At 66.4% G+C, this 46,189-nt stretch carries 45 protein-coding genes and 1 pseudogene; 23 read left to right on the top strand and 23 right to left on the bottom strand.

The annotated features are described in order from the left end of the window. The 5 genes from AC3WLY_RS06980 to AC3WLY_RS06960 form a co-directional block, all read right to left on the bottom strand. Positions 1-1,470 (bottom strand): ESPR domain-containing protein (locus AC3WLY_RS06980; RefSeq protein ID WP_492332657.1); only part of this gene is annotated, 1,470 nt, incomplete at its 3' end. A gap of 1,105 nt (positions 1,471-2,575) precedes the next feature. Next, positions 2,576-3,478, bottom strand: coding sequence for a ferritin-like domain-containing protein (locus tag AC3WLY_RS06975; protein WP_310132101.1), 903 nt, complete (start codon positions 3,476-3,478; stop codon positions 2,576-2,578). Between the two features lie 95 nt (positions 3,479-3,573). Beyond that, complete coding sequence (locus tag AC3WLY_RS06970) at positions 3,574-3,792, bottom strand: hypothetical protein (RefSeq protein WP_034180843.1); 219 nt, start codon at positions 3,790-3,792, stop codon at positions 3,574-3,576. A 263-nt stretch (positions 3,793-4,055) separates the two neighbouring features. Next, positions 4,056-4,706 carry an NADPH-dependent FMN reductase gene (locus AC3WLY_RS06965; protein ID WP_072444516.1) on the bottom strand — a complete coding sequence of 217 codons (651 nt, stop codon included), beginning with the start codon at positions 4,704-4,706 and terminating at the stop codon, positions 4,056-4,058. Between the two features lie 310 nt (positions 4,707-5,016). Then, positions 5,017-5,322: an NIPSNAP family protein gene (locus AC3WLY_RS06960; protein WP_175962144.1), complete on the bottom strand. Its 306-nt coding sequence runs from the start codon at positions 5,320-5,322 to the stop codon at positions 5,017-5,019. A 281-nt stretch (positions 5,323-5,603) separates the two neighbouring features. Between AC3WLY_RS06960 and AC3WLY_RS06955 the strand changes: the two genes are divergently transcribed. Then, the gene (locus AC3WLY_RS06955) at positions 5,604-6,392 is read left to right on the top strand and encodes a GNAT family N-acetyltransferase (protein ID WP_492309952.1); all 789 of its coding nucleotides are present in this window, start codon (positions 5,604-5,606) and stop codon (positions 6,390-6,392) included. A gap of 343 nt (positions 6,393-6,735) precedes the next feature. On the opposite strand, the gene AC3WLY_RS06950 is transcribed toward AC3WLY_RS06955, so the two are convergent. Beyond that, the gene (locus AC3WLY_RS06950; protein WP_492309951.1) at positions 6,736-8,091 is read right to left on the bottom strand and encodes a DUF3999 domain-containing protein; all 1,356 of its coding nucleotides are present in this window, start codon (positions 8,089-8,091) and stop codon (positions 6,736-6,738) included. Continuing rightward, the gene (locus tag AC3WLY_RS06945; RefSeq protein WP_492332654.1) at positions 8,088-11,078 is read right to left on the bottom strand and encodes a DUF2339 domain-containing protein; all 2,991 of its coding nucleotides are present in this window, start codon (positions 11,076-11,078) and stop codon (positions 8,088-8,090) included. Before AC3WLY_RS06945 ends, AC3WLY_RS06950 begins: the two co-directional genes overlap by 4 nt. 367 nt (positions 11,079-11,445) lie before the next feature. Between AC3WLY_RS06945 and AC3WLY_RS06940 the strand changes: the two are divergent. The 8 genes and pseudogenes from AC3WLY_RS06940 to AC3WLY_RS06905 form a co-directional block, all read left to right on the top strand. Beyond that, positions 11,446-12,903: pseudogene (locus AC3WLY_RS06940) on the top strand (quaternary amine ABC transporter ATP-binding protein); the annotation flags it as partial. Further along, positions 12,896-13,792, top strand: coding sequence for a choline ABC transporter permease subunit (choW, locus tag AC3WLY_RS06935; RefSeq protein WP_175962148.1), 897 nt, complete (start codon positions 12,896-12,898; stop codon positions 13,790-13,792). The pseudogene AC3WLY_RS06940 and the gene choW, both read left to right, overlap by 8 nt. A 109-nt stretch (positions 13,793-13,901) precedes the next feature. Beyond that, positions 13,902-14,900 carry a GlxA family transcriptional regulator gene (locus AC3WLY_RS06930; protein WP_034180835.1) on the top strand — a complete coding sequence of 333 codons (999 nt, stop codon included), beginning with the start codon at positions 13,902-13,904 and terminating at the stop codon, positions 14,898-14,900. A 98-nt stretch (positions 14,901-14,998) separates the two neighbouring features. After that, on the top strand, positions 14,999-15,946 hold the full coding sequence (locus AC3WLY_RS06925; RefSeq protein WP_175962149.1) for a choline ABC transporter substrate-binding protein: 948 nt from the start codon (positions 14,999-15,001) through the stop codon (positions 15,944-15,946). Positions 15,947-16,283: 337 nt separating this feature from the next. Then, positions 16,284-16,646 carry a hypothetical protein gene (locus tag AC3WLY_RS06920; protein ID WP_175962150.1) on the top strand — a complete coding sequence of 121 codons (363 nt, stop codon included), beginning with the start codon at positions 16,284-16,286 and terminating at the stop codon, positions 16,644-16,646. Next, positions 16,643-17,203 (top strand): PAAR domain-containing protein, encoded by a 561-nt coding sequence (locus tag AC3WLY_RS06915; RefSeq protein WP_175962151.1) that lies wholly within the window; start codon positions 16,643-16,645, stop codon positions 17,201-17,203. The genes AC3WLY_RS06920 and AC3WLY_RS06915 overlap by 4 nt, the downstream gene beginning before the upstream one ends. Beyond that, a complete protein-coding gene (locus AC3WLY_RS06910; RefSeq protein ID WP_175962152.1) occupies positions 17,193-17,852 on the top strand; it encodes a M35 family metalloendopeptidase in 660 nt (219 codons plus the stop codon). Before AC3WLY_RS06915 ends, AC3WLY_RS06910 begins: the two co-directional genes overlap by 11 nt. Further along, on the top strand, positions 17,833-18,264 hold the full coding sequence (locus tag AC3WLY_RS06905) for an OmpA family protein (protein WP_175962153.1): 432 nt from the start codon (positions 17,833-17,835) through the stop codon (positions 18,262-18,264). Before AC3WLY_RS06910 ends, AC3WLY_RS06905 begins: the two co-directional genes overlap by 20 nt. 69 nt (positions 18,265-18,333) lie before the next feature. Here AC3WLY_RS06905 and AC3WLY_RS06900 read toward each other — a convergent pair whose 3' ends face one another. Beyond that, on the bottom strand, positions 18,334-18,759 hold the full coding sequence (locus AC3WLY_RS06900; RefSeq protein ID WP_492309869.1) for a PACE efflux transporter: 426 nt from the start codon (positions 18,757-18,759) through the stop codon (positions 18,334-18,336). Between the two features lie 147 nt (positions 18,760-18,906). Here AC3WLY_RS06900 and AC3WLY_RS06895 point away from each other — a divergent pair, with 147 nt between their 5' ends. Continuing rightward, positions 18,907-19,869 (top strand): LysR substrate-binding domain-containing protein, encoded by a 963-nt coding sequence (locus AC3WLY_RS06895; RefSeq protein ID WP_175962155.1) that lies wholly within the window; start codon positions 18,907-18,909, stop codon positions 19,867-19,869. 44 nt (positions 19,870-19,913) lie between these two features. Here the strand turns inward: AC3WLY_RS06895 and AC3WLY_RS06890 are convergent, their stop codons facing one another. From AC3WLY_RS06890 to AC3WLY_RS06880, 3 genes are all read right to left on the bottom strand, one after another. Further along, positions 19,914-21,062 (bottom strand): WD40/YVTN/BNR-like repeat-containing protein, encoded by a 1,149-nt coding sequence (locus AC3WLY_RS06890; protein WP_310132132.1) that lies wholly within the window; start codon positions 21,060-21,062, stop codon positions 19,914-19,916. Between the two features lie 82 nt (positions 21,063-21,144). Next, positions 21,145-21,414, bottom strand: coding sequence for a MoaD/ThiS family protein (locus AC3WLY_RS06885; protein WP_492309870.1), 270 nt, complete (start codon positions 21,412-21,414; stop codon positions 21,145-21,147). A 138-nt stretch (positions 21,415-21,552) separates the two neighbouring features. Continuing rightward, positions 21,553-21,951: a nuclear transport factor 2 family protein gene (locus tag AC3WLY_RS06880; protein ID WP_175962158.1), complete on the bottom strand. Its 399-nt coding sequence runs from the start codon at positions 21,949-21,951 to the stop codon at positions 21,553-21,555. Positions 21,952-22,027: 76 nt separating this feature from the next. Here AC3WLY_RS06880 and AC3WLY_RS06875 point away from each other — a divergent pair, with 76 nt between their 5' ends. Beyond that, positions 22,028-22,969 (top strand): LysR substrate-binding domain-containing protein, encoded by a 942-nt coding sequence (locus tag AC3WLY_RS06875; RefSeq protein ID WP_175962159.1) that lies wholly within the window; start codon positions 22,028-22,030, stop codon positions 22,967-22,969. Positions 22,970-22,987: 18 nt separating this feature from the next. On the opposite strand, the gene AC3WLY_RS06870 is transcribed toward AC3WLY_RS06875, so the two are convergent. Then, positions 22,988-23,677 carry an aspartyl/asparaginyl beta-hydroxylase domain-containing protein gene (locus AC3WLY_RS06870; protein ID WP_492309871.1) on the bottom strand — a complete coding sequence of 230 codons (690 nt, stop codon included), beginning with the start codon at positions 23,675-23,677 and terminating at the stop codon, positions 22,988-22,990. Positions 23,678-23,893: 216 nt separating this feature from the next. On the opposite strand from AC3WLY_RS06870, the gene AC3WLY_RS06865 reads away from it, so the two are divergent. After that, positions 23,894-24,238, top strand: a complete 345-nt coding sequence (locus tag AC3WLY_RS06865) for a DUF4148 domain-containing protein (protein WP_492309872.1) — start codon at positions 23,894-23,896, stop codon at positions 24,236-24,238. Between the two features lie 71 nt (positions 24,239-24,309). Further along, positions 24,310-24,585: a DUF4148 domain-containing protein gene (locus tag AC3WLY_RS06860; RefSeq protein ID WP_492309909.1), complete on the top strand. Its 276-nt coding sequence runs from the start codon at positions 24,310-24,312 to the stop codon at positions 24,583-24,585. Positions 24,586-24,851: 266 nt separating this feature from the next. Here AC3WLY_RS06860 and AC3WLY_RS06855 read toward each other — a convergent pair whose 3' ends face one another. Next, positions 24,852-25,379 (bottom strand): cytochrome b, encoded by a 528-nt coding sequence (locus tag AC3WLY_RS06855; protein WP_492309873.1) that lies wholly within the window; start codon positions 25,377-25,379, stop codon positions 24,852-24,854. Positions 25,380-25,450: 71 nt separating this feature from the next. Then, a complete protein-coding gene (locus AC3WLY_RS06850; protein WP_492309874.1) occupies positions 25,451-26,014 on the bottom strand; it encodes a hypothetical protein in 564 nt (187 codons plus the stop codon). 222 nt (positions 26,015-26,236) lie between these two features. Here AC3WLY_RS06850 and AC3WLY_RS06845 point away from each other — a divergent pair, with 222 nt between their 5' ends. The 3 genes from AC3WLY_RS06845 to AC3WLY_RS06835 are packed head-to-tail and all read left to right on the top strand — an operon-like array spanning position 26,237 to position 28,857. After that, a complete protein-coding gene (locus AC3WLY_RS06845; RefSeq protein WP_492309875.1) occupies positions 26,237-26,551 on the top strand; it encodes a hypothetical protein in 315 nt (104 codons plus the stop codon). A gap of 51 nt (positions 26,552-26,602) precedes the next feature. Continuing rightward, positions 26,603-27,772, top strand: a complete 1,170-nt coding sequence (gene hpnI / locus AC3WLY_RS06840; protein ID WP_492309876.1) for a bacteriohopanetetrol glucosamine biosynthesis glycosyltransferase HpnI — start codon at positions 26,603-26,605, stop codon at positions 27,770-27,772. Beyond that, on the top strand, positions 27,769-28,857 hold the full coding sequence (locus AC3WLY_RS06835; RefSeq protein ID WP_492309877.1) for a lysylphosphatidylglycerol synthase domain-containing protein: 1,089 nt from the start codon (positions 27,769-27,771) through the stop codon (positions 28,855-28,857). Before hpnI ends, AC3WLY_RS06835 begins: the two co-directional genes overlap by 4 nt. 69 nt (positions 28,858-28,926) lie before the next feature. Here AC3WLY_RS06835 and denD read toward each other — a convergent pair whose 3' ends face one another. The 8 genes from denD to AC3WLY_RS06795 form a co-directional block, all read right to left on the bottom strand. After that, complete coding sequence (gene denD / locus AC3WLY_RS06830; protein WP_425130113.1) at positions 28,927-29,898, bottom strand: D-erythronate dehydrogenase; 972 nt, start codon at positions 29,896-29,898, stop codon at positions 28,927-28,929. A 28-nt stretch (positions 29,899-29,926) separates the two neighbouring features. After that, complete coding sequence (gene otnI, locus AC3WLY_RS06825) at positions 29,927-30,703, bottom strand: 2-oxo-tetronate isomerase (protein ID WP_072444475.1); 777 nt, start codon at positions 30,701-30,703, stop codon at positions 29,927-29,929. Positions 30,704-30,767: 64 nt separating this feature from the next. Further along, the gene (locus AC3WLY_RS06820) at positions 30,768-32,093 is read right to left on the bottom strand and encodes an MFS transporter (RefSeq protein WP_492309878.1); all 1,326 of its coding nucleotides are present in this window, start codon (positions 32,091-32,093) and stop codon (positions 30,768-30,770) included. A 121-nt stretch (positions 32,094-32,214) separates the two neighbouring features. Beyond that, a complete protein-coding gene (otnC, locus tag AC3WLY_RS06815) occupies positions 32,215-32,856 on the bottom strand; it encodes a 3-oxo-tetronate 4-phosphate decarboxylase (protein WP_425130112.1) in 642 nt (213 codons plus the stop codon). Beyond that, positions 32,853-34,151, bottom strand: a complete 1,299-nt coding sequence (gene otnK, locus AC3WLY_RS06810; RefSeq protein WP_492309879.1) for a 3-oxo-tetronate kinase — start codon at positions 34,149-34,151, stop codon at positions 32,853-32,855. The genes otnC and otnK overlap by 4 nt, the downstream gene beginning before the upstream one ends. A gap of 19 nt (positions 34,152-34,170) precedes the next feature. Continuing rightward, positions 34,171-35,061: an L-threonate dehydrogenase gene (gene ltnD, locus AC3WLY_RS06805; RefSeq protein ID WP_096473522.1), complete on the bottom strand. Its 891-nt coding sequence runs from the start codon at positions 35,059-35,061 to the stop codon at positions 34,171-34,173. Positions 35,062-35,131: 70 nt separating this feature from the next. Continuing rightward, complete coding sequence (locus AC3WLY_RS06800) at positions 35,132-35,836, bottom strand: FadR/GntR family transcriptional regulator (RefSeq protein ID WP_425130109.1); 705 nt, start codon at positions 35,834-35,836, stop codon at positions 35,132-35,134. Positions 35,837-36,026: 190 nt separating this feature from the next. Then, positions 36,027-37,094 carry a GlxA family transcriptional regulator gene (locus tag AC3WLY_RS06795; RefSeq protein ID WP_072444463.1) on the bottom strand — a complete coding sequence of 356 codons (1,068 nt, stop codon included), beginning with the start codon at positions 37,092-37,094 and terminating at the stop codon, positions 36,027-36,029. 284 nt (positions 37,095-37,378) lie between these two features. On the opposite strand from AC3WLY_RS06795, the gene AC3WLY_RS06790 reads away from it, so the two are divergent. From AC3WLY_RS06790 to AC3WLY_RS06760, 7 genes are all read left to right on the top strand, one after another. Continuing rightward, positions 37,379-38,764: an L-serine ammonia-lyase gene (locus AC3WLY_RS06790; protein ID WP_034180814.1), complete on the top strand. Its 1,386-nt coding sequence runs from the start codon at positions 37,379-37,381 to the stop codon at positions 38,762-38,764. Positions 38,765-38,780: 16 nt separating this feature from the next. Continuing rightward, the gene (locus tag AC3WLY_RS06785; RefSeq protein ID WP_006480591.1) at positions 38,781-40,025 is read left to right on the top strand and encodes a sarcosine oxidase subunit beta family protein; all 1,245 of its coding nucleotides are present in this window, start codon (positions 38,781-38,783) and stop codon (positions 40,023-40,025) included. A 22-nt stretch (positions 40,026-40,047) separates the two neighbouring features. Further along, a complete protein-coding gene (locus tag AC3WLY_RS06780) occupies positions 40,048-40,362 on the top strand; it encodes a sarcosine oxidase subunit delta (RefSeq protein WP_034180812.1) in 315 nt (104 codons plus the stop codon). After that, positions 40,359-43,370: a sarcosine oxidase subunit alpha family protein gene (locus AC3WLY_RS06775; protein ID WP_310132181.1), complete on the top strand. Its 3,012-nt coding sequence runs from the start codon at positions 40,359-40,361 to the stop codon at positions 43,368-43,370. The genes AC3WLY_RS06780 and AC3WLY_RS06775 overlap by 4 nt, the downstream gene beginning before the upstream one ends. Next, entirely contained in the window at positions 43,360-43,992 is a 633-nt protein-coding gene (locus tag AC3WLY_RS06770) for a sarcosine oxidase subunit gamma (RefSeq protein ID WP_175962174.1), read from the top strand. Before AC3WLY_RS06775 ends, AC3WLY_RS06770 begins: the two co-directional genes overlap by 11 nt. Beyond that, positions 43,989-44,429: a dihydroneopterin aldolase gene (locus tag AC3WLY_RS06765; protein WP_034180809.1), complete on the top strand. Its 441-nt coding sequence runs from the start codon at positions 43,989-43,991 to the stop codon at positions 44,427-44,429. The genes AC3WLY_RS06770 and AC3WLY_RS06765 overlap by 4 nt, the downstream gene beginning before the upstream one ends. A 115-nt stretch (positions 44,430-44,544) precedes the next feature. After that, on the top strand, positions 44,545-44,871 hold the full coding sequence (locus AC3WLY_RS06760) for a helix-turn-helix domain-containing protein (protein WP_175962175.1): 327 nt from the start codon (positions 44,545-44,547) through the stop codon (positions 44,869-44,871). Positions 44,872-45,012: 141 nt separating this feature from the next. Here AC3WLY_RS06760 and AC3WLY_RS06755 read toward each other — a convergent pair whose 3' ends face one another. Then, the gene (locus AC3WLY_RS06755; RefSeq protein WP_492309880.1) at positions 45,013-46,086 is read right to left on the bottom strand and encodes an alkene reductase; all 1,074 of its coding nucleotides are present in this window, start codon (positions 46,084-46,086) and stop codon (positions 45,013-45,015) included. Between the last annotated feature and the right edge of the window lie 103 nt (positions 46,087-46,189).

The following is a 46,189-nucleotide window of genomic DNA, read 5'->3' as shown; positions in this document are numbered from 1 at the left end:
GCTGTTGGCCGAGCTGAGGCCGGTGGACAGCGAATTGATGCCGGTCGACGTCGAGGTCGACAGCGAACCGATCGAGCTGTTAGCCGACGAGAGGCCGGTCGAGGTCGAAGTGGACAGCGAAGTCACCGAGCTGTTGGCCGAGCTGAGGCCGGTGGACAGCGAATTGATGCCGGTCGACGTCGAGGTCGACAGCGAACCGATCGAGCTATTAGCCGACGACAGGCCAGTCGACGTGGAAGTCGACAGCGAAGTGATCGAGCTGCTAGCCGAAGACAGGCCGGTCGAGGTCGACGTGGAGAGCGACGTGATGGAGCTGTTGGCCGACGAGAGGCCGGTCGACGTGGAGGTCGACAACGAGGTGATCGAACTATTAGCCGACGACAGGCCGGTCGACGCCGAAGTCGACAGCGACGAGATGCCGGTCGAAGTCGAAGTCGACAACGAAGTGATCGAGCTGTTAGCCGACGACAAACCCGTCGACGTTGAGGTCGACAGACTGGTGATATTCGACGTCGTCGTGCTCGCGACTGCGTAGAGCTGGCTACCGTTGATCGCGTCGGTGCTGTTTGCACTGACGAGGCCTGCTGCGACGTTCTGGATACGACGCTCTGCGTTCACCGCACCGACGCTGACCACGCCGCCTGCCGAATTCGCGCCTGCATACGTGCCAAAGGTCTGACTACCGATCGTCGTGTTGCTGACCGCGCCCGTGCCGCCGGTCGTGGTGCCTGCGGCGGAGGTCGTGATCGAGTTGCTGCCAAGTGCAACCGAGTTTGCAACGGTCGCGCTCGAATTGACGCCGATTGCGATCCCCGACGTGGCGGCCGAAGTAACTGCCGACTGCCCGCCGATCGCGATGCTGTCCGAAGCGGCCGACTGTGCGCCCTTCGTTGCATTGCTGCCGATTGCGATCGAGCCCGCGCCGGATGCAATGGTCGAGTTCGCCTGCGACAGCGGCGTCGTGCCGTTGCCGCCCGCACCGCCGATTGCGACGGAGTTCAGCGCGTTCGCCGTCGAGCCGAAGCCGAGTGCGGTCGCGCCGGCACCGCTGGCGGTGGTTTCGAGGCCGGCTGCGACGCCCCACAGGCCGGCTGACGACAGCATGCCGGTGGCGACGGCGCCGTTACCGGTCGCTTGCGCGAATGAACCGTAAACCGTGACGCCGGTCCAGCCGTTGCCGTTGGAGTTACAGCCGGCCACGACCGAATACGTACCGGAGCCGTCCCCTGCCTGGTTCGCCGTGCCGCCCGGGTTGACGCGACCGACTACGCCGTTGCTTCCCGTAAAGCAGGTCTGCTGTGTGTTGAGCGTATTGGCCTCGGCGAGCCCCGGCAGGCCGATCGCCAGTGCTGCGACTGCGGCGACCACGACGGCCGACTTGTTCGGCTTGCCCCGGGCCGAATCGTGTTCCGATGCCGCGACCCAGGTGCCAAGCGCTTCGTTCCAGATCGAGCGGTATGTGCGGTTCATGTCCTGCTACCTCCAAATGTGCACGCCACACACCGGTCTCTTTTGTTAGAGGAATACTCCGTGCGCTAGCGCGAATCTCAAAATTGATGGGGCGGAGTTTATTGGAGGTGCATTTACGAGATTGACAAACAGTGCTAAATGAAGCGGTTTTAAAGTTAAAGAATGGTTAATGCGTCGTGTTTTGATATATTTGTCGTGTATGCAAATGAAAGATTTCGGAATGAGTGTTGTATGGTTGGGTTTTTTCGGCCTGCGCACGTAATTTTTCATATAAATCAACTGGTTATGGTTGATGTGTGCGATGGATGACACAAGCGGATGGTCAATAAGTAAGACAAATGCAATGGCAAACGTTTGCGCGAGCTACCATTCTTTCATTTTTGTAATGAATGGTTGTGTGTCGAATGATAATATATGCACCTTATTTTTAACTTGTTAATTTTTATTGTTATTGGTATTTTATTGCTGTTGTTGCTGATTATATTTAAATATATTTAATCTGAAGTGCCGGATATCTGGCTGTGCTGATTTGCGCATCTCGTCCGTCGTGGCTGCCCGTGTGGCGGGCGTTCCGGGCAGGCTGGCTCGTCGAATGTGTAAAAAATTGCTACAAAGCGACAGATAGTGTTCCTGGCATTCAACTATCGGATTTGTCCTATTGACGATATCGGTGATGTCGGTATGAGCGCGAAATGGGGAGGCGTGCCAGATAGTCGGGGAGACGGCTCCGCAGCGGCGCCCCACGCGGCGTCGACAGGTTGTTGAAGACCGCCGGTCAGCGCCGGGGATGACGCACCTGAAATGTCAGAATCGGCTGCGGCAATTTGCTCCCACGCCGGGGCGCGCCAAAGCGTCGGAGGAAAAATAGGGTGGGATGAGATGTATCGGGCGCGCCACATTCGGTCCGCGGAGGTGAGCCGAAGCCGTCGTTCACCGCATGCAACGAACTGGCTTCGGGCAGCAGGGGCGTCGATTCGTGCGGAGTGCGACGCGAGCGTTCCGGATCGAATCGGCCGCGATGGCGACGGTCAACCCGCGCTGCGCGGACGCACGGCACCTCGCACGAAGGGGGCCCCCCGCATGACCTGCGGCCGCGCCCTCGACCTTACTTCTTGAGAAACCGCAGCGCGAACCGCGCCATCCGCGGCACGAACATCGGGCGCAGCAGGCGCTTGTCGTAACCGGCCATCCGCCGGTCGTTCTCGACCAGACACAGCTCGATCAGCTCGCGCGGGTTCAGCGCATCGCCGATGTCGGCGGTGCTCGTTGCCGGGAAGTTTGCATCGTGCGCGACGCCGTCGGCGTCGATGCCGCGTGCGATGCCGATGCGTTCCCATATCAGGAACGCCCAGACGGCCGCGACGCGGGCGAAGAACCGCGGCCGGCGCCACCACGGCAAATTGCGCCAGTACCATGCGAACCAGTTCACGAAAAACAGGATGTGCCGCCCTTCCTCCTGGATCACCGGCTCGAAGGTTTCGACGAGCTCGGGCGGGAAATAACCGGAGCGCTGCGCGGAGCGGAACAGGCCGAACGCGAAGAAGCTGTCGATGCATTCGCTGAAGCCGGTGACCATCCACGACCACTCGGGGTCCTTCGGCGCCGGGTAGGCCGGCTCGGGCTCGAGCCGGATGCCGTAGGCCTCGACGAGCTTCGACAATACGACCTTGTGACGCGCTTCCTCGCCGCCGTCCATCTCGAGCGCGCGGCGCAGCAGCGGATCGCCGACCGTCGCTGCGTAGGTCGCCACGCGAATCGACGCGCGGCCTTCGGTTTGCACCGCGATGTCCCAGATCGGCAGCGACGTGAGCCGCCTGAGCTCGTCGGGCTTGAGCGCCGGCCAGTCGATCACGGCCGGCTTGTACGGGTTGTGTGTGTCGAGCAGCATGCGACAGAACATCTGCTTGTGCGCATCGGAACCGATCCTGACCGGACCATGACTCTCGAAGGTCCAGTTGCGCATCGCGTGATCTGCGGCTGCGTGCTCTTCCTGCAGCGTGTCAGTCATGGCTGTTGTTATGCGATTACGGGTCGAAAGATTCTTGCATAGCTTCCGTAAACGCGTATTTTCGTGCGGCCATGCGCACGCCGGCCAGGCGTGCGTCACGCGTGCGTGTCGACCCAGAGGCGGCCCCAGCGAGACGCATAGGCGAGCGCGTGTTCTTCTTCGAAGAAGAAATCGATCGCGTCGAACGAAACGGAGCGCGGCGACGGCCCGCCGCCCGCTCGCTCGATCGTCAGGTTGGCGGCGAACAGCCCGTTCGGCAACCGGGCGGCGGCGGGGGCGACTTCATAGCCCTTGTAGCGGATCGTACGGTTCATGGCGTGCGCGGAGAAAGTTCGGACTTTCAGCGTACGAAAACCCGCCGGCCGCGTGAACCAATCTTTCGGCCAATGCAAATCACGCGGCGGGCCGAATCGATATCGAGAGGGCATGCCGGGAAAGGGGATTCGACGCGAAGCGTCGGTGTGGTTTGTGCGTGGCGCGGTGCCGGCGCGCGCAGCACATCGCCGCGCGTCCGAAGACGCGCCGCCCGCGTCCGGCGGACCTTGTCGGTCGGGCGCGGGCGGCGGAGTGAGGGGGATTACTGGTTGGCGACCTTCAGCACGGGTGCGAGCGCGTCGACCGATGCCGCGTGTGTGGTCGCGCGATGCGACGCGAATGCGAGCGCGAACTCGGCGGCTTGCGCGCCGACCGTCTCGAGCTGCGCGACGACCTTCGGATCCGAGCAGCTGTCGGCGCTTTCGAAACGCGTTTCGAGCGTGTTCACGGTCGCGCCGAACGGCGTCGGCCAGCCGCGCAGCGCATGGACGATCGAACGCAGCGACGTCAGCACGGTGCCGGCTGCCTGCCAGCCGTACGCGGTGACGATCAGGCCGACCGCGCGGCCGTCGAGATAGGGGCGATCGTCCGCGCGCAGTTCCTCGAGCGTGTCGAGTGCGTTCTTCACGAGGCCGGAGACGCCGCCATGATAGCCGGGCGTCGCGATGATGATCGCGTCGGCTTGGCGCACGGCGTCGATCAGTTCGCGCTGCGCGTCGGTCAGCGTTTTGTGTTCGGGTGCGTAGTGCGGCAGCGTATGCAGGAACGGGCCGTCGAACAGGCGCGTGCGCGCGCCGGCGGCCTGCGCGCCGCGCAGCGCGAACGACAGCGCGCGTTCGGTCGACGACGCTGCTCGGGTGGTACCGCCGATGCCGACGACGAACGGGCGGCGGTGTTGATCGAATGCAGTCAAGGGGCGCTCCTCGGGGATGGCTTGCCCGGCTAAGCACAGGCTTAAAACCAGATGGTAACGACCCCATCGCCACTCTGAAAACGACTTTTCGTTCTATCGATATGTCGCGCGGCGGGGGCAATCGTGTGCGCGGCCGCGCAGATCGATAGCAGAAATGCTTGGTTGGGACGGTGCGCCGCGGTCGATAAGATGGGCCCGTCTCCTCCATGATGTCTCTACTGACATGGGTTGGCCCCGCCGCGCGGATGCAGGCGGGGCTTTTTTTCGTCCCGGTCAGGAAAAGGGTCGCGATGCCGGCGGCCGTTGCCGGTTACTCGAATACCGGCCGGAAGAAGCTGCGTTCGTAGCTGACGATGCAGCGCGTTTCCTCCGCGTAGCGGAACGCGGCCTGGCATGCCGGATCGTCCTTCGAGCGTTCGCGGTAGCGCTCGTACTCGGCGAGGCTCGGGAACGAGAACATCGCGAGCGCGATGTCGCTCGCGCCTTCGGACGGCAGGAAGTAGCCGTGATGCGTGCCGCCGAACTTTTCGACGAGCGGAATCCACATCTTGCCGTAGGTTTCGAACTGGTCGAGCTTGTACGGATCGATGACGTAGCGGAGGAAGCAGGTGACCATGTGCGCTCGCGGTGCGGTGACGGAACAGCGAGTCTGGATCGCGTCGCCGCAGGTGTCAACGGAGCGCGTGCGGGGCGTCGACGCCGTCGCGGGATTTGTTGCTTGCGCGCACAACGATCGGCGCATTCTCATGCGTTCGCAACGACGCCGGCAGAGCGGTGGCACGTATCTTCGTTGCCGTTTTTCCTGCAAGTATTTCCCCGAACTTTTACGACATTTTTTCTTGCGACGGCGGTCGGCGCGCTCATAGACTTCGGGCATCCCAACCACGGAGCACTGCGATGTCGATACCCTGGAACGCGATTGCCGAACGTCTCCCTGCCGCGCCGCCTTCCGTGTGCGCCGACCGGGTGGTCGTACGGCGTTTCGATCCGGCCGTCGACAGCTATGCGCAACTCACGCCGATGCTGCATCGCGCGTTCGCGCGGCTCGGCGCGATGGGGCTCAACTGCACGTGCGTCGATCAGGACGAAGACGTCACGCGCCGCCGCGCGGAAGCGGGCGAGTGCTACGTCGCCGTGTGCGGCGGGCGCGTCATCGGCACGGCCACGCTGTATGGGACCGATCCGTCTTCGGCTTGCTCGCTGTACCGACGGGAAGGCGTCGCGAGCGTGCGCCAGGTGGCCGTGGATCCCGATTGCCAGAGTCGCGGGATCGGCGCATTGCTGCTGTCGTTCGCCGAGCAGTGGGCCGCGTTGCGCGGCTATACGTTGCTCGCGCTGGATACGCCGCATCCCGCGTCGCATCTGCTGGCGTTCTACGGCGCGCAAGGTTTCGAGGTCGTCGACGTGATGCGCTTCGCCGGCAAGCGCTACGACAGCGCGATCCTCTGCAAGCGGCCCGTCGTGCACGTCGTGCGCCGCGTGCCGCCGGCGTCGCGGCTGGCCGCGCGCGTGGCGGCCGCGCGGCGTCTGGCGCATGCGTTGCCGGCGCGCGTTGTGACAGCGGCGCGGCGCGACCTGCGCGTGCGCCGTGGCGCGGGATGGGCGGCGCGACGCGCGGCCGGCGCCGCGAGCTGCCGTTCGTCGCCTTGGCGGCCGCGCCAGCATGGACGCTACACGTTCGGCTGAGCGCCGCGCACGGGCTCTTTTCCCCGGTTTTGCCGCGCAAACGTCGCGTGAGCGGAGTGTGGCGCTTCCGCTCGTGTACGGCCCATGAGACCCCCCCCGCCGCGTCGCGGCGAAACCGATGTTTACGCGCTGTTTATGCTTTGCCGCGATCTTCACGCGAACCTTCATAAGATGGTTCAAGTGGAAACGGATGCTGCGCGATCGTGCGCGCGATGGTGTCGGCCAGCGAAGAGCGAAGCCGAACGCCGTCACGACGGTTCGTCGCAGTGATGCGTTGCGGCCGTCGAAAGAAACAGGTGTGCCGGATAAACGCTGCATAAAGACACGCGGCGGGCGCGTCGCGTCACTCGTCGCGGTTGCGCGACTCGCCGCCTTTCGCGAGACGCCAGGCAATCGTGCCGAGCACGCCGACCGCGACGACCAGCGCGCCCCACAGCACGTAGCGGCGCTTCGCGTCCGTATCGGCAGCCGCCGCCGGCGCGACCGCCGATATCGGCAGCGCCGTGCCGACGCGCGCGGGCCGGACTTCGGGCGCCATGCCGACCAGCAGCGCATCGCGGCTGACGGCCGACGACACGAGCGCCGCATCGCCGACGCCGAGCGTAAACGGTGGCGTGCCGCGCGCGACGAAGGTCAGCGCGGCCGGATGCCAGCCGATCGCGATGGCCGGCTGGCCGGCGCCGAATCCGCCGTTGCGCATGTCGACGACGATCCGCCACGCGCGATCCGTGTTCGCCGCGAACTCGAGCGGCGGATTGCGCTGCTCGCCGGCCTTGCCCTGCAGCCGGAACAGCACGCCGCCCGCGACGTCGCGCCACGGCGCCTGCGCGTCGGCGCGGCTTTGCAGCGTCGCGCGTGCGACGGTGTTCGGCTGCGGCAGGTCGATGCGCACGCGGTCGACCGGATACGCGCCGTCGGTGTCGAACAGATACTCGCCGGGTGCGCTGCCGGATCGTACGTGCGCGGCGTCGCGCCATTGGCGCGGCACGGACGCGGTGTCCGTCCCGCGCGCGTCGCGCGGATGCGTTTCGACGTCGATCGACGCGATCGCGGGCGCGCCGTCGAGCCAGTCCAGCCGCAGGTAGCGCGGCGCCGCACCTTCGAGTGCGATGCGTTCCTGCACCAGCATGTCGTCGCCGCGGCCGACCTTCAGCAACTGCGTGCTGCCGAGCGAGCGCCAGTTGCGCAGATCGTCGCTGGCATCGACGGCGACACGCCCCTGGTAGCTGTCGTCGCCCACGTGCACGAGCAGCGCGTCGATGTCGCCGTTCGCACGCGACAGGTCGACGAGATCCGCGCCGCGCTTTGCCGGTGCCGGCGTGGCGACGGCCGCGCGCAGCGAGCCGTCCGGGCCGACCGTCACGCCGAGCGGCGCGTTGCCGTTATCGGCGCGCACCGGCGGCAGCGGGAACCAGTGCACCGGCGTGCGCGACGGCGGCACGGCGGGCGCGGCCGCCGCGGGTGCGTCGAGCGAATACGGAACCGGCTCGCCCGCGCCGTTGAAGATGCGCACGTCGCCGAGATCGTCGCGCCGGCTGGCCGCATACACGGGCTGCGGCACGGTGAGCTGGTAATACGCGGCGCTGCCGTCGAGGTCGAGCGAGAAGCGCTGCGCGACGCGCCCGCCGCCCGGCGTGCCGTCGGCGGCCGCGAACGACGCGAGCAGGCTCAGTCCGAGCAGGGCCGCGAGTCGTTTCATTGCGGGTCGTCCCGTTGGGCCGCGGCCTTCGGCGGCAGCGGCGAGAAATAGCCGATCAACAGCAGCAGCACGCCGATGCCGATGAACGACACGATGCGCTCGATGCCGGTCACGTGCGACAGGTCGAACAGGAACAGCTTGACGACCGTGAGCGCGAGCAGCGCGGCGCCGACGAACCACAGCGGGCGCAGCCCGCGGCGCGTGGCCCAGATCGTTGTCGCGAGCGCGCAGACCGTCCAGTACACGGACACCGACGCCTGCACGAGCGTCGATTCGGCCATCGCACCGAACTCGTACGGCACGCCGGCCCAGTGATGCAGCGTGCGCAGCATCAGCGCGTTGAACCACAGGAATACGGTTGCGATCGCAACATAGTCGACCACGCGCGGATGCCACGCGATGCCGAGCGTCTTCAGGCGGCGCTGCCACGCGGCGAACGCGACGAAGACCAGGAACTGCGCGGTGTCGAGCGGATTGAGCAGCGGCAGCCAGAAGAGCGGCGATGCGTCGCCGTCGCTTGTCGCGCTGGCAATGCTCCATAGCCACAGCAGCGCGGCGAGCGGCGCCGCGCCCCATACCTGGTAAGCGCGCGGGAACGCCGCGACGGGCCAGCGCAGGCGCGAGCCGGGGCCCGATACGAGCAGGAGCAGCGCACCGAAACCGTAGGCCCAGGCGCTCCAGCTCCACGCGCCTTCCGGCACGAATGCGCGCAGGCGCCAGAAGCCTTCGAGCGACAGCAGCCCGCACAGGGTCCAGAACATCAGCGTATGCAGCGGCGCGATCACGCCTGCGGCGGTGGCTTGGCCGATGCCGGGTGCCGCACCCTGCGCGGCATCGGCGCTTGCCGGTCCGCGCGACTGGCGCCACAGCAGCGCAAGACCCGCGCCGACGGCGACGGGCCACGCGAACGCGCCGAGGCCCGACAGCGGCGCTTCGTACGCATCGAACGCGCGCAACGCGAGCAGCGCCAGCACCGGCGTCAGCGCGAGCGCGGGCCATTCGGCGAGCGGCCATGCCAGCCGGCGGCGCGCGACGTGCGCGAGCCACGCGGTGCCGGCCGCGAACAGCGCGGTTGCGTCGACGACGAAGCGGTCGGCATGCAGGTCGACGTGACGGCTCGCATAGACGAGGATCTCGTGCAGCCCGCCGCTCACCCACCACAGCAGCCCCCACGCCGCGGCCGCGGCGCCGATCTCGGGCATCCACGCGTGCCACGCGCGCGCTTCGCCGCGCCCGTGCAGCCACCAGCCGGTGAACAGGCCGGCGAGCGCGATCAGCAGCATCGCGATATACGGGCCGTTGAGCACCGGCAGCGCGGTTGCGTCGGCCGGCCCGAGCAGGCTCGTGAAGAATGCGCCGGCCGCGGCGACCTGCATCAGCAGGCCGAAGCCGAACGGCAGCAGGCGCTTCTGGCGCACCGCGAGCCACACGACGGCCGCGCCCTCGATCGCCCAGGCGGCGCTCGTCGTCGGGCCCGAGAACGCGAGCGGCACGGCCAGCGTCGCGAAGATCACCGCGAGCGCGAGCATTGCCTCGAACAGTAGCGCGAGGCGGTCGCGGCGTCGCGCGAGCCATGCGGCGACCGCGACGTAGAACGCCGACAGCGCGACGGCGCTCCACGCGAGCCCGAACGGCATGCCCTTCACGAGCGACGCCTGCAGCGCGGTCGCGACGATCGGCGTGCCGAACACGAGCGTGCCGTCCACGTAGTGCCGCAGCGCGAGTTCGCGTTTCACCGCATACAGCAGCGCGATGCCGACATACATCAGGAAGAACAGGATCAGGAACGGCTCGGTGCTCGCGAACAGCGCGGGGCGGTAGGCCGTCACGCCCCACGCCGAACCGATCGTGAACGTGAACACGAAGCCGAGCAGGTTCAGCGGGCGCCATGCCTTGAACCACGCGATCGCGAAGATGCCCGCGTTCAGCAGCGCGTAGTAGCTGAACAGCGCGACATGGTTGCCCTGGCCGGTCGACAGCAGCACCGGCGCGAGAAAGCCGCCCGCGCTGCCCATGAACGCGAGCGGCAGCGCGTTCTGCCTGACCGCGAGGAACGCGCTCAGCGCGCAGACCGCAACCATCAGCGGAAACGCGGCGCCGACGGGCAGCAGCGCATAAAGCTTGGTCGCGGCGAAGATCGTCAGGTACAGGAAGCCGATGCCGCCGCCTTGCAGCACGAGGCCGTACGCGGCGCGGCGCCCGCGCACGCGCCAGCCGATCGCGAGCAGCGCGGCCGCGGCGAGCGCGGTGCCCGCGAGGCGGAATTCGATCGGCAGCATGTTGTTGTCGGCCGCGTACTTGAGCAGGAACGCGACGCCGAAGAACAGCACGACGATCCCGACGCGCACGACCGTATTGCCGCCGAGCAGCCAGTCGCGCGCGGCGCTGAATGCACGTTCGGCGATGCCGGGTTCGCGCGGTGCGGGCGGGGTGGGGCGGACGGGTGTTGCGGGTGCGTTCGCCGTTGCGTGGGCGGCGGCGGGAACGGGGGCGGGCGCTGCGGTTGCCGGTGCCGCGGCCGGCGTCGGCACCGATGTCGATGCCGGTGCGCCCGCGCGCGCGGCGGCTGCGATTGCGGGTTGCACAGGCGGTGGCGTTGCCGAAGCAGCGGGTGAGGGCGGAACGGACGAGGCACCGGCCGCGCCGGACAAAGGCGTTTGTGCGGCACTGCCGGCGGCGGCCGCATCGGCCTTCGCGCCGGCGAGCTGGCCACGCAGCGAATCGAGTTCGCGCGTGAGCGTTTCGACGGTCGCTTCGAGGCGCGCGACACGATCGACGAGCGGCGCGGGCGTGGGTGGCGGCGTCGCGGGCATCGCGAACGCGTCGGGCGCGGCGGCGCCGTTCCTGGGTTTGCGTTGCCGCAGCGCGTGACCGATGCAGAATCCGACGACGGCGCCGAGCAGCGAGCCGTTCGCGGCCGAGAAATCCCCGATCAATGCGGCGATGCCGCCTATGATGAAGCCGATTACGGCGAATGCCCAGTTCAACGCCTTACTCCCTCTCTCGTATCGTTATCGTCCTTCGCTCGCGGTTCGCACCGGATCGAGGCGGGTTCAGCACGGCCGGCAGGCGAACCGGCATGCGCGTGCCGTTGGCGGATCGCCGTGCGCAAGGCGCGCGGCAACAGCGCGATCGGCGTGTTTGCCGGCAATGTATCACAGCGGGCATGCGGGATTTTCTGGGTTGCGGACAGGCCCCGATGCGTGCCTGATCTCCGTTAATGACGATCGCGCGGCACGGTTTTTTCTGTACGGTCATGCTTTTTGCTGGGGGCGACAGGCACGGCGAGACGACCGCCGCGATGCATTGATCTGACGACAGTCGCGACGCCGGCTGATCGGACGTGAAATTGTCGCAAAACGACGCGCGCCCGATGCGGATTGGCGCGAAAAAACATGCGATGCGCGCCGCGCTGCTGCGCACAAGTCCCGCGTGCGATGCCCGTCGTTGTTGGGTGTGCGCGTATTGCGCTGCCGCAATCGGGGGGCGCCGCGTGCAGCGGCCCGCCTGGCGGGGCTGGAGGCCGTGTCGTATTTGCGCAAGCGTTTGTCGTAATTCGTCGGCAGGCCGGGGTTTTTTCTAGCAACTATGTAGGCACGCTATGACTCGCGTGAGTCCCCGCTACACGAGGAGAAGGTTTCGATGGATGCCCCCAAGGTCGTAGTCGAAGGTCTGTGCAAGGTGTTTGGAAACAACCCGAAGCAGGCGCTCGACATGCTCGCCGCCGGCGCGACGAAGGACGAAGTGCTCAAGCGCACCGGTCAGGTCGTCGGCGTACACAACGTCTCCTTCGATGTGCAGGAAGGCGAAATTTTCGTGCTGATGGGCCTGTCCGGCTCCGGCAAATCCACGCTGATCCGCCTCGTGAACCGACTGGTCGATCCGAGCGCCGGCAAGGTGCTGATCGACGGGCTCGACGTCGCGTCGGCACGCCGCTCGGCGCTCACCGCACTGCGCCGCAAGGACATGAGCATGGTGTTCCAGTCGTTCGCGCTGATGCCGCAACGCACCGTGGTGTCGAACGCCGCGTTCGGCCTCGAGGTCGCGGGCGTCGGCAAGAAGGAACGCGAGCGCCGTGCGATGGAAGTGCTCGAGCAGGTCGGCCTCGCGCCGTTCTCGCACAAGCTGCCGTCCGAGCTGTCGGGCGGGATGCAGCAGCGTGTCGGCCTCGCACGCGCGCTGGCCGTGAACCCGTCGCTGATGATCATGGACGAGGCGTTCTCCGCGCTCGATCCGCTCAAGCGCAGGGAAATGCAGGACGTGCTGCTGCAGCTCCAGAAGGAGCAGCGCCGCACGATCATGTTCGTGTCGCACGATCTCGAGGAAGCGCTGCGCATCGGCAGCCGCATCGCGATCATGGAAGGCGGCAGGCTCGTGCAGGTCGGCACGCCGCAGGACATCATCGCGAACCCGGCCGACGACTACGTGCGCGCGTTCTTCGACGGCATCGACACGAGCCGCTACCTGACCGCCGGCGACCTGATGCAGACGGGTGTCGTGCCGACCATGTCGAAGTGCGATGCCGCGAACGTCGCGGCGGCGCTGAACGGCCACGACGAATACGCGTTCGTGCTCGACGCCCAACGCAAGATCCGCGGCTTCGTCACGCGCGACGCGATCGGCGATGCGTCGCCGTCCGTCCGTCCGATCGAAAGCATTCGCCGCGACGCGACGCTCGATCACGTTGTCGCCCGCGTGGTGGCGAGCCCGAACGCACTGCCCGTCGTCGACGACGACGGCTGCTACTGCGGCTCGGTCGACCGCGCACTCATCCTGAAAGCCATCACGCGTTCGCGAGGTTCCCATGTCTGAAATGATTCCGCTCGGTACCTGGGTCGACCAGTCCGTTCACTACCTGCTCGACCATGACGCCAAGACATTCGACGCGATCGGCCAGGCGATCGAGGGCCTCGCGGCGCTCGTCGAACACGGCCTGCAAGCGATCCCGATGTGGCTGATGATGGCGATCTTCATCGGCGTCGGGCTATGGCGGGTGGGCTGGCGTTTCGCGCTGTTCACGACCGCGTCGCTGCTGCTGATCTTCGCGACGGGCTTCTGGGACCAGACGATCATCACGCTCGGCCTCACGCTGTCGTCGACGATCATCAGCCTCGTGCTCGGCATCCCGCTCGGCATCTGGGCCGCGAAGAGCAAGTGGGTCGCCGCGATCGTGCGTCCGATTCTCGACCTGATGCAGACGATGCCCGCATTCGTCTACCTGATTCCGGCCGCGATGCTGTTCGGTCTCGGCCGCGTGCCGGGGATCCTGTCGACGGTGATCTTCGCGATGCCGCCTGCCGTGCGCCTGACGAGCCTCGGCATCCGCCACGTGAACCGCGAGATCGTCGAAGCCGGCCAGGCATTCGGCTGCACGCCGTGGCAACTGCTGTACAAGGTGCAGTTCCCGAATGCGCTGCCGTCGATCATGCAGGGCGTGAACCAGACGATCATGATGGCGCTGTCGATGGTGATCATCGCGTCGATGGTCGGCGCGGGCGGTCTCGGCAACGACGTGCTCGCGAGTATCCAGCGCCTCGACATCGGCCTCGGTTTCGAAAGCGGTCTGTCGGTCGTGCTGCTCGCGATCATTCTCGACCGCATCACCGAAAGCTTCGGCCGTGCACCCGGCGCCGTGAAATCGCCGCTGTTCTCGGGCCTCAAGCAGCTTTTTCGCGCGAAGGTCGCACCCGCGCAAGCCTGACTGACCGGCGGCCGACCCGTCTTCCGGCCGCCTTCCCTGATTCGATAACCGCTTCCGCGGCGTTTGCCGCGGGGCTGGCCGCTTGTAACCTGTTCGCCAGGAGTCCGATGTGACGTCCGCCGCCGCTGTCGCGCCCGCCGCCTGCGTTTCACCGGTTTCGTCCCTCGCCCATTTCGGCTTCCTGACGCTGCCGAACTTCTCGATGATCGCGTTTTCGAGCGCGGTCGAAGTACTTCGGATGGCGAACTACGTCGGGCGCGCCGATCATTACAAGTGGTCGATCTACTCGCTCGACGGTTTCCCCGCGCATGCCAGCAACGGCATTGCGGTACGGCCCACGCAGGCGCTCGACTACACGAACCTGCCCGACGTGATGATCGTGTGCGGCGGCATCCGCATCCGCGACGTGGTCGACGAGGGCGCGCGCGATACGCTCGCGGCGCTCGCCGAACGCGGGCTGCCGCTCGGCGGCATCTGCACGGGCGCGTATGCGCTGATGTCGAGCGGGCTGCTCGACGGCTATCGCTGCACCGTGCACTGGGAGAACCTGTCCGCGCTGCATTCCGAGTTTCCGCAGGTCGGCTTCGCCGACGAGCTGTTCGTCGTCGACCGCGACCGGCTGACCTGCACGGGCGGCACCGCGCCGCTCGACCTGATGCTGAACCTCGTCGGCATGCGGTTCGGCCAGCAGCTTGCCGCGCAGGTGTCGGAGCAGTTCATCCTGGAGCGCATCCGCAGCTCGACCGACACGCAGCCGATTCCCGTCGATGCGCGCGTCGGCTTCTCGCGTGCGGAGCTGATCGAGGTCGTGCGGTTGATGGAGGCGAACATCGAGGAGCCGCTGTCGCTCGAGGAGCTCGCGCGGCTCGTGCGATTGTCGCAGCGGCACCTGCAGCGCATGTTCAAGGTGTACCTGAACGTGTCGCCGACCCACTATTACCTGACGCTGCGCCTGAAACGCGCACGCGACCTGCTGCGCACGACCGACGCGTCGATCGCGCGCGTGACGACGGTCTGCGGTTTTCATTCGCCGTGTCATTTCAGCAAGGCGTACCGCGCGCAGTTCGGCCATGCGCCGAGCTACGAGCGCAGGTTGCCGGGGCGCTGACGGTTTGTACGATCCGCGACGCCGCCGGGATCGCGGTGCGCGGCTTCAATAAACGATCCCGCATTCATGCAAACGACATCACTTTGAGGAGAAGAAAGATGAAGCGCCTATTGATCGCAGCGGTGTGCGGGATCGGGATAACCGCGCCGATGTCGGCCGTTTATGCAGCCGATCCGCCCGTGTGCAAGAACGTGCGCTTCGCGGACGTCGGCTGGTCCGACATCGCGGCGACCACGGGCCTCGCATCGACGATGCTGCAGGGGCTCGGCTACAGCCCGACGAAGACGATCGCATCGGTGCCGATCACGTTTGCCGGGATCAAGAGCAAGCAGATCGACGTGTTCCTCGGCTACTGGTCGCCGACGATGGACCCGATCATCCAGCCGTTCACGAAGGCCGGCACGATCAAGGTGCTCTCGACGCCGAACCTGACCGGCGCGAAATACACGCTCGCGGTGCCCGACTATGTGTACCAGGGCGGCCTGAAGTCGTTCGCGGACATCCAGAAGTACGCGGACAAGCTGAACGGCAAGATCTACGGGATCGAGCCGGGCAATGACGGCAACCTGCTGATCAAGAAGATGATCGACGGCAACCAGTTCGGCCTCGGCAAGTTCAAGATGGTCGAGTCGAGCGAGGCGGGGATGCTGGTCGAGGTGAACCGCGCGATTCGCGACAAGCAGTGGATCGTGTTCCTCGGCTGGGAACCGCATCCGATGAACGTGCAGATGAAGATCGACTACCTGAGCGGCGGCGACGACGTATTCGGCCCGAACTACGGCGAGGCGAAGGTGCTGACGGCAACGCCGCCCGACTACGCGCAGCGCTGCCCGAACGTCGCGAAGTTCGTGTCGAACCTGCAGTTCTCGACGACGATCGAGAACCACGTGATGGTGCCGATCATGAACAAGGTCGAACCGAACAAGGCGGCGGCCGAGTGGCTGAAGGCGAACCCGCAGGCGCTCGACAAGTGGCTCGCGGGCGTGACGACGCTCGACGGGAAGCCGGGGCTGCCGGCGGTGAAGGCTTATCTCGGCGTGCATTGAGCGGAGTTTTCAGGCCTTTGCCACTTTTGTTTGAGGTTTGACGGTGGTCGTACGCCCCCGAACGACAGGGTAGATACCCGGTGTTCGGGGGCGATCTTCAGGCTTGTCCGGCGAGTGTCAGCGCATTTCCCGCAGTTGGCCGAATACTGGATTATCGTCATAGCTGACTGCCTGAGATCGACTCGAGCGGTGTCCCGGGCGATCGATAAAAAATTGAGATAAAGAAATATAATAAAAATTAGTTATACGAATTTCGAATTCGTATGATTGAAAGTCCCTTTCGGATCGCGCATTTTGGTGTGTGTCATTCGCACCAATCTCACGAAGGGGAGTCAGGATGCCGCACCAGAAAAAATCACCCAACCATTTGTTTGCCACCAGCGGCTGGTTTACCGAGCGGGGCGGGTGGAACGCCCGGACCAGCAGCGGGCCGACGATTGTCGGGCCAGCGGTCGCTTGCGCGAGCAACGTCGTTGCTTACGAGGATGGCGGTGAGGCTGCTATTGCGGACGCAGCCTGGATCGTCGGTGACTTTAACCTGGCCGATTACGGCGATTTCAAACGGCTCGTGTCTGTCGGCAGCGAACTCGATAACGGTGATGTCATCACCGGCATCCCGGAGCGAGAAAGGCTGGCGTCGGGTAGCTGGCTCAGGGTGGTGAAGCAACCGGGCGCTGTGCGTCGAGGCGAGGTCGCATGATCCGCTACTTTCTCGCACAAGGGGATCGCGGTGGCAGCGCGACGATCATCGAAGGGCTGCCGAATGTCACTTGTTCCAATCCGCCGCCGCGAGTGCATATCGCGACGCTCTATATGAAGACCTATTGCGCCGCTTGCGAGCAGGAAGGGTATGTCGCGCCGGAAGGTCCACGTTTGCCTGGCTCAGCGCCCAATGGTCAGCCGTGGGCGCTGAGCGGCGATATCAATGTTTGCGGGTGCAATCCATCGCCGGTCTTTTATGCCGAGCGGGGGATGCGCATGATCGTCAGCGATCAGCCGGCTGGAGCCCCGGTGGGGCTGGGCCGAAATCATGCTCATTCGACTTCGGCAACCAACGACGAACATGACGAACAGTATGTTTTGTGCGATGAGAAAAGTGGTCGGCCGCTTGCGCGTGTCCGATACCGCATACACACAACATCAGGTCGAATCTTCAGTGGTGTCACGGATTTCGAAGGGAACACTCAGCGTGTAACGACACGTCGCGCCGAAAAACTCAGGCTTGAGGTGGTGGAGAACAATAACGATGCCTTGTAACGAATATGTTTGCGTCCACGATTCGGCAGTGACGAACACTACGCAGGGTTCGAAGCTGAAAGTTCTACTGACGCTCAACGGACCACCCATCTGCCCGACCATGAGCGACGCAGAGTTTAGAAATCTGGTGATGCAACTTCGCGATGAAGGAGCGGACCTTGTGGAGGAGCGACTCAAAAGACTGGCAGAGTGGTCGCAGAACGAACGTACGCGAGTCTGGACGTGGTTCGGCGCGAATGACGACGGGATTCGTCTCAGCCTTATCACCGGACTGACTGCTACTCTAGCAGTCATGCGATCACTAGGCCCTGCGAATTTTATGAGGGCTCATCCTGATCTGGATCGATCTCTTGGATGCTTGCCTACCAACAAGAGTGTCGGGACTGTCGCGCACGTCTGTGGTCCCGACACGGCAACGCATACGATAAGCATCCACGAGGAATTCTGTACGATTCGTGATCGAAGTCGGGCGGCCACCTCGAAGTTGTCGACGATCATCCACGAGTGCACTCATTTCAAGGATACGTTTGGAGCGGGCGATCCAAAATATGGCATCACGCGATTTCTCCCGAAGTGGGGGCAAGATAACCCGAAGATGGCAATTAAAAATGCGGACAGTATTGCGGCATATGTTGTATGGCTTGATTAAAGGTGTGATTTTTCTGTGGGTGTCCACAAATTCGTATGCTTGTGATGGATCCGAGAATTTGCCGGGGCAGAATTATGACCTTATGTTTGAGAATAATTCTGTATCGGTGAGCGCGGAGCAAGCGGAGAAGCTGAGAGGCTGGGTATCGGATATGTTGTCAAGATTTCCGCTTCGTGAAGGCGTAGCCGTGAGCGGCGTAGCGGAGTCCACGGAAACCGATCCTGAAGAATTGTCTGCCAGGCGTGCCGAGGCCACTCATCGTCTGTTACGGCATTTCGGGTTAGAACAGGAGCGCTATGCTATTCATAGTTATGTCTATAAGCGTATGAGTATTCAAGACAGTGAAAATGCGAAGCGGGCTGAGATAACGTTGCTTCCTGGCTGCCCCGGAAATTGTTGTGCCGATATGTAAGGCGCCTCGTGAAGTGAGGCGACGTCAGGGCATATTCCCGCCGCCGTCTTGCAATGATAGACGTCCGATTCACGACCCCTTCGTCGCCGCCGGCACGTCGAACACGCGATCGAACGCCCACTGGAACATGAACGCGTAGCAGAAGAAGAACGCGAACAGCCCGATATCGACGACGAACGCGTCGAACCACGAGATGTCGAGCCACCACGACACGACGGGCACGAGCATGAAGATCAGCCCGCCTTCGAATCCGGTGGCGTGCAGGATCCGCCGTCCGAGCGTGCGCGTCGGCTGCCGGCGCGACGCTTCCCAGCGCTCGAACAGCGCGTTGAAGATCATGTTCCACAGCAGCGCGATCGCCGACATCGTCGCCGACAGCGCGCCCGAATAGACGAGATCCTGCTTGAAGATCGCCGCGATCGCGGGCGAGATGCAGGAGATGGCGATCGTTTCGTAGAGCACCGCCTGCGTGATCCTGCGCGGTAGGCCTTGCACGTTGTTTCCCCGGTTCGACGGCAACCGCCGCGGCACCGTGCCGCGACGTCCCGCAAGGCTATTCGCGTTGCGCGCCTGCTTCAATTCACCTAATCTCACCCCGATTGAATCGAATTCAACCCGGCCGCATCCGGCCCGCGAGGCCCCGTGTTCTCGAAAATTCCCCTGACCGCATTGCGTGTATTCGAGTCGTCGGCGCGGCTCGGCACGTTCAAGGCCGCCGCGGACGAGCTGTCCGTGACGCCGGCCGCCGTGTCGCACCAGATCAAGTCGCTCGAAAGCCGGCTCGGCGTGCTGCTGTTCGAGCGCGGCGCGAGCGGCGTGCGGCTCACGGCGGAGGGCGAGCGGCTGTTTCGCGCGAGTCACGATGCATTGCTTGCGCTGAGCCGCGGGCTCGACGCGGTACGGCCCGAAGCGGCCGACGAGCGCACGCTCGTGCTGACCACCACGCCCGCATTTGCCGCGATGTGGCTGATTCCGCGCCTCGGCCGGTTCCGCCGCGTCGATCCACAATTGAACATCAAGGTCGAAACCGGCAACGCGCTCGCCGATCTCGAACGCGACGCGCGGATCGATCTCGCGATTCGCGCGACGTCGCGCACGTTCCCGGCGCTGCACGAGATCGCGCTGATCGACGAGTATTTCGGCGCGTATGCGGCTGCCGGATTCGATGCGCATCGTTCGGACGAGCGTCTCGATTTGATCGAGACCGTATGGGATACGCCGCTGCCGGTGTCGATCGACTGGGCGTCGTGGTGTCGCGCGGCCGGTCGCGACGCGTGGCTCGAACGCGCGGTGTTCCGGCATTACGACGACGAGCAGTACGCGTTGCAGGCCGTGTTGCACGGGCAGGGCGTCGCGTTGTTGAGTTCGGTGCTGGTGGCCGAGCACGTCGAGCGTGGTGCGTTGATGCCGATCGAGCCGTCGGTGCGGCTCGACGGTGCACGCTTCGTCGCGCTGTGTCGCCCCGGGCGGGAACGCGAGCCGCAGGTCAGGCGGTTCCTCGACTGGCTCGAAGCGGAAATCGCGCACACGCGTGCGGCGGTGGCGCGGATGGCGCCGGGCGACCGCCGCGCCGACGAGCCTATCGACGCGCGATCCGGCGAGTGACCGGGAACCCGGACGTGTCGGGCTCCGGTTGCCGCCTTACGCCGTCACCCGAACCTGACGCAATATACCGGCGGCAAATGTGCCGACACCATCTGCCAGTTTTCACCGCCGTCGCCGGACGTCCATAACCCGCCGGTCGTCGACGCCATCGCGAGGCGCGTGCCGGAATCGTCCACCGCGAGCCCGTGCCGGTACACGAGGTCGTACGCGGGCGCGGCCGGCAAGCCGTTCGACAGACTCTCGAAACTGCGGCCGCCGTCGCGCGTGCGCGTGACGACGAACCGGCCGTTCACCGGAATCCGGCAGGCATCCTTCACGGCCGGCACGAACCACGCCGTGTCCGGTTCGTCCGGATGCACGGCGACCGCGAAGCCGAAGCTCGAAGGCTGCGCCTCGATGCGCCGCCAGTGCTCGGCGCCGTCGGTCGAGCGGAAGATCGCGCAGTGATGCTGCGTCCACAGCACGTCCGGGTCGGCCGCGCACTGCACGACGCGGTGCGGATCCTGCACGTTGGGCTCGCCGCGCCGTTCGGGCGGCATGTAGTCGGCTTCCATGCCGTCGGCGGTCACGCGCCAGGTCGCGCCGCCGTCGGCGGTCTGCCAGACGCCGCCGCACGAGATGCCGACCGTCACGTGCCGGCTGTCGCGCGGATCGACCATCACCGAATGGATGCCCGGCGCGTCGTACCCGCCGCCGCCCCACTCTGCGCGTTCAGGGCGATCCCACAGTGGGCGGTTGAGCACCCACGAGTCGCCGTAATCGTCTGAGCGGAACAGCCCGCCGGGTATCGTGCCGGCCCACAGTACGCCCGGCTCGTCGATGCCGCCGGCTTCGAGCGACCAGATCTGCTGAAGCGTCCAGGGCGGCTGCGGCGGGATGGGGGGCTCGTCGTCAGCGTCGCCCGTGCCTGCACGTGCGACGGCGCTGGCGGGCGGTTCGTCGGCAGGCTGCGGCGGATAAACGGGGACTGCGCATTCTTCCCAGTCGGTGGCGCCCGCTCGCCTGCGATGCAGCTTCACGCCGAAATGGCCGAGGTTGAGCGCGGCGTACAGCGTTCCGTCGCGCGGGTCGGCGAGTGCCATGCTGACCGGCTCGCCGACGAAATGCGGTTCGCCGAGCGTCCAGCCGCCGTTCTTGTCGGAATGAAGAACGAACAGGCCCTTGCGGGTGGCGACAAGCAATCGGTCATTCATGTCGAGTGTCTCCTGTCGATCCGTGTCGGCGCTTCAGCGCTTGTCCCGGGTTCCATACATCGTTCGCTGGCGGGTACGACCCTCAGCCGCCCGACAACGCCTGCACGACATATACGCGGCTCGCGTCGCCGAGCGCATCCGACAGATGTTCGCGGTCGCGTATCGGCCGGCCGTCGATAAACACGGCGAGATGCTTTCGCAGCGCGCCCTGGTCGTCGACGATGTAGCCGCGCAGTCGCGGCTGCTCGCTGAACACGGCTTCGAACGCTTCGCCGACCGAACGCGCATCGACGTCGCGCTCGGGCGTTTCGATATGCCGCTGAATCGACGCGGCGAAGAAGAGATGAGCCATGGCGGGTAACCGGAAGGGAGCCGTGCGGGGCGTGGGCGGCATCGTCGGTTCTGTAGTGTAGGCGATCCGTTTCGTGGTTTGCGGCATTGCGGTGCAGCAGACGGCGGTGCGTATCGGTACGTGTCGGCACGTCTGCGCTTACGCGTACTTGTCGCCGACCGTGCTGCGGATCGGATGCGTATCGTAGACGATGATCATGCGCTCGATGCGCGCGTCGTCGTCGAATTCGAACACGTCGACGCACTCGAATTGCACCGCGGAGCCGTCCTTCAGCGCCCAGTCGTAGACGAAATAGCCGGTGGCCCGACGTGCGCCGGTCGCGCTGACGCAGATGTCGATCGGCGTGATGCGGCTCTGTCCGGATGCCGCCGCGACCTTGTCGAAGAAGGGCCGCGGTGCCATCCAGCCGAGAAACGGCGAGAATATCCGCGCATCGGGCGTGAACAGCGCACAGATCGCGGCGACGTCGCCGCGTTCGAGCGTTTTCAGGTAGGTATCGACCTGCCGCGTGTATAGTGCGTTGGACGACGAGACCATGGTATTTCTCCGCTGATTGTCGAGAGCCATCCGCGACCGCGAGTGCGATCGGCTCAACCACGATAGCGATGCAGCGATGACCGAACAAACGAAAAATCCGCAACCCGGGTATGCAGCCCGCGCATATCCGCTGGCGGACCTCACGCGTGCGCTGCCGCCGCTGACCGCGTTCCAGGCCTTTGTCGCCGCCGCCGAACTCGGCAGCTTCAACCGGGCAGCCGAGCATTTGTGCCGGACCCAGGGCGCCGTGAGCCGGCAGGTGCAGCAACTGGAAGCGCACTACCGATGTGCGTTGTTCGTGCGCCGTCCGTCGGGGTTGACGCTGACCACGGAGGGCGGCGCGTTGCTCACGGTAGCCGTCGACGTACTCACGCAGCTCGCGCGGCACGCGCACGCCCATGCGCACGGCAGCTCGACCCTCACGGTGCGGTTGCCTTCCACGTTCGCGATCCGCTGGCTGTTGCCGCGGCTTTCGGCGCTCAATCATGCGTTGCCGCGGACCGAGCTGCGTATTCACACGTCGGCGGACGACATGCCCGATTTCGCCGACGCCGATTTCGATGCAATCGTCGTGCGCGGCACCGGAAGCTGGGCGGGAATGGTGGCGATTCCGCTGTTCGACGAGTGCCTCACGCCGATGTGCACGCGCGAGACCGGTGCATCGCTGAAGTCGATCGCCGATCTCGCGCATGTGACGCTGCTGCATCCCGCGCGCAATCGCGACGAATGGCGATGCTGGCTGGATGCCGTCGGCGCGACGCGGATCGACCCGGGCACCGGCCTCGTATTCGATACGCTCGAGCTGACATTGACGGCGGCTGCCCAGGCGCACGGCGTCGCGATCGGCGATCCGCGCATGGCGGCCGATCGGCTGGAAGCCGGAACGCTGGTTGCACCGTTTCCCGATGTGGTGCGCAACGGTCTCGGCTATTACCTCGTCTATCCGGTGCAGCGCGCCGCGCAACCCGCGATTCAAGCGCTCGCAGAGGTTCTGACGCGTCTCGCGCGCGAGGAGTGATTGCGATCGAACGGTTCGCTAAACCGGAATCGACCGCCCCCGCACCCGGATCCCGAGCCGCACGACGCCAATCACCGCATTCGACAGCCACGTGAGCAAGCGCGGCATCCCGCGCCGGCGGATATCGAGCAGCAGCACGATCCGCACTTCATCGCTGTCGTTCCACGCCTCGTGCACGAACGTGTCGTCCCACAGCAGGAAGCGGCCTTCGTCGAGCCGGTATTCGCGGCCATCCACTTTCAGCACGGCGGCCGGCGTGCCGTCCGTGCGCTTCGGCATCGACAGCACGAGATAGCCGCGCAGGATGCCGCGAAACGGCCCGCGATGCGGCGGGATGTGCTTGCCCGGCGCGAGAAACGACAACGATGCGGACAGCACGTCCGGCGACGCCGCGACGATCGACGCGACGGTCGGGCAGCGCGACAGGTTGCGCGGGAACGGCTGGCCGTACGCCTGCATGATGAACATTCGCCAGTCGCGCGCATCGTTGGCCGAGATGTCGTACTGCTCGCGCATGATCTCGTGGAAGCGCGGGATACGCGGCATGTCGCGCGCCACGGCGAGCGCTTCCGCACGAATCGCAGGCCATGCGTGCACGAAACGCTCGGCATCCGGGAACGCGGCCGTATCGAGCACCGCGTCGCCGTCGATATGGCGGTCGTACAGCTTGCGGAGCAGGCCGGCTGCATAGTCGTAAGCGACGGACATGGTCGATCGATGGGCGAGCCGTATCAGGTGTCGTCAGTCTGCACGAAGCGCGACGGGCGCTGCGTTACGTCAGATTACGCCGTCTGACGAAAGAATGACAGTTCGATGACCGGTCGCCGCAAGCGGCGCGAGCCACAACGCGCGGGAATAAACGAACCCCCTCCGTCGTCATACGGGTGTAGCACATCGTCTCGTTGACTTCAGAAGGAGTAAACCATGAACAAGCATTGGCTGGTGGCCGCCACGGTGGTGGCGATGTCTGTCGCGGGTGTCGCGACGCAAGCGTCGGCACAGGCGCTCACGCGCGCGCAGGTCAGGCAGGAACTGATCGACGCCGAAAACAACGGGCTGCGCTTCGTGACCGATACGTCGTATCCGGACGTGGGCCCGCTCTTCCAGCGGCAGGTCGAACAGATGCCGCAGCGTCAGTCCAGCACGGCGGTCGGCAGCGATCCGGCCGTTTCATCGGAAGCCGGCAAACCGGCGGCGATGTCGCCGCGCCAGCGCCCGGCCGCGTGCGTCGGCCCCGCGAGCTTCTGCGCGATCTATTTCGGAAGCTGACAAACCGGCCTGCATCCGCAGTTTCGGCATTCACAACGGTTGATCGATACGGAACATTGAAGGAGTCGATGATGAAGACATATATCGTAGTACTGACAATGATCGGAATGATCGTCGGTCAGTCGGCATTCGCGCAATCGGCTGCACCGTTGACGCGTGCGCAGGTTCGCGACGAGCTGATGCGTCTGGAAGCGGCCGGGTATGACCCGGCGAAGGGAGATGACGGCGAGTATCCGGCGGACATCCAGGCCGCGGAAGCGAAGCTCGCCGAGCAGGATCGGGCCCGGCAGGCGGCCGCCGCCATGCATGCGCCGGCCCCCGGTATGCCTGCTCAAACCAGCAACTAGGTGTCGATATGTACGTGTGTGGTTTCTGGCCGCCGTGTTCGCGGTACGGAAATCCGCGCGCCCGTCGCGCCGCTCGACCTGGCCGAAGGGCGCCGGCTGCCATGCCGCTCATCGCACGCCGCTTCGCGCGGCGTCGCGATCATCTCGCCAACCGATCCCGATGGGTGGGCAGGTTTATCGCACGATGAACAGGAATGCAGATGATATAGAAAACCGGAACAATCCGGTTCATGCCGGCGATGATGCACTGAAACAGGGGGAGGCTATCACCACGGCATCATGCGCTGCACGACCTGATCGCGCAGCACGAAGCGGTGTGCCAGTGCGGCGGCCACGTGCAGGCAAATGCCGGCAAACAGTACCCATGCGAGGATGCCATGCACGTCGCCCATCGCGTGACCGAATCCGGAGCCGACCGCCGACAGCGCCGGCAACGGGACGACACCGACCAGCGTCACGGCCCAGGCGCGCGACGATGCGTTGATCCAGCCGAGCAGCGGCACCGCGATCAGCAGCGCGTAGATCGCGAAATGCGTCACGCCGGACAGCGCGCGCATCGCGGGCGGCAGGTCGCTTGCGGGCGGGCGATGCGTCGCGCGCCACAGCACGCGGCAAGCCATCGCCGCGAGCAACGCGGTACCCACGATCAGGTGCGCGGCGATCAGGCCGATCGGTTGCGTATCGCGATGCACGTCGGGCATCGTCCAGCCGATCGCGTACTGCGCGACGACCAGCGCCACGATCAGCCAGTGAAGAAAGCGTGCAACTGCGTCATAGCGGGCGGGTGTGCGCATGAAAACTCCTGACGAATGGCGGGAATCGTATATATGTCGGCGAATTCTACGGGCGAATCCTTAACGAAACGTTAAGCAACCGGCATCGCGCGCGATCGATCGTCGTGTTCGTCGGCCGGCGCACTGCGCGGCATCGATTCGGCCGCGTTCGCCGACGGCAGCGCGACCACGACGCCAAGGCCTTGGCCGCCGATGCCGGGCTCGAATTGCACGGTGCCGCCGAAGTATTGCGCGATGAACGCGCGCTCGCGCACGATCGATTGCCGCAGCCTCGCCAGCAGTCGGTCGATCGCGTCGACCAGCGTGCGCACTTCCTCCGGCACGGTGGCGATGCCGAGCGGTTCGAGCGATCGCGCATCGCGCGCGCCGATCAGCGTCGACAGCGTCTTCAACGGCGCGAGACTGCGTCCGATCAGGTACCAGAGGAGGAGCGCCAGCACCGGCAGCGCGACGATCAGCGGCAAGACGATGCCGCGTGCGATGCCAGTCGCCAGATCGCTGCGCGTGTTGAGCGTTTCCATCACGCGTATCCATCGCCCCGACGGGTTGTCGCGCAGCGTATGCGTGCGCCATTGCGTGTCGCCGATGACGATCGTCCGAGGGGCGCCGCGCGGTTCGCGCACCTCGAACAGCATGTCGCGCGGCAGGCGATCGCCGTCGTTGTCGGGGCCCGATCTTGATTCGCCGAGCGCCAGTTCGACGCGCGCGTCGGGCGGAAAGCAGGCGAGGCGGGCGAGGTCGGCCGGCGAGAGACCGAATCCGCGCCCCTTCGGTTCGATTTCAAATCGATCCGGGTCGCCCGCACGGGAGGTTCATTCTTCATGGCACCCTCGACGATCGAGCGATGGCGCGCCCACTTGCTGATCGCCGCGCTGACCGGCATGTTCGTTCAGTGTTTCGTGCCGGTTTCGCTGCTTGCATTGCGCGTACCCGAAGCGCTTTTCACGACGATGACATTTCGCGTGTGGATCGTCGTCGCGGTTGCGACCGCGATCCTTTCGGCCCGCAAGCTTGCCGATGCGGCGTTCAGGGCCGCAGTCGCGTGCGGATACGTGCGCGTGACCGGAATCGATCGCCGCACGATAGTTGTGTCATCTGATTGCGCGTACCGTCGCTTGGTCGTCCTTCATATCCGGCTCAACGGGAATCGATACGGCAGCGTGCACGGGTGATCCCGCGTGCGCGGCCGGTTGCGGTCGTACGGGTCACCACTGGGGAGAAGCATGGTTTTGCTGCATGTGCTGCACGCGCTGGCCGGGGCAATGTCGATCGTCTGCGGGCTGGGCGTGTTGCTGGGCATTGCCTACACGGTCACGGCCAGCGTGCTGGTCGGCAGGTTCTTTTCCCGGGCGGCGGCGGTGCCGCGCGATTATCCGGGCGTCACCGTCGCGAAGCCGCTGCACGGCGACGAATGGGATCTCGTACAGCATCTCGAAAGCTACTTCGTGCAGGATTATCCGGGGCCGGTCCAGCACCTGTTCGGCGTGCACGATGCGGGCGACGCGGCGCTCGCGGCCGTCGAGACGCTGCGTGCGCGCTATCCGGACGCGAACATCAAGGTCGTCGCCGATGCGCGGCTGTACGGGCCGAACCGCAAGGTCGCGAATCTCGTCAACATGCTCGAACACGCCGAGCATTCGGTGCTCTGTCTTGCCGACAGCGACGTGCTGGTCGGGCGCGATTATCTGCGTGCGGTCGTCGACGCGCTACAGCAGCCGGAAGTCGGTATCGTGACGAGCGTGTATCGCGGTGTCGCGTCGCCGGGCTTCTGGCCTGGCGTTGCCGTCGCGATGACGAATTACCATTTCCTGCCCGGCGTGATTACCGGGCTCTTCATCGGGCGTGCACGGCCATGCTTTGGACAGACGATTGCGATCACGCGCGCGACGCTCGAACGCATCGGCGGGCTTGCGCGTTTCGCGCATCACCTGGCCGAGGATCACGCGCTCGGCGAAGCGGTGCGGCAGGTAGGCGCGCAGGTCGTCGTCCCGCCGTTCGTCGTCGGGCATGCCTGTGTCGAAGAGACGTTCGCCAAGTTGTATGCGCACGAATTGCGCTGGAGTTGCACGATTCGCGCGGCGGACCGGCTCGGTCATGCCGGGTCGGTGCTGATGCACCCGGTGCCGCTCGCGCTGCTGGCCGTGCTGTTCTCCGGCGGTACGCCGGCCGCCTGCTGGCTGACGGTCGCAGCACTCGCCGCGCGGGCGCTGCTGATGCTGAAAACGAGCCGTGCGACCGGCGCCGGCCTGCGCGGCGCCCTCTGGCTGCCGTTCGTCGATCTGCTGCAGTTCATGGTCTTCGTGGCGAGCTTCTTCTCGTCGCACGTCGTCTGGCGTGGCACGCGCTTTCGCGTCGACCGGGAAGGCTTGCTGTCGCCGGCGGGTGAGTCATGATGACGGAGACGAACACCGCCAAAGCCGACGCGCAACGCGTGTCCGCGCGTCACGACGCACGGCTGCGACATGCGGGACGCGCGGCGGCGCTGGCCGGGCTGGCGCTCGCGGTGTGGCTGATCTGGCGCGAGCATCCGCTGGAAATCCTGCACCGGCTGCGGATCGCCGGCGCGGGGCTGCTCGTCGCCGCGCTGGCCCACATCCTGCCGATGCTCGCGAATGCGTGGGACTGGCGGATGCTGATCCGCGGCCCGCGCCGCCCGTCGTTCGCGACGATGCTGAAGCTCGTGTGGATCCGCGAATCGATCAACGGGCTGTTGCCGGTCGCGCGGATCGGTGGCGAGATCGTGTCGTTCGGGCTGCTGCGGCAGGTGGGCGTGCGGCCGGCGACCATCGTGGCCAGCCTCGTCGCCGACATGCAGCTCACGCTGATCAGCCAGCTGGTGTTCGCGCTGATCGCGATCGGCTATGTGCTCGAACACGTGTCGTCCGACGCTGCGCAGGTGGCCGCGCACCTCGCCATCGGCATGGCCGCGCTGGTGCCGGTGCTGCTGCTGTTCGCGCTGGTGCAGCATGCGCGGCCGTTCGAGCGCGCGATGCGCGCGGTCAACCGGATCACGAGCGGCAAGGTGGTCGCGCTGGTCGGCGAATCGGCACGCACCGATCAGTCGATCCGGATGATCTGGAGAAAGACCGGCATCGTCGTGCGCTATCTGGGGATCTGGCAGACGCTGCAGTTTGCGGGTTATGCGCTGGAGATCTGGCTCGCGCTTTACTTCCTCGGCGCCGATCCGACCTTTGCGCAGGCGCTCGCGATCGAGGCACTGATCCAGCTCGTGAGCAGCATCGCGTTCGTGATGCCGGGTGGGTTGGGCGTGCAGGAGGGCGGGTTCGTGCTGATCGGCGGGCTGCTCGGGTTCGACGCGCCGACCTGTCTTGCGCTGGCCGGCGCCCGCCGCGTGCGCGATCTGCTGTTCTATCTGCCGGGCTTGCTGGCGTGGCAGTGGGCGGCCGGTTCGGCGAACCGGCCGGGCGGCGCGAAGCGCGTGTCGCCGGGCATCGAGGAATCCGCCAGGCCGCGCTGACGCGGCCCGACGACGATGTGTGCGTGCCCCGGGCGAGCACGCATCCGCCGACGCGCCGCGGCGCGTGAATCAGCGCCGTTCGTCGGCGATATAGCTGCGGATCACGTCCGCGAACGACGTGTCGCCCTTCAGCCCGAGCGCTTCCGCACGCGTCGTGTCCCAGCGGCCCGGCCAGCTGCCGACGATCTTCTCGACGCGCTCGTCGGGCGCATGGCGGATCAGCTTCACGACGTCGTCGCCCGCGACTTCGCGCAGCGCTTCGATCATCTCGTCGACCGACACCGACAGGCCGGGCAGGTTGATCACGCGCTTGTTGCCGAGCTTCGCGCTGTCGATCTCGCAGCCCGCGACGAGCGCGTCGATCGCGCCGCGCGGCGACAGCAGCCACAGCCGCGTCGAACCCGGCACCGGGCACACGCTTTCCTCGCCGTTCAGCGGCTCGCGGATGATGCCGCTCGCGAACGACGACGCGGCCGCGTTCGGGCGGCCGGGCCGCACGCTGATCGTCGGCAGCCGCAGCACGCGGCCGTCGACGAAGCCGCGCCGCGCGTAGTCGCACAGCAGCAGTTCGGCGATTGCCTTCTCGGCGCCGTACGACGATTGCGGATTCAGCGCGGTATCGTCCTGCACGACGTCGGGCAGTGCGCCGCCGTAAACCGCGACGGAGCTCGTGAACACGACGCGCGGCTGGTGGCCGCGTGCGCGGCACACGTCGAGCAGCGTGCGCGATGCGTCGAGGTTGATCCGCATGCCGAGATCGAAATCGGCTTCGGCCTGCCCGCTGACGATCGCCGCGAGGTGGAAGATCGCGCCCGTCTGCGTGTCGATCGCGCTTTCGAGCACCGCACGATCGGCGATGTCGCCGACGATCGACGTCACGCGCGCGTCGCCGAAATCGCTGCCCTTGACGACGTCGAGCAGCACCAGCTCGTCGATCTTGCCGATCCGCCCGTCGGGGCCGGTCAGTTCGCCGCGCTCGAGCAGCTTGCGCGCGAGGCGCTGGCCGAGAAAGCCGGCGCCGCCGGTGATCAGTACTTTCATGTTCGTTGCCCTCTTTGGAATGCTTGAATCACAGGTACGGCTTGATCCAGCCGAGGCCGGCCGACGTGCCGGCCTTCGGGCGGTATTCGCAGCCGATCCAGCCGTCGTAGCCGAGCGCGTCGATCAGCTCGAACAGATACGGGTAGTTGAGTTCGCCGAGATCCGGCTCGTGGCGCTCGGGCACGCCCGCGATCTGGATGTGGCCGATGCCCGCGAAATCGCGCTTGAGCTTCATCGCGAGATCGCCTTCGACGATCTGGCAGTGGTAGCAGTCGAACTGCACCTTCAGGTTCGGCGCGCCGACTTCCGCGCAGATCGCCTGCGCGTCGTCCTGGCGGCTCAGGAAATAGCCGGGCATGTCGCGCTGGTTGATCGGCTCGATCAGGATCGTGACGCCGCGTGCGTTGGCGGCCTGCGCCGCATGCCGCAGGTTCGACAGGTAGGTGTCGCGATGGCGCGCGCGGTCGGCGCCGGGCGCGACCATGCCGGCCATCACGTGCAGCTTCTTGTTGCCGAGCACGCGCGCATAGTCGAGCGCCTGGTCGATGCCGCGCCGGAATTCGTCCTCGCGGCCCGGCAGCGACGCGATGCCGCGTTCGCCCGCGGCCCAGTCGCCCGGCGGCGCGTTGAACAGCGCCTGTTCGAGGTTGTGCGAGTCGAGGCGCGCGCGGATGTCCTCGGCGGCGAAGTCGTACGGGAACAGGTACTCGACGGCCTTGAAGCCGTCGTAGGCGGCAGCGGCGAAGCGTTCGAGGAACGCGTGCTCGTTGTACATCATCGAGAGGTTGGCGGCGAAGCGTGGCATGGCAGCGGATCCTGTGAATGAATGGGGCGGGGCATACCGCGCCCCGCGTCGAATGGTGGCCGACTCAGCGGTTCACGAGTTTCGCGGGCGTGAGCCACACGGCGATCGCGCCGATCACGAGCATGGCGGCCAGCACGTACATGCCGGACGACGTGCTGTGCGTGACGTCCTTCAGGTAGCCGATCACGTAGGGGCTCGCGAAACCGGCGAGGTTGCCGACCGAGTTGATGATCGCGATCCCGGCAGCGGCCGCGGAGCCCGCGAGGAACGCGGTCGGCAGCGACCAGAACAGCGGTGCGCAGGTCAGCACGCCGCCTGCCGCGAGCGACAGGAACACGATCGACACCGTCGTATTGTGCGAGTACGACGCGGCGACCGCAAACCCGGCCGCGCCCATCAGCGCCGGCACGATCAGGTGCCAGCGGCGTTCGCGGCGCTTGTCCGCGCTGTGGCCGAACAGGTTCATCACGACGATCGCAACGACGAACGGGATCGCGGACAGCAGGCCGATCTGGAGCGTATCGGTGATGCCGGTCGATTTCACGAGCGTCGGCATCCAGAACGTGAGGCCGTACTGGCCCGTGACGAACGCGAAGTAGATCAGCGACATCCACCACATGCGCGGGTCCGAGAACACGGCCTTCAGCGAATGGCCGTGCTTCTGCTGTTCCTGCGGCTGCGCGGCGATTTCGTCTTCGAGGAGCTGCTTCTCGCGCTCGTCGAGCCACTTCGCGCCGCGGATGCTGTTGTCGAGATACAGGATCGTCGCGATGCCGACCAGCACGGCCGGCACGGCTTCGATCATGAACATCCATTGCCAGCCGTGGAAGCCCGAGCCGCCGTGAAAGCGCTCCATGATCCAGCCCGACAGCGGGTTGCCGAAGATGCCCGACACGGGAATCGCGGACATGAACACCGCGATGATCTTCGCGCGACGGTGCGACGGGAACCAGTACGTGAGGTACAGGATCACGCCGGGGTAGAAGCCGGCTTCCGCGAGGCCGAGCAGGAAGCGCAGCACGTAGAACTGCGTCGGCGTCTTCACGAACGCGAACAGCGCGGACAGCAGGCCCCACGTGATCATGATCCGCGCGATCCAGATGCGCGCGCCGAGGCGGTGCATCAGCAAGTTGCTTGGCAGTTCGAACAGAAAGTAGCCGAGGAAGAAGATGCCCGCGCCGAGGCCGAACACGGTTTCGCTGAACGCGAGATCCTGCGACATCTGCAGCTTCGCGAAGCCGACGTTCACGCGGTCGAGATACGCGACCACGTAGCAGAGCATCAGGAACGGCACGATGCGCCAGAACACTTTCTTGTAGGTGCGGTCGAGTTCGGCCGCATGGGCGGGCGCGGCGGGCGAGCGGCCTGCGGCCGCGTCAAGAGCAGTCATCGTCGTGTCTCCAGGGATGTCGTGTGCCGGCGGCGCGTAGGCTGCCGGATCGTTTGTGTGTGCTGACGGAAGGGCCCGCGCACACGGCGGGCATGGGAATCGGTACGGGGTGCGCGCCGCGTTACCAGCGCGCGCCGAAGGTTTCGCGCAGTTCGTCGAGCGCCGCATCGGAAAGCGGCTTGGGCTTCGGGTTCGTCATCAGCCACAGCCGTGCGGTTTCCTCGAGCTCCTCGAGCGCATACGACGCGTGCGACACCGACGGCCCCCACATCACGGGGCCGAGACGGTCGAGCAGCACGCCGCGCACCTGGTCGGCGAGCGCCGCGACTTCGGCCGCGACGGCCGGGTCGCCCGGGCGGCGGTAACGAATCAGCGGAATGTGGCCGACCTTCATCACGTAGTACGGCGTGATCGGCGGCAGCACGTCGGTATCGCGCCACACGCCCGCGAGCGTCAACGCGACGAGGTGCGTCGAATGCGTGTGGACGACGCCGTTTGCTTCGGCGTTGCGCGCGTAGATGCCGCGATGCAGCGCGAGCGTTTTCGACGGCTTGCCGCCCGATACGGGCTGGCCGTCGGCGCCGACTTTCGCGATGTCGTTCGGGTCGAGCCGGCCGAGGCACGCGTCGGTCGGCGTGATCAGCCAGCCGTCGGGCAGGCGTGCGCTGATGTTGCCGGCGCTGCCGACCGCGTGGCCGCGTGCGTACAGGCTCGCGCCGACGACGCAGATCTCTTCGCGCAGTTTCGCTTCGTCGCTCATCATGCGGCTCCGTCCAGCGCGCGCAGCGCCTTGTCGAAAAAGTCCGTCGCGCCGAAGTTGCCGGATTTCAGCGCGAGGCCGAGCGGCTGCGCATCGATGGTGGCCGTGGCCGGCACGCCCGGATCGATCTGCGCGCCGATCTGCAGCGACTTCACGTCGAGCGCCTGCACGACCGCGCCGGACGTCTCGCCGCCGGCGACGACGAACTTGCGCACGCCGAGTCCGCGCAGGCCCTTCGCGATCGCCGCGAGCGTGCTTTCGACGAGATGGCCGGCCGCCTCGACGCCGAGCGCCTGCTGCACGGCCTTCACTTCGTCGGGCGTCGCGGTCGCGTAGATCAGCACCGGCTGCGGCAGGTGCGCGCGCGCGAAGGCGAGCGCTTCGTCGACGACGGGCTCGCCGCGCGACGCCGCGAGCGGATCGATGCGGAAGCTCGGCCGCGTCGCGCGCCATGCGGCGACCTGCGCATTGGTCGCTTTCGACGCGCTGCCGGCGAGCACGGCCGACAGCCCGTCGATGCGCGGCAACGATGCCGCGTTGTCGCGCTCGGGCAGCAATTCCGCGCGGCGGAAATTCGCGGGCAGGCCGAGCGCGACGCCCGAGCCGCCGGTGACGAGCGGCAGGCCCGCGCAGGCTTCGCCGAGCACGTAGAGGTCGCGGTCGGACAGCGCGTCGGCGATCGCGAAGCGTGCGCCTTCCGCGCGCAGCTGGTCGATCCGCGCGCGCACCGCGGCCGCGCCCAGCGCGATCGTGTCGTAGCGGATCAGGCCGACCGGCGACTTCGTCTGCCGCTGCAGCACGCGCACGAGGTTCGCGTCCTTCATCGGCGTGAGCGGATGGTTTTCCATGCCCGATTCGTTCAGCAGCACGTCGCCGACGAACAGGTGGCCGCGATAGATCGTGCGGCCGTTCTCCGGGAACGCCGGGCACGCGATCGTGAAGCCGCCGCCGGCCGCATCGAGCAGCGCGTCGGCGACGGGCCCGATGTTGCCCGCGTCGGTCGAGTCGAAGGTCGAGCAGTACTTGAAGAAAAACTGCCGGCAGCCTTGCGCGCGCAGCCATTCGTATGCGGCGAGCGATTGCGCGACGGCATCGGCCGCGGGGATCGTGCGCGACTTCAGCGCGACGACGATCGCGTCGGCGTCGACTGCTATGTCGACTGCGGCGTCGCCGGCGGGCACGCCGATCGTCTGCACCGTGCGCATGCCGCTCTTGACGAGCATGTTCGCGAGATCGGTCGCGCCGGTGAAGTCGTCGGCGATGCAGCCGAGCAGGGGACGGGAAGCGGAAGCGGTCATGGCGGGAACGTCGTTCGAATCAGCGGGCGGGCGGCAGCGTGATGCCGGGGAAAGTCTTGATCACGGCGGAATCGTCTTCGCCGCCGTGGCCGGCGCTCGACGCGCTCATGAACATCTGGTGCGCGGTGGCCGACAGCGGCAGCGGGAACTTGCTGCGGCGCGCGGTATCGAGCACGAGGCCGAGATCCTTCACGAAGATGTCGACGGCCGACAGCGGCGTGTAGTCGCCGTTCAGGATGTGCGGCACGCGGTTCTCGAACATCCACGAATTGCCGGCGCTGTGCGTGATCACGTCGTACAGCGCGTCGGCATCGACGCCTTCGCGCAGGCCCAGCGCCATCGCCTCGGCCGCTGCCGCGATGTGCACGCCGGCCAGCAACTGGTTGATGATCTTCACCTTCGAGCCGATGCCGTGCGCGTCGCCCAGGCGATAGACCTTGCCGGCGATCGCGGCGAGCACGTCCTCACAGCCCGCGTACGCGGCGGCCGGGCCCGACGTCATCATCGTCATCTCGCCCGATGCCGCGCGCGCGGCGCCGCCCGACACGGGCGCATCGAGCATCTGCAGGCCGGCGGCCTCGATGCGCGCGCCGAGCGCGACCGCGAATTCGGGCGCAACGGTCGCGCTCGCGATCACGACGCCGCCCGGCTTCATCGCCGCGACCGCGCCGTGTTCGCCGAACAGCACCGTTTCCGTTTGTGCGGCATTGACGACGAGCGTGACGACGACGTCGCACTGTGCGCCGAGTTCGGCCGGCGTCGCGCAGGCAATGCCGCCTTCGGCGGCGAATGCCTGCAGCACGGTGTCGCGCACGTCGCACGCGTGCACGCGCAAGCCTGCGCGCAGCAGCGAGCGGGCGACGCCGAGGCCCATCGCGCCGAGGCCGATGACTCCAATATTTCGTGACATGGTCAACCTTGATCGATTCGGAAGAGGTTCGGGACAACGGCGGCGCCTGGCTCGGCAGGCGCCGCCGGCTTCAGCAGATGCCGGCTTCCGCGAGACGGCGGGCGGCGTTGTACATGTGCGTGCGCGCCGCGTTGCGCGCCGCCATCGGGTCGCGCGCGCGGATCGCGTCGGCGATCGCCGCGTGTTCGTCGCGCACCTGGCGCGAGAAATCGTCGCGCGTCGCTTCGTTGCCCCGCGTGACCTTCACGCCGGCTTCGAGGTACTGGTTCAGGAACTGCAGCGTCTTCAGGAAATACGGGTTGCCGGTGACAGCGGCGATCGTGCGGTGGAACGCGACGTCTTCCGCGACGCCGTCGCGCCCTTCTGAGACTGCGGCGTCGATCTTGCGCAGCGCATCGTCGATGTCGGCCATGTCGTCGGCGGAGTGGTGCAGCGCGGCTTCGGCCGCGACTTCAGCCTCGATCGCGCGGCGCACCGCGAGCAGGTGCGGCAGCGAGCTCGCTTCGACCGCTTCCGCGTAGTCGATTCGCAGCGGCCGGATCGCGCCGTGCTGGTTCACGTACACGCCGCTGCCCTGGCGCGGCTCGACCACGCCCTCGTTCTTCAGCCGCGAGATCGCCTCGCGGATCACGGTGCGGCTCACGCCGAATTCCTGCGCGAGCACGGCTTCGGTCGGCAGCTTGCCGGTGGCCGAGAAACTGCCGACTTCGATCTGCTTGAGCAGTTGCTGCGCGACGTGATCGCTCATCGCGCGGGCGGGAATTTTCTCGAACATGGCGCTCTGGTTTGTAAGGTGATGTGGTCATCATACAAATTTGAGCGAAATGAAGCATCCGGAATAACCCTCGATCTACGGCATACAACGTCGGTCAAATCGACTGAAACCGGTTCCAAAAGAGTCGAAACCGGCGCGATTGCGTGCCGTTTTCTACGGTCGGTCGGGGAGGGGCGGATGCCCGTGGCCGTCAGTCGGCGATGTCCTCGACGGGGTCGGCCGCCATTGCCGCGCCGGCTTCCGCCGCTTCGCCGCCGCGCTCGCGATAGGTGGCCGGCGGCACGCCGAACTGCTTGCGGAATTCGCGCCCGAGGTGCGACGCATCGGCGAACCCGCAGCTCGACGCGATATCGGCGACCGTCCGGTCCGAACTCGTCAGCAGCCACGCGGCGGTGCGCAGCCGCACCTGCTTCGCGAACACCTGCGGGCTCTTGCCCGTCTCGGCCTTGAACAGCCGTTCGAGCTGCCGTGTCGACAGGTCGAGCTTGCACGCCAGTTCATCGAGCGGCAGCGTGCGCCCGACATGCTGTTCCATCAGGAGAATCGCGCGCTTGACCTTCGGGTGCGTCGCGGGTTCGAGCCCCGGCGGGTGCGGCTGCGGCGCGTTGCCCTTCTGCATCTCGCCGACGAGCAGGATGCGCAGCGCCTTCTGCACGGTCGCGTGGTCGAAATGGCGCAGCAGGATCGCGGCGGCGACGTCGATCGACGCGCGGCCGCCCGAACAGGTGATCCGGCGCCGGTCGATCACGAACAGCCGGTCGGCGATCAGCAGGTCGGGATCGGCGGACGGGAAGCGTTCGATGAAATCCCAGTAGTGGAACCAGCTCACGCAGGTGCGGTAGCCGTCGAGCACGCCGGCGCGCATCAGCGTGAACACGCCGGTGCAGATCCCGACGACCGTCGCGCCGCCGGCCGCCGCGCGGCGGACGAAGTCGAGCGTTTCGGGGCCCGCCTGCGGCCCCGAATGCAGCAGCCCGCCGACCACGACCACATAGTCGAACGGTTCGGACGCGTCGAACGTCTCCCACGGCGTGATCTGGATCCCGCAGCTCGCGCGCACCGGCGCGAGGGTCTCGCCGATCACGCTCCACGCGCAGCGCACGGGCTTGCTGTAGTCGCCGTCGTCGGCCGACAGCCGCAGCATGTCGACGAAACCCGAGAAGGCCGTCAGCGTGAAGTTCGGCAGCAGCACGATGCCGAAGCGGATGCGCCGCGGTGCGGGTTCTGCAAGGGGGGAAGCGGGTACGTCGGGTGTCATCGCGGCCAATCTCGTCACGCCGGGCAGGCGGTCTCACTCATATCACTCTGGTTGCGGGTACGGCTGCCGGGGCGGCGCGGATGTAGCCAGCGTCGCCGATCGGCTTCGGCCGGACTTGTGGTTTTCCGTCGCGAACCATCGCCAAACCGTACTTTTGCACCGGCTGGCGCGGCGCTTGGCGGCGCTATCCCACGCCGATGCCGTTTTTGTTCTATCGGCCAATTTTACGCTTTGATGTACTGGTGCCCAACGTCATTCCACGCATGTCATCCAGAGGAAGCCAGATGAACGTCAGCGCGTTCGACCTGTTCAAGATCGGCATCGGCCCGTCCAGTTCGCATACGGTCGGCCCGATGATCGCCGCGTGCCGCTTCGCGTCGCACGTCGAGGACGCGAACCTGCTCGGCTTCGTGCGCCGCGTGCGGGTCGAGCTGTACGGCTCGCTGGGCGCGACCGGCAAGGGCCACGGCACCGACAAGGCCGTGCTGCTCGGCCTCGAGGGCCACCTGCCCGACACGATCGATCCCGACCTGATCGAGCCGCGGCTCGCCGCGATCCGCGCGGAGAAGTCGCTGTCGCTGCTCGGCAAGCAGACGGTCCGCTTCGAGGAAAAGGAGCACATCGGCTTCTTTCGCAAGCTGATGAGCGGCACGAGCATCGTGCACCCGAACGGGATGCGCTTCCAGGCATTCGACGAACACGGCCAGTTGCTGGTCGAGAAAGAGTATTACTCGGTCGGCGGCGGTTTCGTCGTGAACCGCGACGGCGATCGCGTGAACGGCGTGCGCGCGGCGGTCGAGGTGCCCTATCCGTTCCGCACCGGCGACGACCTGATGCGCCAGTGCCGCGAACACGGGCTGTCGATCGCCGAGCTGATGCTGCGCAACGAAAGCGCGCTGCGCCCCGCCGACGAAGTGCGCGCCGGGCTGCTCGCGATCTGGCGCACGATGGCCGCATGCGTCGAGCGCGGCTGCAAGGTCGAAGGCGAGCTGCCGGGCCCGATGCGCGTGAAGCGCCGCGCGGCCGAGATGAACGGCAACCTGCGCGCGCGTTCGGAAGAGTCGCTGCGCGACCCGCTGTCGATGCTCGACTGGGTCAACCTGTACGCGATGGCCGTCAACGAGGAAAACGCGGCGGGCGGGCGCGTCGTCACCGCGCCGACCAACGGTGCGGCCGGCGTGATTCCCGCGGTGCTGCACTACTACGTGAAGTTCGTGCCGGGCTCGAACGAAGCCGGCATCGTCGAATTCCTGCTGACGGCCGCGGCGATCGGGATCATCTACAAGGAAACCGCGTCGATCTCCGGCGCGGAAGTCGGTTGCCAGGGCGAAGTGGGCGTCGCGTGCTCGATGGCCGCAGCCGCGCTCGCCGCCGTGATGGGCGGCACGCCCGACCAGGTCGAGAACGCCGCCGAGATCGGCATGGAGCACAACCTCGGAATGACGTGCGATCCGGTCGGCGGGCTCGTGCAGATCCCGTGCATCGAGCGCAACGCGATGGGCGCGATCAAGGCGCTGAACGCGTCGCGCATGGCGCTCAAGGGCAACGGCCAGCACTACGTGTCGCTCGATTCCGTGATCAAGACGATGCGCGAGACCGGCGCCGACATGAAGACGAAATACAAGGAAACGTCGCGCGGCGGTCTCGCCGTGAACGTCATCGAATGCTAACGAAGGGTCAATCATCATGAGCCGCTACTCGATATTCAGCCTGTTCCGCAACGGCCTCTCGTATCACGAGAACTGGGAAAAGCAGTGGAAGAGCCCGGAACCGAAGAAGGAATACGACGTCGTGATCGTCGGCGGCGGCGGCCACGGCCTCGCGACCGCATACTACCTCGCGAAGGAACACGGGATCACGAACGTCGCGATCCTCGAGAAAGGCTGGATCGGCGGCGGCAACACCGCGCGCAACACGACGATCGTGCGCTCGAACTATCTGTGGGACGAATCGGCCGCGCTGTACGAGAAGGCGATGAAGCTGTGGGAAGGGCTGTCGCAGGACCTGAACTACAACGTGATGTTCAGCCAGCGCGGCGTGATGAACCTCGCGCATACGCTGCAGGACGTGCGCGACACCGAGCGCCGCGTCAATGCGAACCGGCTGAACGGCGTCGATGCCGAGTTCCTGACGCCCGCGCAGATCAAGGAAATCGAGCCGACGATCAACCTGAACAGCCGTTACCCGGTGCTCGGCGCATCGATCCAGCGCCGTGCGGGCGTTGCACGCCACGACGCGGTGGCCTGGGGCTTCGCGCGCGGCGCGGACCGCGCCGGTGTCGACATCATCCAGAACTGCCAGGTGACGGGCATTCGCCGCGAAGGCGGCGCGGTGGTCGGCGTCGATACGGTGAAGGGCTTCATCAAGGCGAAGAAGGTCGCGGTGGTCGCGGCCGGCAACACGACGACGCTCGCCGACATGGCCGGCGTGCGTCTGCCGATCGAAAGCCACCCGCTGCAGGCGCTGGTGTCCGAGCCGATCAAGCCGGTCGTCAACTCGGTGATCATGTCGAACGCGGTGCACGCGTATATCAGCCAGTCCGACAAGGGCGACCTCGTGATCGGCGCGGGCATCGACCAGTACACGGGCTTCGGCCAGCGCGGCAGCTTCCACATCATCGAAAGCACGCTGCAGGCGATCGTCGAGATGTTCCCGGTGTTCTCGCGCGTGCGGATGAACCGCCAGTGGGGCGGCATCGTCGACGTGTCGCCGGACGCGTGCCCGATCATCACCAAGACCGACGTCAAGGGCCTTTATTTCAACTGCGGCTGGGGCACCGGCGGCTTCAAGGCGACGCCCGGCTCGGGCTGGGTGTTCGCGCACACGATCGCGCGCGACGAACCGCATCCGCTGAACGCGCCATTCGCGCTCGACCGCTTCTACACGGGCCACCTGATCGACGAGCACGGCGCTGCAGCCGTTGCGCACTAAACCCACCATTGGAGAAAGAAACATGTTGCTGATCGAATGTCCGTGGTGCGGGCCGCGCGCCGAATCCGAATTCTCGTGCGGCGGCGAAGCCGACATCGTGCGCCCCGTCAACAACGAGAACATGACCGACCGCGAATGGGGCGAGTACGTGTTCATGCGCGAGAACAAGCGCGGGCTGCACAAGGAGCAATGGCTGCACACGCAGGGCTGCCGCCGCTGGTTCAAGGCCACGCGCGACACGGTGACCTACGATATCAAGGGATACGAAACGTTCGGCGGGGCTGCCATCAGCGGCGCGGCCGCCGGCAACGCACACGAAGAGGGCACGAGCAAATGAGCCAGAAAGACCGTCTCGGCACCGGTGGCCGCATCAATCGCGCGATTCCGTTGACGTTTACGTTCAACGGCCGCACGTACCAGGGCTTCCAGGGCGACACGCTCGCGTCCGCGCTGCTCGCGAACGGCGTGCATTTCGTCGCGCGCAGCTTCAAGTACCACCGTCCGCGCGGGATCGTGACGGCGGACGTCGCGGAACCGAATGCCGTCGTGCAGCTCGAATCGGGCCCGTACACGGTGCCGAACGCGCGCGCGACCGAAATCGAGCTGTACCAGGGGCTCGTCGCGACGAGCGTGAACGCCGAGCCGACGCTCGAGAACGACAAGTACGCGATCAACCAGAAGTTCTCGCGCTTCCTGCCGGCCGGCTTCTACTACAAGACCTTCATGTGGCCGCGCAAGATGTGGCCGAAGTACGAAGAGAAGATTCGCGAGGCGGCCGGCCTCGGCAAGGCGCCCGAGGCGCTCGACGCCGATCGCTACGACAAGTGCTACGCGCACTGCGACGTGCTCGTCGTCGGCGGCGGCCCGTCGGGCCTCGCGGCCGCGCATGCGGCGGCCGTGGCCGGCGCGCGCGTGATCCTCGTCGACGACCAGCGCGAGCTCGGCGGCAGCCTGCTGTCGTGCCGCGCCGAGATCGACGCGAAGCCCGCGCTGCAATGGGTCGAGAAGATCGAGGCCGAGCTGCGCAAGCTGCCCGACGTGACGATCCTGTCGCGCAGCACCGCGTTCGGCTACCAGGACCATAACCTCGTGACGGTCACGCAGCGCCTGACCGATCACCTGCCGGTGTCGATGCGCAAGGGCACGCGCGAGCTGCTGTGGAAGGTCCGCGCGAAGCGCGTGATCCTCGCGACCGGCGCGCACGAGCGTCCGATCGTGTTCGGCAACAACGACCTGCCGGGCGTGATGCTCGCGTCGGCGGTGTCCACCTACGTGCATCGCTTCGGCGTGCTGCCGGGCCGCAACGTGGTCGTGTTCACGAACAACGACCGCGCGTACCAGACCGCGCTCGACCTGAAGGCGTGCGGCGCGAAGGTGACGGTCGTCGATTCGCGCGCATCGTCGAACGGCGCGCTGCCGGCCGCTGCGAAGCGGCAGGGCGTGACGGTGATGAGCGGCGCGGTCGTGACCGCGGCATCGGGCAAGTGGCGCGTATCGTCGGTCGACGTCGCGTCCAGCACGAACGGCCAGGTGGGCGGCAAGCTGCAGACGCTGCCGTGCGACCTCGTCGCGATGTCGGGCGGTTTCAGCCCCGTGCTGCACCTGTTCGCGCAATCGGGCGGCAAGGCCTGCTGGAACGACGAGAAGGCGTGCTTCCTGCCGGGCAAGCCGGTGCAGGCAGAGGCCAGCATCGGTGCGGCGGCGGGCGAATTCGGCCTGGCGCGCGCGCTGCGGCTCGCGGTCGATGTGGGCGCGGAAGCGGCGAAGGCGGCGGGCTTCACGGCCGCGCAGCGCCCTGCCGCACCGCAGGTTGCCGAAACCGTCGAAGGCGCACTGCAGCCGCTGTGGCTCGTCGGCAGCCGCGAGGCCGCGGCGCGCGGGCCGAAGCAGTTCGTCGACTTCCAGAACGACGTATCGGCCGCCGACATCCTGCTCGCCGCGCGCGAAGGCTTCGAATCGGTCGAGCACGTGAAGCGCTACACGGCGATGGGCTTCGGCACCGACCAGGGCAAGCTCGGCAACATCAACGGGATGGCGATCCTCGCGCAGGCGCTCGGCAAGTCGATTCCGGAAACGGGCACGACGACGTTCCGCCCGAACTACACGCCCGTGTCGTTCGGCACGTTCGCGGGCCGCGAGACCGGCGATTTCCTCGACCCGATCCGCAAGACCTGCGTACATGAATGGCACGTCGAGCACGGCGCGCTGTTCGAGGACGTCGGCAACTGGAAGCGGCCGTGGTATTTCCCGAAGAACGGCGAAGATCTGCACGCGGCCGTGAAGCGCGAATGCCTCGCGGTGCGCAACAGCGTCGGCATTCTCGACGCGTCGACGCTCGGCAAGATCGACATCCAGGGCCCCGATGCGGTGAAGCTGCTGAACTGGATGTACACGAACCCGTGGAACAAGCTCGAAGTCGGCAAGTGCCGCTACGGGCTGATGCTCGACGAGAACGGGATGGTGTTCGACGACGGCGTGACGGTGCGCCTCGCCGACCAGCATTTCATGATGACGACCACGACGGGCGGCGCGGCGCGCGTGCTCACGTGGCTCGAACGCTGGCTGCAGACCGAATGGCCCGACATGAAGGTGCGGCTCTCGTCCGTCACCGATCATTGGGCGACGTTCGCGGTGGTCGGCCCGAAGAGCCGCAAGGTCGTGCAGAAGGTGTGCCAGGACATCGACTTCGGCAACGAGGCGTTCCCGTTCATGAGCTACCGCAACGGCACCGTCGCGGGCGCGAAGGCGCGCGTGATGCGGATCAGCTTCTCGGGCGAACTGGCCTATGAAGTGAACGTGCCGGCGAACGCGGGCCGCGCGGTATGGGAAGCGCTGATGGCGGCCGGTGCCGAATTCGACATCACGCCGTACGGCACCGAGACGATGCACGTGCTGCGCGCGGAGAAGGGCTACATCATCGTCGGCCAGGATACCGACGGCTCGGTCACGCCGTACGACCTCGGGATGGGCGGGGTCGTCGCGAAGTCGAAGGACTTCCTCGGCAAGCGTTCGCTCGCCCGCTCGGATACCAGCAAGGAAGGCCGCAAGCAGTTCGTCGGCCTGCTGACCGAGGACGAGCAGTTCGTGCTGCCGGAAGGCGCGCAGATCATCGAGAAGGACACGCAGGTGTCGGCGGTCGATCCGACGCCGATGATCGGACACGTGACGTCGAGCTACTACAGCCCGATCCTGAAGCGCTCGATCGCGCTTGCGGTGGTGAAGGGCGGCCTGAACAAGATGGGCGAGAGCGTCGTGATTCCGCTGGCCAACGGCAAGCGCATCACCGCGAAGATCTCGAGCCCGGTTTTCTACGATACCGAAGGGGTGCGCCAGCATGTGGAATGAAACGAGAAACCAGACGCAGGTGGCGGGCGCGGGCGGCGTGACGCTTGAATCGCCGTTCGTCGGCGCGGCCGACGTGCTGAAGACGCACCAGGCGCGCGCATCGAAGAAGTTCACGCTGCGCGAGCGGCCCTTCCTCGACCTCGTCAACGTGCGCGGCGAGTTGAGCGATCCGGCGTTCGTGAGCGCGTTCGAGCGCGTGGTCGGCTGCCGGCCGCCCGCGGCGCCGAACACGGTCGCGCGCGGCGCCGAGTACGACGTGCTGTGGCTCGGCCCCGACGAGTGGCTCGTGCGCTCGAACGGGCCGGTGCAGGCCGGCGTGCTCGAGGCGAAGCTCGCGGAGGCCGTGCAGGGCACGTATTCGGCGGCCGTCGATGTCGGCAGCGGCTACACGGTCGTCGAGATCAGCGGCGAACGCGTGCGCGACGTGCTCGCGCGCGGCTGCCCGCTCGATCTCCATCCGCGTGCGTTCAAGCCGGGCCAGTGCGCGCAGTCGCATTACTTCAAGTCGTCGATCGTGCTGATCCCGACCGGCGACGATGCGTTCGAGATCGTGCTGCGCCGCAGCTTCGCCGACTACTTCGTGCGCATCATGCTCGACGCGGCCGCGCCGCTCGCGTCATGAAGCCGTTCGACGAACCGTTCGTGGCGATCGACGCGCCGCGCCTGCGCGGGCGCGGCTGGAGCGTGTTCGTCGACGAACTGAAGGTGCCCGCGCGGATCGGCATTCATGCTCACGAGCATGAAGCGCCGCAACCAATCGTGATCGATGCGCGGCTCGGGTATCGCTGCGAGCCGAGCGAGCAGGGCGAGTGGATCGATTACGACGGCTATTGCGCGCGCGTCGCGTCGTTTCTGTCGCACAAGCCGCATACGCGGCTGCTGGAGACGCTCGTCGCCGATATCGCGGTGCTGTCGTTCCGCGAATGGCCGGCGCTGGAGTCGCTGACGCTGTCGGTGTACAAGCCGAAGATCCGGCCCGGCACGAAGCGCGTCGGCGTGTCGCTCGACTGGACGCGCGGGGATTATTTGCGGTGGACGGGGGCGGCGGGGCAGATTTGAGTGAAGGATCCAGGGAGACGGACGGCATAGTTTGTCGTCTTGAATAATTCCTGAAATATGCGAACAATAGCTCCGCTGAGCAGGCAACTTTCTTTGTTCCTGAAAACCCGGAATTATGGCCCGAACCTTACCGAAGCCAATCGCGACTCCCGACCCACTGGCTCAGGATCTGGCAGCGATGGGGGCGCTCATTCGCAACCGGCGAGCGCAGCACCGGATGCGGATCGACGACGCGGCCGATTTGCTCGGGGTCTCCAAGGACGTGCTGTCGCGGCTGGAAAATGGCCGGGCAGTGAGTCTCGAAAAATTGTTCAAGGTACTGGACGGTTTCGGTCTCAATCTGCTCGTCGTGCCGAAACGCGAAGTGCCCGTGGCCCGCAAGGCATTGCTTGAACACATGGCAGTCCAGGCTGTGCCGCCGGCTTCGCCGGAGGGGGCCTGATGGCACATTGCCTGTATTTCGGCCAATGGCTCGCCGGTCGGACAAATTTGACCGACGATGCCCGTCACGATGATTACGGTTTTTCGGACGACCCGGCATGGAAGGTTCGCACCGATCTGCTCCGACATTCGCGCGCGACCTTTACGCCGCCGCCGCGCCGCTCAATGCCGGATAGTCGACATACCCGCGCGCATCGCCGCCGAAGAACGTGTCGCGCTGCGCGTCGTTCAGCGGTGCGCCCGTCTTCAGCCGCGTCACGAAATCCGGATTCGCGAGCACCATCTGGCCGTACGCTTCGAGATCGGCGAGGCCCGCTGCGACATCCGTACCGATCGCGTCGCGCGCGCGGCCCGGCCGGTTCACGATCAGCGTGCCGCTCCAGCGCGCGCGCAGGTCCGTGAGCAGCGGCTCGTCGCCCTGGTGCATCACGTGCAGGTACGCAAGGCCAAGCCGGTCGAGCTGCGTCGCCAGGTGGCGGTACAGGTCCGGCCCTTCTGCGCCTTCGTCGATTCCCCACAACGTAGTGCCGGGCGACAGGCGGATCGCGGTGCGGTCCGCGCCGATCTCGTCGGCGATCGCCTCGGCGACCTCGATCGCGAAGCGCGCGCGATTCTCGATCGAACCGCCGTAGGCGTCGCTGCGCGTATTGGCGTTCGGCGCGAAGAACTGCTGGACCAGATACCCGTTCGCGCCATGGATCTCGACGCCGTCGGCACCGGCCTCGATCGCGCGGCGCGCGGCGAAGCGGAAGTCGTTCACGGTGTCGCGCACCTCGTCCGTCGTCAGCGCGCGCGGCGCGGGAATCTCCTGCATCCCCTTCATCGTGAACATCGGCACGCCCGGCGCGATCGCCGACGGCGCGACGCCCTGGCGATGATGCGGCGTGTTGTCGGGGTGCGACATGCGCCCCACGTGCATCAACTGGATGAACAGGCGGCCGCCGCGCGCGTGCACGCGGTCGCTGATCGCCTTCCAGCCGGCGACGTGCGCATCGGTATAGATGCCGGGCGTCGTCAGGTAGCCCTGGCCGTCGTCCGATGGCTGCGTGCCTTCGCTGACGATCAGGCCGAGGCCCGCGCGTTGTGCGTAGTACTCGGCGGCCCACTCGCCGGGCGTGCCGTCGAACGCGGCGCGGCTGCGCGTCATCGGTGCCATGACCAGGCGGTTCTGCAGCGTGTAGCGGCCGACACGGGCCGGGGTGAACAGTGCGTCCATGATGCGTGCTCCTTGAGGGTCTGGTAACGGCACCGGGACGATGCCGTATCGGGCGCCGGCCGCGCACCGTTGCGCCAGCCTTGCCGCCATGGACACATCATCC

This window comes from Burkholderia sp. FW306-1C-G01B, assembly GCF_058781685.1.
The sequence above is the reverse complement of the archived record's forward strand: the minus strand, read 5'-3'. Positions and strand labels throughout refer to the sequence as shown.

What these genes read in the sequence shown, in the direction of transcription:
- AC3WLY_RS06960 (WP_175962144.1), bottom strand. Translation starts at nt 5,322, where the DNA reads ATGGTCACCTGCTTCCTCCGCTACGTCATCGATCCGTACAAGCTCGAC.
- AC3WLY_RS06915 (WP_175962151.1), top strand. Translation starts at nt 16,643, where the DNA reads ATGATCCGCTACTTTCTCGCACAAGGGGATCGCGGTGGCAGCGCGACG.
- AC3WLY_RS06760 (WP_175962175.1), top strand. Translation starts at nt 44,545, where the DNA reads ATGGCCCGAACCTTACCGAAGCCAATCGCGACTCCCGACCCACTGGCT.
- AC3WLY_RS06770 (WP_175962174.1), top strand. Translation starts at nt 43,360, where the DNA reads ATGTGGAATGAAACGAGAAACCAGACGCAGGTGGCGGGCGCGGGCGGC.
- choW (WP_175962148.1), top strand. Translation starts at nt 12,896, where the DNA reads ATGTCTGAAATGATTCCGCTCGGTACCTGGGTCGACCAGTCCGTTCAC.
- AC3WLY_RS06865 (WP_492309872.1), top strand. Translation starts at nt 23,894, where the DNA reads ATGAACAAGCATTGGCTGGTGGCCGCCACGGTGGTGGCGATGTCTGTC.
- otnC (WP_425130112.1), bottom strand. Translation starts at nt 32,856, where the DNA reads ATGATGAGCGACGAAGCGAAACTGCGCGAAGAGATCTGCGTCGTCGGC.
- AC3WLY_RS06925 (WP_175962149.1), top strand. Translation starts at nt 14,999, where the DNA reads ATGAAGCGCCTATTGATCGCAGCGGTGTGCGGGATCGGGATAACCGCG.
- AC3WLY_RS06855 (WP_492309873.1), bottom strand. Translation starts at nt 25,379, where the DNA reads ATGCGCACACCCGCCCGCTATGACGCAGTTGCACGCTTTCTTCACTGG.
- AC3WLY_RS06800 (WP_425130109.1), bottom strand. Translation starts at nt 35,836, where the DNA reads ATGTTCGAGAAAATTCCCGCCCGCGCGATGAGCGATCACGTCGCGCAG.
- AC3WLY_RS06880 (WP_175962158.1), bottom strand. Translation starts at nt 21,951, where the DNA reads ATGGTCTCGTCGTCCAACGCACTATACACGCGGCAGGTCGATACCTAC.
- AC3WLY_RS06975 (WP_310132101.1), bottom strand. Translation starts at nt 3,478, where the DNA reads ATGACTGACACGCTGCAGGAAGAGCACGCAGCCGCAGATCACGCGATG.
- AC3WLY_RS06820 (WP_492309878.1), bottom strand. Translation starts at nt 32,093, where the DNA reads ATGACTGCTCTTGACGCGGCCGCAGGCCGCTCGCCCGCCGCGCCCGCC.
- ltnD (WP_096473522.1), bottom strand. Translation starts at nt 35,061, where the DNA reads ATGTCACGAAATATTGGAGTCATCGGCCTCGGCGCGATGGGCCTCGGC.
- AC3WLY_RS06755 (WP_492309880.1), bottom strand. Translation starts at nt 46,086, where the DNA reads ATGGACGCACTGTTCACCCCGGCCCGTGTCGGCCGCTACACGCTGCAG.
- AC3WLY_RS06765 (WP_034180809.1), top strand. Translation starts at nt 43,989, where the DNA reads ATGAAGCCGTTCGACGAACCGTTCGTGGCGATCGACGCGCCGCGCCTG.
- AC3WLY_RS06920 (WP_175962150.1), top strand. Translation starts at nt 16,284, where the DNA reads ATGCCGCACCAGAAAAAATCACCCAACCATTTGTTTGCCACCAGCGGC.
- AC3WLY_RS06795 (WP_072444463.1), bottom strand. Translation starts at nt 37,094, where the DNA reads ATGACACCCGACGTACCCGCTTCCCCCCTTGCAGAACCCGCACCGCGG.
- AC3WLY_RS06890 (WP_310132132.1), bottom strand. Translation starts at nt 21,062, where the DNA reads ATGAATGACCGATTGCTTGTCGCCACCCGCAAGGGCCTGTTCGTTCTT.
- AC3WLY_RS06950 (WP_492309951.1), bottom strand. Translation starts at nt 8,091, where the DNA reads ATGAAACGACTCGCGGCCCTGCTCGGACTGAGCCTGCTCGCGTCGTTC.
- AC3WLY_RS06905 (WP_175962153.1), top strand. Translation starts at nt 17,833, where the DNA reads ATGTTGTATGGCTTGATTAAAGGTGTGATTTTTCTGTGGGTGTCCACA.
- AC3WLY_RS06875 (WP_175962159.1), top strand. Translation starts at nt 22,028, where the DNA reads ATGACCGAACAAACGAAAAATCCGCAACCCGGGTATGCAGCCCGCGCA.
- AC3WLY_RS06785 (WP_006480591.1), top strand. Translation starts at nt 38,781, where the DNA reads ATGAGCCGCTACTCGATATTCAGCCTGTTCCGCAACGGCCTCTCGTAT.
- AC3WLY_RS06970 (WP_034180843.1), bottom strand. Translation starts at nt 3,792, where the DNA reads ATGAACCGTACGATCCGCTACAAGGGCTATGAAGTCGCCCCCGCCGCC.
- AC3WLY_RS06910 (WP_175962152.1), top strand. Translation starts at nt 17,193, where the DNA reads ATGCCTTGTAACGAATATGTTTGCGTCCACGATTCGGCAGTGACGAAC.
- AC3WLY_RS06955 (WP_492309952.1), top strand. Translation starts at nt 5,604, where the DNA reads ATGTCGATACCCTGGAACGCGATTGCCGAACGTCTCCCTGCCGCGCCG.
- AC3WLY_RS06790 (WP_034180814.1), top strand. Translation starts at nt 37,379, where the DNA reads ATGAACGTCAGCGCGTTCGACCTGTTCAAGATCGGCATCGGCCCGTCC.
- hpnI (WP_492309876.1), top strand. Translation starts at nt 26,603, where the DNA reads ATGGTTTTGCTGCATGTGCTGCACGCGCTGGCCGGGGCAATGTCGATC.
- AC3WLY_RS06885 (WP_492309870.1), bottom strand. Translation starts at nt 21,414, where the DNA reads ATGGCTCATCTCTTCTTCGCCGCGTCGATTCAGCGGCATATCGAAACG.
- AC3WLY_RS06860 (WP_492309909.1), top strand. Translation starts at nt 24,310, where the DNA reads ATGAAGACATATATCGTAGTACTGACAATGATCGGAATGATCGTCGGT.
- AC3WLY_RS06775 (WP_310132181.1), top strand. Translation starts at nt 40,359, where the DNA reads ATGAGCCAGAAAGACCGTCTCGGCACCGGTGGCCGCATCAATCGCGCG.
- otnK (WP_492309879.1), bottom strand. Translation starts at nt 34,151, where the DNA reads ATGACCGCTTCCGCTTCCCGTCCCCTGCTCGGCTGCATCGCCGACGAC.
- denD (WP_425130113.1), bottom strand. Translation starts at nt 29,898, where the DNA reads ATGAAAGTACTGATCACCGGCGGCGCCGGCTTTCTCGGCCAGCGCCTC.
- AC3WLY_RS06850 (WP_492309874.1), bottom strand. Translation starts at nt 26,014, where the DNA reads ATGCTGTTCGAGGTGCGCGAACCGCGCGGCGCCCCTCGGACGATCGTC.
- AC3WLY_RS06780 (WP_034180812.1), top strand. Translation starts at nt 40,048, where the DNA reads ATGTTGCTGATCGAATGTCCGTGGTGCGGGCCGCGCGCCGAATCCGAA.
- AC3WLY_RS06870 (WP_492309871.1), bottom strand. Translation starts at nt 23,677, where the DNA reads ATGTCCGTCGCTTACGACTATGCAGCCGGCCTGCTCCGCAAGCTGTAC.
- otnI (WP_072444475.1), bottom strand. Translation starts at nt 30,703, where the DNA reads ATGCCACGCTTCGCCGCCAACCTCTCGATGATGTACAACGAGCACGCG.
- AC3WLY_RS06835 (WP_492309877.1), top strand. Translation starts at nt 27,769, where the DNA reads ATGATGACGGAGACGAACACCGCCAAAGCCGACGCGCAACGCGTGTCC.